The 57,671-nt window shown below is 50.9% G+C and carries 50 protein-coding genes and 1 pseudogene (1 of these 51 running past the window's edge); 39 read left to right on the top strand and 12 right to left on the bottom strand.

Annotated features, from left to right (window positions below; genetic code table 11):
- The 4 genes in view from K7G70_RS16705 to gspN are tightly spaced (at most 28 nt apart) and all read left to right on the top strand, a layout consistent with a single transcriptional unit that may run on beyond the window.
- Nucleotides 1-1,702, top strand: the 3' portion of a protein-coding gene (locus K7G70_RS16705; RefSeq protein WP_223789800.1) for an efflux RND transporter permease subunit. 680 nt of this gene lie to the left of the window's left edge; only the last 1,702 of its 2,382 coding nucleotides appear in the window; its start codon lies beyond the left edge, outside the window; the stop codon is at nucleotides 1,700-1,702.
- Between the two features lie 28 nt (nucleotides 1,703-1,730).
- Complete coding sequence (gspL, locus tag K7G70_RS16700) at nucleotides 1,731-2,906, top strand: type II secretion system protein GspL (RefSeq protein ID WP_223789799.1); 1,176 nt, start codon at nucleotides 1,731-1,733, stop codon at nucleotides 2,904-2,906.
- Nucleotides 2,903-3,382, top strand: a complete 480-nt coding sequence (locus K7G70_RS16695; protein ID WP_223789798.1) for a type II secretion system protein M — start codon at nucleotides 2,903-2,905, stop codon at nucleotides 3,380-3,382. Before gspL ends, K7G70_RS16695 begins: the two co-directional genes overlap by 4 nt.
- Nucleotides 3,382-4,143, top strand: coding sequence for a type II secretion system protein N (gspN, locus tag K7G70_RS16690; RefSeq protein WP_223789797.1), 762 nt, complete (start codon nucleotides 3,382-3,384; stop codon nucleotides 4,141-4,143). The genes K7G70_RS16695 and gspN overlap by 1 nt, the downstream gene beginning before the upstream one ends.
- Before the next feature lie 20 nt (nucleotides 4,144-4,163).
- Here the strand turns inward: gspN and lgt are convergent, their stop codons facing one another.
- A complete protein-coding gene (gene lgt, locus K7G70_RS16685; protein ID WP_223789796.1) occupies nucleotides 4,164-5,069 on the bottom strand; it encodes a prolipoprotein diacylglyceryl transferase in 906 nt (301 codons plus the stop codon).
- Between the two features lie 241 nt (nucleotides 5,070-5,310).
- Here lgt and K7G70_RS16680 point away from each other — a divergent pair, with 241 nt between their 5' ends.
- The 5 genes from K7G70_RS16680 (at nucleotide 5,311) to K7G70_RS16660 (ending at nucleotide 10,964) form a co-directional block, all read left to right on the top strand.
- Nucleotides 5,311-7,356: a sodium-translocating pyrophosphatase gene (locus tag K7G70_RS16680; RefSeq protein WP_223789795.1), complete on the top strand. Its 2,046-nt coding sequence runs from the start codon at nucleotides 5,311-5,313 to the stop codon at nucleotides 7,354-7,356.
- Between the two features lie 101 nt (nucleotides 7,357-7,457).
- Nucleotides 7,458-8,609: an EAL domain-containing protein gene (locus K7G70_RS16675; RefSeq protein WP_223789794.1), complete on the top strand. Its 1,152-nt coding sequence runs from the start codon at nucleotides 7,458-7,460 to the stop codon at nucleotides 8,607-8,609.
- Between the two features lie 418 nt (nucleotides 8,610-9,027).
- Complete coding sequence (locus tag K7G70_RS16670; RefSeq protein ID WP_223789793.1) at nucleotides 9,028-9,516, top strand: glycine zipper 2TM domain-containing protein; 489 nt, start codon at nucleotides 9,028-9,030, stop codon at nucleotides 9,514-9,516.
- A 247-nt stretch (nucleotides 9,517-9,763) separates the two neighbouring features.
- A complete protein-coding gene (gene ppk2, locus K7G70_RS16665; protein ID WP_223789792.1) occupies nucleotides 9,764-10,693 on the top strand; it encodes a polyphosphate kinase 2 in 930 nt (309 codons plus the stop codon).
- Nucleotides 10,683-10,964 (top strand): hypothetical protein, encoded by a 282-nt coding sequence (locus tag K7G70_RS16660; RefSeq protein WP_223789791.1) that lies wholly within the window; start codon nucleotides 10,683-10,685, stop codon nucleotides 10,962-10,964. Before ppk2 ends, K7G70_RS16660 begins: the two co-directional genes overlap by 11 nt.
- A gap of 69 nt (nucleotides 10,965-11,033) precedes the next feature.
- Here K7G70_RS16660 and tkt read toward each other — a convergent pair whose 3' ends face one another.
- Nucleotides 11,034-13,034: a transketolase gene (gene tkt / locus K7G70_RS16655; protein ID WP_223789790.1), complete on the bottom strand. Its 2,001-nt coding sequence runs from the start codon at nucleotides 13,032-13,034 to the stop codon at nucleotides 11,034-11,036.
- 253 nt (nucleotides 13,035-13,287) lie between these two features.
- Here tkt and K7G70_RS16650 point away from each other — a divergent pair, with 253 nt between their 5' ends.
- A complete protein-coding gene (locus K7G70_RS16650; protein ID WP_223789789.1) occupies nucleotides 13,288-13,968 on the top strand; it encodes a phasin family protein in 681 nt (226 codons plus the stop codon).
- Nucleotides 13,969-14,049: 81 nt separating this feature from the next.
- On the opposite strand, the gene K7G70_RS16645 is transcribed toward K7G70_RS16650, so the two are convergent.
- On the bottom strand, nucleotides 14,050-15,258 hold the full coding sequence (locus tag K7G70_RS16645) for a patatin-like phospholipase family protein (RefSeq protein WP_223789788.1): 1,209 nt from the start codon (nucleotides 15,256-15,258) through the stop codon (nucleotides 14,050-14,052).
- Between the two features lie 235 nt (nucleotides 15,259-15,493).
- On the opposite strand from K7G70_RS16645, the gene K7G70_RS16640 reads away from it, so the two are divergent.
- The 23 genes and pseudogenes from K7G70_RS16640 (at nucleotide 15,494) to dnaE (ending at nucleotide 36,527) form a co-directional block, all read left to right on the top strand.
- Nucleotides 15,494-16,153, top strand: coding sequence for a response regulator (locus K7G70_RS16640; protein WP_223789787.1), 660 nt, complete (start codon nucleotides 15,494-15,496; stop codon nucleotides 16,151-16,153).
- Nucleotides 16,154-16,326: 173 nt separating this feature from the next.
- Nucleotides 16,327-16,575, top strand: coding sequence for a 30S ribosomal protein S16 (rpsP, locus tag K7G70_RS16635; protein WP_223789786.1), 249 nt, complete (start codon nucleotides 16,327-16,329; stop codon nucleotides 16,573-16,575).
- Between the two features lie 6 nt (nucleotides 16,576-16,581).
- Nucleotides 16,582-17,079 (top strand): ribosome maturation factor RimM, encoded by a 498-nt coding sequence (rimM, locus tag K7G70_RS16630; protein ID WP_223789785.1) that lies wholly within the window; start codon nucleotides 16,582-16,584, stop codon nucleotides 17,077-17,079.
- A complete protein-coding gene (trmD, locus tag K7G70_RS16625; protein WP_223789784.1) occupies nucleotides 17,079-17,771 on the top strand; it encodes a tRNA (guanosine(37)-N1)-methyltransferase TrmD in 693 nt (230 codons plus the stop codon). The genes rimM and trmD overlap by 1 nt, the downstream gene beginning before the upstream one ends.
- A gap of 46 nt (nucleotides 17,772-17,817) precedes the next feature.
- Nucleotides 17,818-18,174, top strand: a complete 357-nt coding sequence (rplS, locus tag K7G70_RS16620) for a 50S ribosomal protein L19 (RefSeq protein ID WP_223789783.1) — start codon at nucleotides 17,818-17,820, stop codon at nucleotides 18,172-18,174.
- A gap of 17 nt (nucleotides 18,175-18,191) precedes the next feature.
- Nucleotides 18,192-18,428: a 50S ribosomal protein L28 gene (rpmB, locus tag K7G70_RS16615; RefSeq protein WP_223789782.1), complete on the top strand. Its 237-nt coding sequence runs from the start codon at nucleotides 18,192-18,194 to the stop codon at nucleotides 18,426-18,428.
- 2 nt (nucleotides 18,429-18,430) lie between these two features.
- Entirely contained in the window at nucleotides 18,431-18,586 is a 156-nt protein-coding gene (gene rpmG, locus K7G70_RS16610; RefSeq protein ID WP_223789781.1) for a 50S ribosomal protein L33, read from the top strand.
- Between the two features lie 143 nt (nucleotides 18,587-18,729).
- A pseudogene (rpsB, locus tag K7G70_RS16605) lies at nucleotides 18,730-19,578 on the top strand (30S ribosomal protein S2); the annotation flags it as partial.
- Nucleotides 19,579-19,847: 269 nt separating this feature from the next.
- On the top strand, nucleotides 19,848-20,726 hold the full coding sequence (gene tsf / locus K7G70_RS16600) for a translation elongation factor Ts (protein ID WP_223789780.1): 879 nt from the start codon (nucleotides 19,848-19,850) through the stop codon (nucleotides 20,724-20,726).
- Nucleotides 20,716-21,447, top strand: a complete 732-nt coding sequence (pyrH, locus tag K7G70_RS16595) for a UMP kinase (protein ID WP_223789779.1) — start codon at nucleotides 20,716-20,718, stop codon at nucleotides 21,445-21,447. Before tsf ends, pyrH begins: the two co-directional genes overlap by 11 nt.
- Nucleotides 21,448-21,460: 13 nt before the next feature.
- Nucleotides 21,461-22,018 carry a ribosome recycling factor gene (gene frr / locus K7G70_RS16590; protein WP_223789778.1) on the top strand — a complete coding sequence of 186 codons (558 nt, stop codon included), beginning with the start codon at nucleotides 21,461-21,463 and terminating at the stop codon, nucleotides 22,016-22,018.
- Nucleotides 22,019-22,046: 28 nt separating this feature from the next.
- Nucleotides 22,047-22,760, top strand: coding sequence for a polyprenyl diphosphate synthase (gene uppS / locus K7G70_RS16585; protein WP_223789777.1), 714 nt, complete (start codon nucleotides 22,047-22,049; stop codon nucleotides 22,758-22,760).
- Nucleotides 22,753-23,550 (top strand): phosphatidate cytidylyltransferase, encoded by a 798-nt coding sequence (locus tag K7G70_RS16580; RefSeq protein ID WP_223789776.1) that lies wholly within the window; start codon nucleotides 22,753-22,755, stop codon nucleotides 23,548-23,550. Before uppS ends, K7G70_RS16580 begins: the two co-directional genes overlap by 8 nt.
- Before the next feature lie 6 nt (nucleotides 23,551-23,556).
- A complete protein-coding gene (dxr, locus tag K7G70_RS16575; protein WP_223789775.1) occupies nucleotides 23,557-24,738 on the top strand; it encodes a 1-deoxy-D-xylulose-5-phosphate reductoisomerase in 1,182 nt (393 codons plus the stop codon).
- Nucleotides 24,735-26,102, top strand: a complete 1,368-nt coding sequence (rseP, locus tag K7G70_RS16570) for an RIP metalloprotease RseP (protein ID WP_223789774.1) — start codon at nucleotides 24,735-24,737, stop codon at nucleotides 26,100-26,102. The genes dxr and rseP overlap by 4 nt, the downstream gene beginning before the upstream one ends.
- Nucleotides 26,103-26,180: 78 nt before the next feature.
- Complete coding sequence (bamA, locus tag K7G70_RS16565) at nucleotides 26,181-28,601, top strand: outer membrane protein assembly factor BamA (RefSeq protein ID WP_223789773.1); 2,421 nt, start codon at nucleotides 26,181-26,183, stop codon at nucleotides 28,599-28,601.
- A 22-nt stretch (nucleotides 28,602-28,623) separates the two neighbouring features.
- A complete protein-coding gene (locus K7G70_RS16560) occupies nucleotides 28,624-29,124 on the top strand; it encodes an OmpH/Skp family outer membrane protein (RefSeq protein WP_223789772.1) in 501 nt (166 codons plus the stop codon).
- Nucleotides 29,125-29,132: 8 nt separating this feature from the next.
- Complete coding sequence (gene lpxD, locus K7G70_RS16555) at nucleotides 29,133-30,155, top strand: UDP-3-O-(3-hydroxymyristoyl)glucosamine N-acyltransferase (RefSeq protein WP_223789771.1); 1,023 nt, start codon at nucleotides 29,133-29,135, stop codon at nucleotides 30,153-30,155.
- On the top strand, nucleotides 30,148-30,600 hold the full coding sequence (gene fabZ / locus K7G70_RS16550; protein ID WP_223789770.1) for a 3-hydroxyacyl-ACP dehydratase FabZ: 453 nt from the start codon (nucleotides 30,148-30,150) through the stop codon (nucleotides 30,598-30,600). The genes lpxD and fabZ overlap by 8 nt, the downstream gene beginning before the upstream one ends.
- Entirely contained in the window at nucleotides 30,597-31,367 is a 771-nt protein-coding gene (gene lpxA, locus K7G70_RS16545) for an acyl-ACP--UDP-N-acetylglucosamine O-acyltransferase (protein WP_223789769.1), read from the top strand. Before fabZ ends, lpxA begins: the two co-directional genes overlap by 4 nt.
- Nucleotides 31,367-32,509 carry a lipid-A-disaccharide synthase gene (gene lpxB, locus K7G70_RS16540; RefSeq protein ID WP_223789768.1) on the top strand — a complete coding sequence of 381 codons (1,143 nt, stop codon included), beginning with the start codon at nucleotides 31,367-31,369 and terminating at the stop codon, nucleotides 32,507-32,509. Before lpxA ends, lpxB begins: the two co-directional genes overlap by 1 nt.
- Nucleotides 32,503-33,069 carry a ribonuclease HII gene (gene rnhB / locus K7G70_RS16535; protein WP_223789767.1) on the top strand — a complete coding sequence of 189 codons (567 nt, stop codon included), beginning with the start codon at nucleotides 32,503-32,505 and terminating at the stop codon, nucleotides 33,067-33,069. Before lpxB ends, rnhB begins: the two co-directional genes overlap by 7 nt.
- 2 nt (nucleotides 33,070-33,071) lie before the next feature.
- Entirely contained in the window at nucleotides 33,072-36,527 is a 3,456-nt protein-coding gene (dnaE, locus tag K7G70_RS16530) for a DNA polymerase III subunit alpha (RefSeq protein ID WP_223789766.1), read from the top strand.
- Between the two features lie 81 nt (nucleotides 36,528-36,608).
- Here dnaE and K7G70_RS16525 read toward each other — a convergent pair whose 3' ends face one another.
- Both K7G70_RS16525 and K7G70_RS16520 read right to left on the bottom strand, forming a co-directional pair.
- The gene (locus K7G70_RS16525) at nucleotides 36,609-39,854 is read right to left on the bottom strand and encodes a TonB-dependent receptor (RefSeq protein ID WP_223789765.1); all 3,246 of its coding nucleotides are present in this window, start codon (nucleotides 39,852-39,854) and stop codon (nucleotides 36,609-36,611) included.
- A 247-nt stretch (nucleotides 39,855-40,101) separates the two neighbouring features.
- Complete coding sequence (locus tag K7G70_RS16520; RefSeq protein WP_223789764.1) at nucleotides 40,102-40,650, bottom strand: hypothetical protein; 549 nt, start codon at nucleotides 40,648-40,650, stop codon at nucleotides 40,102-40,104.
- A gap of 121 nt (nucleotides 40,651-40,771) precedes the next feature.
- On the opposite strand from K7G70_RS16520, the gene K7G70_RS16515 reads away from it, so the two are divergent.
- Nucleotides 40,772-41,917 (top strand): histidine phosphatase family protein, encoded by a 1,146-nt coding sequence (locus K7G70_RS16515; protein WP_223789763.1) that lies wholly within the window; start codon nucleotides 40,772-40,774, stop codon nucleotides 41,915-41,917.
- Between the two features lie 14 nt (nucleotides 41,918-41,931).
- Here the strand turns inward: K7G70_RS16515 and hemH are convergent, their stop codons facing one another.
- The gene (hemH, locus tag K7G70_RS16510) at nucleotides 41,932-43,035 is read right to left on the bottom strand and encodes a ferrochelatase (protein WP_223789762.1); all 1,104 of its coding nucleotides are present in this window, start codon (nucleotides 43,033-43,035) and stop codon (nucleotides 41,932-41,934) included.
- Between the two features lie 168 nt (nucleotides 43,036-43,203).
- Here hemH and K7G70_RS16505 point away from each other — a divergent pair, with 168 nt between their 5' ends.
- From K7G70_RS16505 to K7G70_RS16490, 4 genes are all read left to right on the top strand, one after another.
- Nucleotides 43,204-43,986 (top strand): arylesterase, encoded by a 783-nt coding sequence (locus K7G70_RS16505; protein WP_223789761.1) that lies wholly within the window; start codon nucleotides 43,204-43,206, stop codon nucleotides 43,984-43,986.
- Between the two features lie 44 nt (nucleotides 43,987-44,030).
- Nucleotides 44,031-44,750: an ABC transporter ATP-binding protein gene (locus tag K7G70_RS16500; protein WP_223789760.1), complete on the top strand. Its 720-nt coding sequence runs from the start codon at nucleotides 44,031-44,033 to the stop codon at nucleotides 44,748-44,750.
- Nucleotides 44,747-47,275, top strand: coding sequence for an ABC transporter permease (locus tag K7G70_RS16495; protein ID WP_223789759.1), 2,529 nt, complete (start codon nucleotides 44,747-44,749; stop codon nucleotides 47,273-47,275). The genes K7G70_RS16500 and K7G70_RS16495 overlap by 4 nt, the downstream gene beginning before the upstream one ends.
- Nucleotides 47,276-47,618: 343 nt before the next feature.
- Nucleotides 47,619-49,796 (top strand): DUF1631 family protein, encoded by a 2,178-nt coding sequence (locus tag K7G70_RS16490; protein WP_223789758.1) that lies wholly within the window; start codon nucleotides 47,619-47,621, stop codon nucleotides 49,794-49,796.
- A gap of 32 nt (nucleotides 49,797-49,828) precedes the next feature.
- On the opposite strand, the gene K7G70_RS16485 is transcribed toward K7G70_RS16490, so the two are convergent.
- From K7G70_RS16485 to K7G70_RS16460, 6 genes are all read right to left on the bottom strand, one after another.
- Complete coding sequence (locus K7G70_RS16485) at nucleotides 49,829-52,276, bottom strand: serine hydrolase (protein WP_223789757.1); 2,448 nt, start codon at nucleotides 52,274-52,276, stop codon at nucleotides 49,829-49,831.
- 29 nt (nucleotides 52,277-52,305) lie between these two features.
- Entirely contained in the window at nucleotides 52,306-53,139 is an 834-nt protein-coding gene (locus tag K7G70_RS16480; protein WP_223789756.1) for a hypothetical protein, read from the bottom strand.
- A gap of 28 nt (nucleotides 53,140-53,167) precedes the next feature.
- Nucleotides 53,168-54,019 carry a hypothetical protein gene (locus K7G70_RS16475; RefSeq protein WP_223789755.1) on the bottom strand — a complete coding sequence of 284 codons (852 nt, stop codon included), beginning with the start codon at nucleotides 54,017-54,019 and terminating at the stop codon, nucleotides 53,168-53,170.
- Between the two features lies 1 nt (nucleotide 54,020).
- A complete protein-coding gene (locus K7G70_RS16470; protein ID WP_223789754.1) occupies nucleotides 54,021-54,404 on the bottom strand; it encodes a GntR family transcriptional regulator in 384 nt (127 codons plus the stop codon).
- A 284-nt stretch (nucleotides 54,405-54,688) separates the two neighbouring features.
- Complete coding sequence (locus K7G70_RS16465; protein WP_223789753.1) at nucleotides 54,689-55,819, bottom strand: ATP-binding protein; 1,131 nt, start codon at nucleotides 55,817-55,819, stop codon at nucleotides 54,689-54,691.
- A 30-nt stretch (nucleotides 55,820-55,849) separates the two neighbouring features.
- Complete coding sequence (locus K7G70_RS16460) at nucleotides 55,850-56,401, bottom strand: recombinase family protein (RefSeq protein ID WP_223789752.1); 552 nt, start codon at nucleotides 56,399-56,401, stop codon at nucleotides 55,850-55,852.
- A 406-nt stretch (nucleotides 56,402-56,807) separates the two neighbouring features.
- On the opposite strand from K7G70_RS16460, the gene K7G70_RS16455 reads away from it, so the two are divergent.
- Entirely contained in the window at nucleotides 56,808-57,398 is a 591-nt protein-coding gene (locus tag K7G70_RS16455) for a hypothetical protein (RefSeq protein WP_223789751.1), read from the top strand.
- The last annotated feature ends 273 nt before the right edge of the window (nucleotides 57,399-57,671 follow it).

Here is a 57,671-nt window from a genome sequence, read left to right as displayed (position 1 = left end):
TGCCAAGTCGGTGTTGTATTTCTTTGCCTTGGCGATTCTGATCACGGCCATTTTGTTGTATGGCTATTCGAAAAGCTGGAAACTGACCCTGTATCCCATAGTTTGTTCACTGGTGGCGGTGATTTGGCAAATGGGCTTTTTGAAACTGATGGGCATGGGGATTGACCCGATGAACATCCTGACCCCGTTCCTGGTGTTTGCCATCGGCGTAAGTCATGGGGTGCAAATGATTTCCGGGTGGACCGATCAAATGGTCAAGCAGGGAGACGGCAATAAAAATTCTGATTTGGCAGCACGGACTGCTTTTGGGGCCTTGCTGGCTCCCGGGGTGATCGCCTTGCTGTCGGACACCATCGGTTTTGCCACGATTTATTTCATCAACATTGAAATCATTCAGGAATTGGCCATCACCGCGACCGTTGGTGTGGCCCTGATCATCATCACCAATTTGATCTTGCTGCCGCTGTTGTTGTCGGGCGTAAAAATGAAAAACTACGACGCCTTCTGTGCCAAGTTCGCCAAGCGCAAAGAAACTTCCGGGGTGTGGAAAGGCATTGCGGGCTTTGCCAAGAATCCGCTGGCCTCACTGGCGGTGTTGGTGGCCATTGGTTTGTTTGGTTACAGTTACATCAAAGGCCAAGACATGCAGATAGGTGACTCCCAAGCTGGGGTGCCTGAATTGCGGCCTGACTCCCGCTACAACACCGATGCGATGAAAATCAGCAATGAGTTTTCGTTGGGTGTTGACATGATCAATGTGATAGCCGAGACCTCTTCCAATGCCTGTACTGAAAGCTATAAGGCGATGAAGAACATCGACCGCTTTGCCTGGCACATGGAAAATGTACCCGGGGTGCAAAAAGTGATCACCCTGTCGCAGTTTGCCAAGATCATCACCGCTGGGTGGAATGAAGGCAACATCAAGTGGCGAGAATTGTCGCGCAACAATTATGTGATGCGCCAATCGCTCTCTGGCATCGAAACCGACACCGGCTTGTTGAATCAGGACTGTTCGGTCATGCCAGTCACCATCTTCACCGAAGATCACAAAGCGACCACCATCAACACCGTGATTGCTGCGGTCAAAGCTTATCAGGCGGAAGTGCCGCCGGCATTGGATGACAACGGCGGTTTGTTGGAAGGTGAGGTGAAATTCAGGTTGGCCACCGGTAATGCCGGGGTGATGGCTTCCACCAATGACGTGGTCAAAGGGGCGCAAATGCCGATGCTGATCATGGTCTATGGCGCGATCATCTTGTTGTGTTTGCTGACCTTCCGTTCCATCACTGGCACCATTGCCATTGTGGTGCCACTGGCCTTGGTTTCGCTCATGGCATATGCCCTGATGGCCTTCTTGGGCATCGGCTTGAAGGTCAACACCTTACCCGTGGTGGCGTTGGGTGTGGGGATCGGCGTTGACTATGGCATATACATCTTCAGCCGGCTACAGTCCTTGCTCAAGTCGGGGCAAAACCTGTATGTAGCCTACACCGAAACCCTGCGTTTAACCGGGCGTGCGGTGCTGTTCACCGCCTTGACCCTGGGCATTGGTGTGGGTACCTGGATATTCAGTGAATTGCAATTCCAGGCTGACATGGGTATTTTGCTGGCGTTCATGTTCATCTTGAACATGGTCGGTGCCCTGGTGTTGTTGCCAGCCTTGGCGTATTGGCTGATGCCGAAGGCGCGAAAAGGTATATAATAAGTCCCTTTTCAAACGACATTGATGCATGGCTAATACGCACATTTTGCGCATCGGCGAAGACGGCAACCCGCAGTCTTTGATCACCTACGATGCGCAAAGCCATACTTGCGAAGTAACGGCTGTTGGGCAGTGGACCGATGGGCTGTTGACCAAGCACGAGCTGGTGCTGCTGTTGCCGGCCAGTTGGTTGTACCACAGTGTCACCCATGTGGCCTCAAAAAACCTGGAATTGCTGGCCAAGTCGGTGCCTTTTGCCATTGAAGAAGAGCTGAGTAACGACGTCGAGGACAACTACTTTGCCTTTGTCTTGAATGCCGATGGCTCACAATCCGTGGCCGCCATTGAAAAACCCTATCTGGATCAGGTGTTGGCCGCTTGCCAACAACAGGCCCTGTCGATCAAAGCCATCCACAGTGAGGTGGATTGGTTGCCTGCTGCGCCTCAGGTCATCACCCTGTGGCACGATGAGCACTCAGCGTTGGTGCGCATTGGCATGGAAACGGCCGTGCGCATCGGCCACGATCAGGTGGCACAACTGTTGCCGGTTTATGCGCAAAACATGGAACAACTGGTGGTCAATGCCGGTCAAGACTTGTCATTTAATGATTTACCGGTGGTCACTGAATTGGATGAGGCCCGTTGTGTGGCGCATTTACTGCAACACCCCGCCATCGATTTGTATGTCGATGAATTGAAGTCAGGCCCGACTGATGAACGCCAGTCCTCCTGGCGCCTGGTGCCGCTGTTGTTGGCTGTGTTGTTACTCAGTTGGGTGGTTATTCAAAGCATCCAATGGTGGTCACTCAGTGGTGATGTGCAGCAACTGCAACAACAACAGACCGAACTGTTGCAACAGGCATTTTCTGATGCCGCTGGTGCGGAGTTGTTGGATCCATTCGCGGCCATCCAGTCCCGCTTGCAATTACAAGCTTCGGCCAACGGTGGTGATTCAAGCTTGTTGTTGGATGCGGTTGAATATTTGGGACAAACCAACCGCCAACAACCCGCCGTGAGCATCGGTGGTTTGCGGCTGGTAGAACAAAAAATGGAGATACAAATCACCGGACCAGACATGAAGGCCATCAATGATTTTCACCAGGCATTGGAACGCCATGCCTTCGCCTATCAAGTGCAAATAGGCGTCAATGAGTTGACCGAAGACAACACCTTTAAATCCATTTTAACCATGGTGCCCAGATGAAGAATTGGTGGTTTAATTTGACCGACAATGAACGGCGATTGCTGCGCATCGGTGTGGTGTTGATCGCCATGGCTTTGTTTTGGGTGGCTGTCTATCAGCCCGTGACGCGATACATTGCGCAACAAGCCGAGACCAAACAAAGGTTGACCGGACAGTTACAACAAATGCAGCGCATGGTGGCCTCCATGGGCACGCAAGCCCGCACCCAGGTACAGCCCATCCCGGTTGGCATGACCTTGTCTTCATGGGTGGATGGGCAACTGCGGTTATTGAATCTACAAGATAAAGTCAACCGCACCGAGCCAATCGATGCCAACAGCCTGACCGTGTGGTTTCAGGGAGTGTCATTTGATCAAGTGATCGACTGGGTGCACCAATTGGCCCACGATCATGGCGTGGCGGTCGACCTGATGGATGTCAATGTGGTTGATGCATCACTGGGATTAACCAACATCAGAATGAGGCTCGTGAAATAATGTTCAGCACCACTGATCGACTGGGTAAATTGTTTAAGTTTTTGCTGGTGCTGTTGCTGTTGGCGATCATCGCAGTGGCAGCCACGCCTTTGAATTGGTACTACGATCACGTCAAACAATACCTGCAGCCGGTGGGCCTGAATGACATCAGTGGTTCGGCGGTCAAAGGCAGTGCCGGATCAATGACCTACATGTCGTCACCCCTGGGCCAGGCCGAATGGTTCTTGTACCCCAAAACATTCCGTGGCTTGGGCGGGAAAGTGCGGGTATATCAACCCAACTATGACTTGACCTTAGACATCAGGGAACTGACCCAGGAACAGCATGAGTTCAAGCAGGTGCTGGGTTTTATAGATTGGCAACTGATCAAACCGTTCATGCAAATGCGGTATGGTCAATTGACTGGTTATGCCCAATTAAATCTCCAGGATGTGGTGTATAAAAAGAATGCCGGGATCGAACGCATGTCTGGGTCCATCACCTTACAAGATTTCAAAATGCTCACCCCCAACCAAAAAGACTTGGGACAAGTGACCTTGAAGTTTGAAACCGAGGCCAATGGTGTGGTGGTGGGTGTTTTCAGCAGCCAATCAAACGCCATCAATGTGTCAGGCAATTTGGTGTTGCAGCCCGGTCGCTGGCAATTGAACCTGGACCTCATTCCCAAAGCAGGCCATTTTGAGCTTGATGCCATCCTCAATGGTGTGGGTGATGCCCGTCGTGGTGGTGGACGGCGTTTGAACCTGGCTGGGTTTTATTGATCAAAGGCTGAACACTGCGGTCATTTGGCGCCGTTGATCGCGGGTCGTTTGCGGCTCAAAATCCACAGGCCAAAAGCCAACAAAGGCAGTGTCAATAAATGGCCCATGGTCATCCATTCAAAGGCGATGAAACCACGATTGGCATCCGGTTCACGGAAAAATTCGGCAACAAATCGGGCCGTTCCATAACTCAACAAAAAGACCGCCGACACCGTGCCCCGGTAGCGAGCTTTGTTGGCCACCCACCAAACCAGCACAAAGGTGATCAGACCCTCGCCCAGGGCTTCATACAAGGTAGAGGGGTGCCGGGCAAAAGCATCCAATTGGCCTTGTTCATACATTTGTTGCCACGCTCCCACCGGCAGGTTGATGGCTTGTAAATGAACCGGCAAAGAATCGGGGAAGATCATGCCCCAGGGGTGCTGGGTCAAGCGCCCCCACAGCTCACCGTTCAAAAAGTTACCCAACCGCACCGCCAAGATGCCCGTGGGCACCAATGGGGCGATGAAATCACTGACCTGGAAAAATGTTTTTTCGGTTTTGCGCTTGAAGTACAGCATGGCCAGCAACACCCCGGATAAGCCACCATGAAACGACATGCCACCTTCCCACACGCGCAAGGGCAAGGTGGGGTCACTGAGCAATGAAGTGTCGTTGTAAAACAGCACCCAACCCAAGCGGCCACCCACGATGATGCCGATGGCACCATAAAACAAGAAATCAGACAGTTGTTCATGGGTCCAACCATCGGCATGCCGTTTGATGCGGTAACGCCCGAGCAGATAATAACAAGCAAAACCGATCAAATAGGTGATGCCATACCAATGAATGTTCAATGGCCCAACGGCACCGATCCAGGGCAGGTCAAAGGGACCTAATGACAAAAAAACGGGGTCAAAGTCGACGACAGGGTGCTGGCTGGACATGTCATGGTGAGGTGTTAAAACAGGCCCCATTATATGCTTTTGTGGGGCTGAAGTAGATGGAAAATTGTCCCCATGTGAAGCACAACGCTCAGGTGCTGTCAGGAAGAGTCCTCAGGTGAGAGAAAAGTCAGTGGTTTTGTGATTGGCCGAATCAAAAAATACACCCGATGTGTTAAGATTACTGGGATGTGTGCCGTGGCAGACAGTCAATTACAAGAATCAATCAAATAGAGGAATACTTATGAATCAAGAGTTGATCCCACTGATCGTGGGAGGTGTTGGGGTGCTTATGGCAATGATCATTTATATGATGGTCAACAAAATGCCAGCAGGCGAAGGCAAAGTCAAAGAAATCGCCAGAGAAATCCACGAAGGGGCCATGGTTTTCATGCGCCGTGAATACAGTTTGCTGTTTTTGTTCGTGGCGGTGATTGTGGTTGCTCTGTACTTTGGATTTGGTGATTGGCACACCCCATTTGCTTTTATTCTGGGCGCATTGTGTTCAGGCATCGCTGGCTATTTTGGCATGTTTTCTGCCACCAAGGCCAATGTGCGCACCACCGTCGCTGCCAATCAGCATGGCGCGGCCAAAGCCCTGTCGGTGGCATTCTATGGCGGTTCCATCATGGGCCTGATTGTCGCGGCCATGGGCCTGTTGGGCATCGGCACCCTGTATTTGATGTTTGGTGGTGACCCACACACCGTGGAATCAATTCATGGCTTTGGTATGGGTGGTTCAGTGGTTGCCTTGTTCTCGCGTGTGGGCGGCGGTATTTTCACCAAAAGTGCCGATGTCGGTGCTGACTTGGTGGGTAAAGTCGAAGCCGGCATTCCAGAAGACGATCCGAGAAATCCGGGCGTCATCGCCGACAACGTCGGTGACAACGTTGGGGATGTGGCCGGCATGGGTTCGGACATTTTTGAATCGTACTGCGGCTCGATGATTGCCTGCATCGCGATTGCTTCGACCATGGCTTTGGGTTTGGTCTCGCAAATCGCAGAACGCCAACAAGACCTGATGTTTTTGCCTTTGGCGTTGGCTTCCACGGGTTTGATTTGTTCCATCATCGGCATTTTTTTGGTCAAAGTGTTCTCCAGCAAAAAGCCTGATGTGGCTTTGCGCTTTGGTACCATTGGCGCCACCTTGCTGTTCATTGTGGCGGCTTATTTCACCACCAAATCCTTGGGTATCCAAAGCGCCGTGTGGCAATGTGTGTTGCTGGGCGCCGTGGGTGGCATGGTGATTGGTCTGGTGACCGAATATTACACCGGTGGTAAGCCAGTTCGTGACATTGCAAAAGGCGGTGAAACGGGGTCGGCCACCGTGATGATTGCCGGTTTGGCTGTGGGCATGGAGTCGGTGGTGATTCCAGTCATCACCCTGGCAGGCATCATTTTTGGTACCTCCATATTGTTGCCTGAAGGAGCTGGCGTGTATGGTGTTGGCATTGGTGCGGTGGGCATGTTGGCCACCGTTGGCATCACCATGGCGATTGATGCCTATGGTCCGGTTGCTGACAATGCCGGAGGCATTGCCGAAATGGCTGAATTGGGTCCTGAAACCCGCGAAATCACCGACGGGCTGGATGAAGTGGGTAACACCACCGCCGCCATTGGTAAAGGCTTTGCCATTGGCGCTGCTGGTTTGGCGGCCTTGGCCATCATCGCGGCATTCATTCAAGTCATTTCCAGCCAAGTGCCGAACTTCAGTTTGGACATTGGTAACCCCGTGGTGCTGATGGGCATGTTCTTGGGCGGTATTTTCCCGTTCATCGTGTCGGCCATGACCATGCGGGCGGTGGGTGATGCGGCCTTTGACATGATCAAGGAAATCCGCCGCCAATTCAAAGAAATTCCCGGTTTGATGGAAGGCAAAGCCAAGCCCGACAGCAAAAAATGTATCGACATCGCCACCAAAGCCGCTTTGAAACGCATGATGGCCCCTGGTGCTCTGGCCGTGTTGGCGCCGGTGGTGGTGGGTTTCGGCCTGGGTGCCGCGGCCTTGGGCGGCATGCTCGGGGGTGCCTTGATCACCTGTGTGTTGTTGGCACTGACCATGGCCAATGCCGGTGGTGCTTGGGACAACGCCAAGAAATATGTTGAAAAAGGCAACTTGGGTGGCAAAGGATCCGACGTGCACAAAGCCGCGGTGGTGGGTGACACGGTGGGTGATCCGTTCAAAGACACCTCCGGACCATCGATGAATATTTTGATCAATGTGATGGCCATTGTGTCCTTGGTGATCGCCCCATTGTTGGCCAAAATGCCCGGTGGGTTTTTCAGCTAAACCCTTGTCAGTCATCAATAAAAAGCCCCGAAAGGGGCTTTTTTTGTCGCCATCATTATGCGCATGGGTTATGATGAATACACAGCACGTATGGACGGCACATGAGTTACCACATCAAACAATACCAGCCTGGCGAAATCATATTTCACGGAGGTGACCGGTCTGATTGTGCATACATCATCGAACAAGGCCAGGTTGAAATCTACGTTGAGTCCAGCGAAAGCATCATTGACATCCTCAATGAAGGTGAATTGTTTGGCGAAATGGGGGTGTTGGATCAATCGCCCCGGTCCACCTCAGCCCGGGCCTTGACGGCCGTCACCTTACTGGAAGTCAGAACCCAACAAATCACCAATCGCCTGGCTGAAAGTGACCCCATTGTCAAAGCCCTGGTCGGGGTGTTGTTGAAACGTTTCCGCTCCATGTTGCCATCGGGTCAGATAAACGCCGGCAACAACAATCTGTTGGAACAAGTGGCTTCGGTGATCGAACAAGCCGGCATTTCCAAATTCAAACTGGAAAGTGAATTGCGCATTGCCATCAATGGCGGACAAGTGCAAACGGTGTTCCAACCCATCAATGACATCCAAAGCAATCACATCACAGGTTTTGAGGCTTTGAGCCGGTGGCAGCACCCGGAACGGGGGTTCATTTCTCCGGTTGAATTCATCGCCTTGGCCGAAGAAACCGATTTGATCATTGAAGTGGGTGATTTGGTTTTTACCCGAGCCATCGAAATGCTCACGCAATTGCCAGACCATGTGTTCATCAACATCAACGTGTCTTCCAGACAATTGGACGATGACCAATTTTTGAACCGGGTTTTGAGCCGGGTCCAAGACCACCACATCAGCCCGGAAAGATTGAAATTGGAAATCACCGAAACCATGGTGGTGGATTTTGAGTTGGCCAAAAAATGGCTGGACAAGTGTCGCAACATTGGCTTTCCGGTGTGTGCCGACGATTTTGGCACCGGGCATTCAGGCATGGAACAATTGGTGGAACTGAATTTTGACGTGCTCAAAGTCGATCAAGTGTTCATCCGCAACATGTTCAAAAACCAGCGGTACCAAACCATCCTCAAAGCCATTGCCCACATTGGTCACAGTTTGGGCACCAAACTGGTGGCAGAGGGCGTTGAAGACGCGTCTCAGCATGACATGCTGAAGCAGTTGAATTTTGATTTTGGCCAAGGTTATTTCTTTGGCAAACCAATGTCGAAAGAAGAAGTGCTGCAACTGAAGTTCAATTGAATTCCCCTGGTCTTGTAGACTGTAAAGGCCCACCAGATTCACCCGCATAACCGGCTAAGCTGGTGGCCTCAACTGCCAATCAGCCCACCTTGGGCTCACAGGGAGTGTGGTCTATTGGGAAAACATCCGATAAAAAGTCCCAAGAACATTCCATTTTCAAAAATTATTGCTTACAATGTTTGTGTGGGTAAGAAGTCGCTACATCTGTGGGATATGGTCAAAGTCCCAGTAGCGACATCAGGTGTATTCATAGCATTATGATGACACCTTTGTTGGCCGGATTGTTTCAATCCGGCCAACCTTTTGGAGCCACGTCTATCCTTGCTAACCAAACGCCAGCTGAACAGATTGGTGCAATTCAGATTGTGTTCATGAAACTTGACATACACTGGCTGCATACCAATTTTTGGAGTCTGTGATGAACAAGTTGACCCTATTGACCTGCTTACTGAGTGCCTCATTTGTGGCCTCAGCCAATCGTTACAACAACATCAATTACGGCCGTGTGGTCGAAGTGGAACCCATTTATCAATACGTGTCGATTCCTGAGGAGCGACAAGTGTGCGAACGATACCGCACCGAGCCACGCCCCCGATCCAATGCCGGCAAAGCCATTTTGGGTGGCATCATTGGTGGTGCCATTGGCAACCGCTTCGGTAAGGGCAGCGGACGCGATGCCGCCACCGCCGCAGGCATTTTGATCGGTGCCGGCGTGGGTGCCAATCAGCCCAACCGCCATCGCCATGGTCAAAGTTGTTACATTGAGACCCATTACCGCGAAGAAAATCGCTTCATGGGTTATGACGTGACCTATGAATACAATGGCGATTTGTATCACACCCAGATGCAAGAACACCCCGGTGACCGGGTGCGATTGCGCGTATCTGTGGATGTCATTGATCGCTGATTCAATTTAATTTCAGGGTACACAACAAGGCACTTGGGTGCCTTGTTGTGTGTTGGGCGGGAAAAAATTTGATTCAGGTCAATAAATCCTGGGCTTGTCATGAAAATGTTGCGCAATTTAAACGGACAGCGGTAACAATCGGGTTAGAATATAAATTCGGGGGGAATCACATGAACAAAGCGTGTCACTGGCGATGGAGATTGTTGGTGTGTGGACCTGACGGTAACGAAAACGACCTGAGACTGTTATGACAAGAGAAAACCCGCTGAATACGGAACAAGCCAAAAAACTGTTGAATCAATTTTCTGATCACAAATACGTGATGAAACAAAAGCGCAACATTTCGGGTAGGGAATTGTTGCAGCTGAGCCATGCGGCCGGTGAATACCCTTACGATGAAAAGATGGAATTGATAGAGTATGAAACCGAAAAACACCTGCTGCAAACGGAGTTGTTGAAGATACAAAGCTGGGTCAAAGAAACCGGACAGCGCATCGTGTGTCTGTTTGAAGGTCGTGATGCGGCCGGTAAAGGGGGCACCATCAAACGCTTCATGGAGCACCTCAATCCCCGTGCCGCCCATGTGGTGGCCTTGGAAAAGCCCACCGAAAGAGAACGCGGACAATGGTATTTTCAACGCTATGTGGCCCAACTGCCGACCAAAGGGGAAATGGTGTTTTTTGACCGCTCCTGGTACAACCGGGCCGGTGTTGAAAGGGTCATGAAGTTTTGTAATGAAGAAGAGTACCAAGAATTCATCCGACAGGTGTTTCCGTTTGAACAAATGCTGGTCAATTCAGGCATCATCTTGTTTAAATTTTGGTTCTCGGTGACCCGCCAAGAACAGCTGCGGCGGTTCCACAGTCGCAAGAATGACCCACTGAAGCATTGGAAGCTCAGTCCGGTGGATGTGCAATCACTGGACAAATGGGACGATTACACCAAAGCCAAAAAGGACATGTTCTTTCACACCGACAATCCACTGACGCCTTGGACCGTGATCAAGTCAGACGACAAGAAACGGGCCCGGATTAATTGCATGCGGTATTTTTTGCATCACTTGGATTACCCCAACAAGAACCTGTCGATTGTCAAAGACTATGACACCAACATCGTCGGATCGGTCAACAAAATGTATCCCTATGCGACCCTGAGGGCAATCAGTAATGAAGGATAAGGAGCAAAAGGTGGTGGCCATGGTGGCCAAGTGCGAGGCCATTCTTGAGCAGGTGGAAGCGCATGCCAAATCCATCGAAAAAATGCATGACCACATGCAGATCATGATTGAACACAACAAGAAGTTGGAAGATCAGATCCGCAAGAAAGAACGGCAGGAAATGCAGAAAGAGGTGATGGCCATGGCCAGTAAGGCGGCCAAAAAAGCGGCCAAGAAAAGCATTGCCAAAGCCAAAATCAGAGAGCGGTTGAAATCAGAAAAAGAGGATTGATCCGATTTGGATATCCCACAAAAAAGGGCTGATTCATCAGCCCTTTTTGGGGTTTTGACATCGTGAATTTTACTCAGCCAACAGCGAACGGGCGGTGTCCACCACACGCTCGGTGGTGAAGCCAAAGTGTTCGAACAGCTGCTTGCCTGGGGCCGATTCACCGAATGTGTTTTGGCCAATCACGCGGCCATTGAGGCCCACGTATTTATACCAGTAGTCGCCTTGTGCGGCTTCCACCGCCAGGCGTTTGTCACATGCGGCTGGCATAACCGTTTCACGGTAAGCCGCGTCTTGTTGGGCAAAAATTTCAGCACAAGGCATGGACACCAAACGAGCCGCCACGCCAGTGGCTTGCAATTGCTGTACTGCTTCGCTGGCAATGCCCACTTCAGACCCGGTGGCAATGACGATCAACTCAGGTGCTCCTGCACAATCCAGCAACACATAGCCACCGCGTTTGATGGATTCAATTTGGGTCTTGTTGCGTGCTTGGTGCGCCACCCCTTGGCGGGTGAACAACAAACAAGAAGGGCCTTCGGTGCGGGCCACGGCTGTTTGCCAGGCCACCACCGATTCAACCGCGTCGCACGGTCGCCACACATGCATGTTGGGAATCATGCGCAGGGTGGGGGTTTGTTCCACCGGTTGGTGGGTTGGACCATCTTCGCCGACCCCAATGGAGTCGTGGGTGTAAACGAAAATGTTGCGTATCTTCATCAAAGCCGCCATGCGCAAGGCATTGCGGGCGTATTCAGAAAACATCAAAAAGGTGGCGCTGTAAGGGATGAAACCACCGTGCAAGGCCATGCCGTTGGTGATGGCACTCATGGCAAATTCACGCACCCCGTAAGACAAATAATTGCCGGTGAAGTCGCCACCATTGATGGATTTGGATCCTGACCAGAAGGTGTTGTTCGAGGGGGTCAGGTCGGCCGAACCGCCAAAAAACTCAGGCAAAATGGGGCCCAATCCTTCCAAGGCGTGTTTGGAGGCTTTGCGGGTGGCCATTTGTGGTGCGTCTTGGGCGGTTTGTTGGATGTATTGCTCGGTCACTTGTTGCCAGTTCTCTGGCAGTTGGCCGGCCAGTCTTCGTTGCAATTCGGCAGCGAGTTCTGGGTGTTGGCTGGCATAGGCTTGGAATTGATGTTGCCAGTCTTGTTCAGCGGCGGCGCCGGCTTCGGTGGCGTCCCAGGCGGCGTATATTTCATTGGGTATGACAAAAGCTTCATGCGGCCAGTTCAAGGCTTGGCGGGTGGCCACCACTTCCTCAGCACCCAAAGGGGCGCCGTGGCAATCATGCGAGCCCGCTTTGTTGGGTGCCCCGGCACCAATTTGGGTCTTGGCGCAGATCAAAGTGGGCTGATCGCTGTTGGCCAAGCCGGCAGCGATGGCTTGTTTGACTGCTTCGGCATCGTGTCCATCCACGGCTTCAATCACCTGCCAACCGTAGGCGCGAAACCGCTGTGGCGTGTCATCGGTGAACCAACCGTCGACTTCCCCGTCGATGGAAATGTTGTTGTCATCGTAGATTGCAATCAGTTTACCCAGTTGCAGGGTGCCTGCCAGCGAACAGGCTTCATGAGAAATGCCTTCCATCAAGCAACCATCTCCCAAAAACACATAGGTGTGGTGATCAATCAACGGGTGACCGGGTTGGTTGAATTGTGCTGCCAGCAGCTTTTCTGCCAAGGCCATACCCACGGCATTGGCGATGCCTTGACCCAATGGGCCGGTGGTGGTTTCAATGCCGGGTGTGTAGCCATATTCCGGGTGTCCGGGGGTCTTGGAGTGTAACTGTCTAAAGTCTCGCAAATCATCCATGTCCAAGTCATAGCCTGACAAGTGCAAGGCGGCATAGGGCAACATGGAGCCGTGTCCGTTGGACATGACAAAGCGATCGCGGTTGGGCCAATGGGGATTTTTGGGGTTGTGCTGCAGGAAGTCGTTGAACAGCACTTCGGTGATGTCGGCCATGCCCATGGGGGCACCGGGGTGTCCCGAATTGGCTTGTTGAACGGCATCCATCGCAAGCACGCGAATGGCATTGGCCAGCAATTTTCTCTCTGTCATGGTGTGTTTTCCCGTTGATTGATATTGAATGTCCAAATGGCATCCTTACGGGGTTTGTATTTTAGGGTTTCTCGGACTCATTAACAACGGCTAATGCGGATTTCACTGCGAGTGGTTGGCACCTTGATCAGCCGGTGCCTGGGCACGGCTGGGATATTGCAGGGTGCTTTTGCCACAGTAAACAAGACAGCATTAGTGTGTTTGCTCTATAATGCCATGCATAATTGGCTAACAAAACCATCGTGAGGAATTTATGGCGAAGAAAAAAACATTGAAAAAGTCGGCAGACAGCAACAAAAAATCAGCCAACCTGGCTGAGTCTTTGGTGGGGTCGGCCAATGAGATCTGGCTGGCGGGTTTGGGGGCATTTGCCAAAGCCCAGTCAGAAGGTAAAAAAATCTATGACAAATTGATCGATGAAGGCAAAGACTTTGAAAAGCTGTTCAAGTCGGTGCCACAAAAAGCCGTCAGTGATGTGAAATCCACCGTCAGTTCCACCGTCAGTTCGGCCAAGAAACGGGCTTCTGAAAGCTGGGACAAACTGGAAGACGTGTTTGAAAAACGGGTTGAGAAGTCTTTGAAAAGCCTGGGTGTGCCATCCAAGGATGAATTGGGCGATTTGATGAATCGCATTGATAAACTGACCAATGAGGTCAGTAAATTGGCCAAGGAAAAAGGCGCTGCTGTGAAACAAACCGTGGCCAAAACCGCGACCGATGCCAAACAGACGGTGGCCAAAGTGGCCGACGAAGCGAAAAAAGCCGTCAGCCAAGCCACCGCCAAAGCCAAATCAGCGACCAAGCCGGCGGCCAAGAAAACCAGCAAAAAGAAAGTCGCTAAAAAACCGGCGACCAAGCAGGCTGCGGCCAAGAAACCGGCTGCCAAAAAAACCACCAAGAAAAAAGTGGCCAAGAAGAAAACCACCAAAAAGTAACGACCCCGCAAGCGGTCAACAAAAAAGCCACCTGATCAGGTGGCTTTTTTTGTGGCTGTGAAACGAGGGTTGCTCAAACCATCAAACACTGCGGATGGTGCGTTCCAGGGCGTCCAGTGATTCATTCAAGTGCTCGGTCCAATCAACGTGTTGGCCATCATCGGCCAAGAAGTCCAGGATGGAGCGATGTTTCTGTGCCAGTTTGTGGGTGTTCATGTACAAGCCGTGGCGGGCCAGCACCGGTTGCAATTCAGCCTGTTGTTCGATCAAGTGACGGCGGGTCGACTGGTAGGCATAATCACACAATTGATCGCGCTTCGAATAACTGAACAAGTTGGATTGAAACAAGGTTTCGTCATTGGCGTCGGGTTCGGCCAAAATGATGTCGGCATGTGGGAAGAGGCTTTCGTATTTATCCAAACCGGACTTCAGGCGCGATTGGACAATGGAACGGAAAGTCTGTGACAACACCAGTGGCAAGCCGCCACTGACCAAGCCTTTTTCATCGGTTTTCAAGGTGCGTTCAAACGGCACGATGGGATTCACTGCGAACAACAAATGGGTGTCTTGTTTCAGTGCCGCCGATGCATTCATGGTGCGGCGCAAAGCCCCATCGACATAGAACTTGCCATTGATTTTGACCGGTGAATACAAGCCAGGTAAAGCCGAGGAAGCTTGCACTGCTTTGGAAATGGGCACGGTGTTGTTGTCGCGGTTGCCAAAGCCGGCGATCTTGCCGCTGTTCAACTCACAAGCCACGATGTACAGCTCTTTTTGCAGCTGGCGAAAATCATTGGTTGAGCCATGTTCTTGGATGATGGTGCGCAAGAACGTTTCCAGCTTCTCATTATTGAACACCCCGGCTGGCAGAATTTTGCCGGTCATTTCCAGTACATCAACCACGCTGGTTTTCAGTGGATTTTGGGCCCAGCGCAAAATGGTTTTGCCCAGCAAAGAGGGGGTTTTGGCCAGGTTTAAGATGTAGTCTTTGTAGGCCGGCTGCAAAAAGTGATCGGGGTTGAAGGGGGTTTCGTGTTTTTTGCTGAAAGCAAAAATCTCAGCCATCTTCCTCAGGTCGATGCCATTGGCCAAGCCAGCGGCGATGAAAGCACCGGCACTGACGCCCACATAAACATCCAGTTCGGTGATTTTCAGGGGTTCCAGCGAGTCTTCGATGGCACACAAGGCGCCCAACTCATAAAAGCCACCTAAGGGGCCGCCGCCAGCCAAAGCCAAACCAAATTTTTGGTTGCTGCGGATGGGCTTGATTGCGGGTTTAACGGTTAACATGCCGCTATTATAGTCATGTACTTAATTTTCGCCACGCTGTCAGAATAAATAGACTGGTTTTTTTGCCCAACAACCGGCATAGTTTCAATCGGATGACGAGGTGGTCATCAACACGCCAATTTCTGCCAGTCAAGTCGCTGAAATTTGGCACAATGACAACAATGGGCTGATCTTCACTGAAAAAAATAGGTTAAGATACCGAAGCAGAAGCATTGGTTTGAAATGGAGGGTTCAAATGATCAAAGTAATGTTGGTGGACGACCACGACATCGTACGCACAGGCATTCGCCTGGTGCTGGAGAAAATGTCGGGCATTCGCATTGTGGGTGAGTGCAACGATGGCTACCAGGCACTGGCCATGGTGGAACAAGAAAAACCGGATGTGGTGCTGATGGATGTCAACATGCCCCGCATGAGCGGCTTGGAAGCAACCAAAAAAATTACTGACATTGATCCGTTTGTGAAGATCATCATTCTCACCATCCATGCCAAAAATCCTTATCCCAAACAATTGTTGGATGCCGGCGCCAATGGGTACCTGACCAAAGGCTGTGCCGCTGAAGAACTGGAGGAGTCGATCCGCAAGGTGTACGCCGGTCAGCGGTATGTGGGGGCTGACATCGCCCAGCAGATGGCCCTCTCGATGTTGCCAGGTGGGCAGAAAGACTCGCCATTCGATGCCCTGACCAGCCGCGAGATGGAAGTGATGATGTTGCTGGTGCGGGGCAAGAAAGCCAAAGAGATTGGTCGCATATTGGATTTGAACGACAAAACCGTGGCCACTTATAAGTACCGCATTCTGGAGAAGTTGGACATCAAAAACGACGTCAAGCTGACCCATTTGGCCATCAGACATGGCATCTTGGACCCGCAAGAAGTGGACGCCATGGATTGAAAACAGCTGGCAGCTGCGGGGTGCCAAAAAAACACCGGCCCACACAGCGGTCGGGGTTGGGTTGCCGCAGCCCTGAAAAACCTCAAAAAAACCACAAATAAAGCTGTTATCTTGCGCCGATTTCCTATAAAATTGCCCGTCTTTTTTAATGCCCCTAATTTCAGAGGTTAATTATGGTAAAAATTAAATTGGTTAGGCATGGCGCCAAGCGTTCGCCTTTCTACAAAGTTGTGGCGACCGATTCGCGCAACGCCGGTGACGGTAAAGCATTGGAACGATTGGGTTTTTTCAACCCCATGGCCAGAGGCCAGGAAGTGCGCTTGAACCTGAATTTGGACCGCATCAATCACTGGGTTGGTCAAGGTGCACAACTGTCAGAGCGAGTTGGTTCATTGGTGAAGCAGGCCCAAAAATCTGCTTAAAACATCGTGAACAATGACTTGATAACGGTCGGTAAAGTCACCGGTCATTATGGAGTGAAAGGTTGGTTGAAGGTTTATTCATTCACCCAGCCGATGGAAAACATCGCCACTTACACCACTTGGGTGGTGGGTGGACAAACCATCAAAGGAATCAAAGCCAAACGCCATGGCAAAACCATGATCGCCTTGTTTGACGGTTGTGAGAATCGAGAATCGGCACAGCCCTTCATCGGTTCGTCCATTCAAATCAATGCCACCGATTTGCGGGATTTGCAACAAGACGAATTCTACTGGCACCAACTGATTGGCTTGGATGTGTTCGACACACAAGGCGCAGCGTTGGGGCAAGTGGCTTCGCTGTTTGAAACCGGTGCCAATGACGTGTTGGTGGTTAAGGACGCACAACAAAAGGAATTGTTGATACCTTATATACAGGATCAATATGTGGTGTCGGTCGATTTGGCCGGTTCGCGCATGGTGGTTGATTGGGAACGGGAAGATTGATGCACATCAACGTGCTCACTTTGTTCCCGCAAATGGTTGAAGACGCCCTGTCTTACGGGGTGATTGGCAAAGCCATTGAGCAAGGTTTGGTCACTGTCAAGTGCATCAACCCGCGTGATTTTGCCGAAAACAAGCACCAGCGGGTGGATGACAAACCCTTTGGCGGCGGCCCAGGCATGGTCATGATGTATGACCCATTGTTCCGGGCATTGCGGTCCATCGGTCAAACGGCCGAAACGGGCCCGGTGCTGTGCATGAGCCCGCAAGGCGACACCTTGTGTCAGCACCATTGTAATGAGTGGGCCCAATTGCCGCAGATCACATTGGTTTGTGGTCGGTATGAAGGCATTGATCAACGCTTCATTGAAGCGCATGTTGATCAGGAAATTTCCATTGGTGACTATGTCATCAGTGGCGGCGAAATGGCGGCATGTGTGGTCATTGATGCCACCATACGTCAGTTGGCTGGCGTTTTGGGAGACAGTGAATCGGCCGAGACCGATTCATTCATGACGGGTCAATTGGGCATGCCCCAATACACCCGTTCAGAATTGTTGGGACAATCAGGTGTCCCGGCGGTGTTGTTGAGTGGTCACCACCAGGCAATCGATTCCTGGCGGCAAGAACAGGCCAAACAACTCACCCAGCATAGAAGACCTGATTTATTGGAAGGCACCTCTGAGGGTCATTGAAGGCCACTCACGTACCCAGAAGAATGATTGATGAAGAGTGTAAATCATGAGTGACATCATTAAGCAATTAGAAGCTGCCCAGCTGCGCAGTGATTTGCCAACTTTCAGCCCTGGAGACACGGTTGTGGTTGGTGTGAAGGTAATCGACGGTACACGTGAGCGTGTACAAAACTACGAAGGTGTGGTCATTGCGGTGAAAAACCGTGGCATCAACTCGGCGTTTACTGTGAGAAAAATATCTTACGGCGAAGGCGTTGAGCGGGTGTTTCAAACCCACAGCCCTTTGATTGACAGCGTGCAAGTCAAACGTCGAGGTAAAGTCAGACGCGCCAAGTTGTACTACTTGCGTGGATTGGAAGGTAAAGCGGCTCGCATCACCGAGAAGCTGGACACCAAGAAATAATCACTGGGAGAAGAATTATGTCTAGAGTATGTCAAGTCACCGGTAAGAAAACAGCCGTAGGAAACAACGTCTCACACGCCATGAACAAAACCCGCCGACGGTTTTTGCCCAATTTGCAAAACCACCGTTTTTGGGTTGAGAGCGAAAACAAGTGGGTCAAACTCAGGGTCTCAGCCAAAGGCATGAGAATCATTGATAAGAAAGGCATTGATGCGGTTTTGGCTGAAATGCGTCATCGCGGCGAGAAGGTGTAATCATGAGAGATAAAATTAAATTGGTTTCCAGTGCCGGTACCGGTCACTACTACACAACCGACAAGAACAAGAAAAACACCCCAGACAAAATGGAGTTCAAAAAATACGACCCCGTTGTCAGAAAACACGTGATTTACAACGAAAAGAAAATCAAGTGATTTAACCCGTGCCGACGCCCACTGTGGTGGGTGTCGGCATGAAAGTCTATCAGGTGCAGAATTTGCAGCAGGGTGCTTGTCGCTAACAAGTTGCTGTGATTGCAGTTGATATTGTAATAACCCTAATCTACAGGAAAATTAAAATGGCAAAAGTCAGTGTCAAACAGCTGCTGGAAGCTGGTGCTCATTTCGGGCACAACACCAGATATTGGAATCCCAAAATGGCCCCTTATATTTTCGGCGCCAGAAACAAAATTCACATCATCGACCTCAGAAAAACCGAAGAAATGTTGAACGATGCCATGAACTTCATGGGCAAAATCGCTTCACGTCGCGGCAAAGTGATGTTCGTTGGTACCAAACGCGCCGCCAGCAAAGCCATCAAAGAAGAGGCTTTGCGTTGTGGCATGCCGTTTGTTTCACACCGTTGGTTGGGTGGCATGTTGACCAACTACAAAACCGTGAAAGACTCCATTAACCGCTTGAAAGAAATCGAAGACATGCAAGCTGATGGCCGCATTGAACGCTTCGTCAAGAAAGAGCAATTGAACATGGAACGTGAGCGCGTGAAGTTGGAGAAAACTTTGGGTGGTATCAAGGACATGAAAGGATTGCCTGATGCTTTGTTCATTCTGGACACCCGTTATGAGTCGATTGCCATCAACGAAGCCAGAAAACTGGGCATCCCTGTGGTGGCTGTGGTTGATACCAACAACAGTTTTGAAGGCATTGACTACGTGATTCCGGCCAATGACGACGCCATGAAAGCGATCCGTTTGTATGCCGCCACGGCCGCTGATTCAATCTTGGAAGGCAAAGCGGCGATGCAAATCGAAGTCAAAGAAGAGGCCCCAGCGAAGAAAGCCAAAGCGGCGCCGAAGAAAGCCAAGGTCGAAGACAATGTTGAAGATAAGGGCGAAGACAAAGCTGCGGCAGAGATGGCTGAAGAAGCCAAAGCGCCGGTGGCTGACAAAGTGGCAGAAACTGCCGAAGAAGTGAAGGCAGAAGTGGTTGAAGAAGCGGCTGCAGAAGACGCTGAAAAAGTCACCAAAAAAGTGACCAAAAAGAAAGCCACCAAGAAAAAGACCACCAAAAAGAAAACCACCAAGAAAAAAACCACCAAGAAAAAAGTGGCCAAAAAAGCCGCTGCTAAAAAAGACGAAGACTGATCGCCAGTCATTCGTCCACAGATCGTTAAATTAAGAGTCTGGCCCCTGTTTTGGGGCCGGGCTGTTTTCACATATTGAATGAGGAAAAAGACATGAGCATTACCGCTGCAATGGTTAAAGAGTTACGTGAAATCACCGGTGCTGGGATGATGGAATGTAAAAAAGCTTTGGTAGAAACCAATGGCAACATCGAAGTTGCGATTGAGAACATGAGAAAATCCGGTGCGGCCAAAGCTGCGAAGAAGTCAGGCCGTGTGGCTGCCGACGGCATCATCAAAGTGGCCACTTCAGCCGACGGCAAACAAGCCGTGCTGGTGGAAGTCAACTGTGAAACCGACTTTGTGGCCAAAGACGAAAGTTTCTTGGGCTTCACTGAGTTGGTGGTTCAGGCTGCACTGGAAAACCAAGTGGCTGATGTGGACGCATTGAATGCTTTGGAAGTCAACGGCAAAAGCATCGAACAAGCCCGCACCGACTTGGTCGCTAAAATTGGTGAGAACATCCAAGTCCGTCGGGTGCAATTGGTCAAAGCCGGTGACGGCCAGGTGGGTCATTACTCACACGGCAAAAACATCGGTGTGGTGGTGGCAGCCACCGGTGCCGATGAGGAACTGATCAAAGATTTGGCCATGCACATCGCGGCAGCCAATCCTGAGTATGTTTCAGAAGAACAAGTGCCTGCCGAGCAATTGGAAAAAGAAAAAGAAATTTTGATTGCCCAAGCACAAGATTCTGGCAAGCCTGCCGAGATCATCGAGAAGATGGTTGGTGGACGGATCAGAAAGTATTTGGCTGAAATCACTTTGAAAGGTCAGCCATTCGTGAAAGACCCAGACATGACCGTTGAGAAATTGTTGAATGCCAAAAACGCAGATGTGTTAGAATTTGTGCGTTTTGAAGTTGGCGAAGGCATCGAGAAAAAAGTCGATAACTTCGTTGAGGAAGTGATGGCTCAAGCACGTGGAAACTGATACTGATTCACTGAAATACCAAAGAATTCTGCTGAAACTCAGCGGCGAAGCCTTGATGGGCGCTGAGGATTATGGCATTGATCCTCAGGTCATCAACCGCCTGTCTCAAGAAATCGCCCAGGTACACCGCCTGGGCGTTGAGATCGGCATCGTCATCGGTGGCGGCAACATCTTCCGTGGGGCCGGCCTGAGTAAATCTGGCATCGACCGGGTGACCGGTGACCACATGGGCATGCTGGCCACGGTGATGAATTCACTGGCACTACAAAACGCCTTAGAAAAACAAGGGGTGAAAGTGCGGGTGATGTCAGCCATTGGCATCCACGAAGTGTGTGAAGATTACATCCGCCGTCGGGCCATCAGACACCTGCAAAAAGGCAACATCACGGTGTTTGCCGCCGGCATCGGCAATCCCTTCTTCACCACCGACTCGGCGGCCAGCCTGCGGGCCATTGAAATCAATGCCGACATCGTCCTCAAAGCCACCAAAGTGGATGGCATTTATTCGGCCGATCCGGTCAAAGACCCCAGCGCCTACAAATACGATCATTTGACATATGACGAAGTGATTGAGAAGAAGCTGGCGGTGATGGACACCTCTGCGGTGGTCCTGTGCCGCGATCGCAAAATGCCAATTCGAATCTTTAACATGAACCAAGAAAATGCATTGATGGAAATCGTCAAGGGCAGTAACATTGGTACCGTAGTGACCGCTGAATAATAAGGAGAAATTGATGATCAACGACATCATTAAAGAAGCCGATCAACGCATGAGCAAAACCATTGAGGCCTTGCACAATGAATTGAAAGGGGTGCGCACCGGTCGGGCCAATGTCAGTTTGCTGGATGGCATCATGGTCGATTATTACGGGTCTGCCTCGGCACTGAATCAAGTGGCCAACGTGGCGGTACAGGATTCCCGGACTTTGACCGTAACGCCTTGGGAGAAAACCATGATTGAGCCGATTGAAAAGGCCATCATGTCCTCCAATTTGGGCTTAAACCCAGTCAGTGCTGGCATGGTCATTCGCATTCCATTGCCACCTTTGACCGAAGAACGGCGCAAAGACTTGGTGCGGTTGGTGGGGCAAATTGCTGAAAACAGCAAAATCGCGCTGCGCAACATCCGCCGCGACGCCAACACCCATTTGAAACAAATGCTCAATGACAAAGACATCACCGAAGATGATTTGCATGGGGCTGAAAAGCGGGTACAGGAAGTGACCGATAAATTCGTCGGTCAAGTGGACAATGTGGTGTCCGAAAAAGAAAAGGAATTGATGGAAATCTGACCCCAGCACCACGAGTCATCACGGCATCATGAGTATTCAGCACATCGCCATCATCATGGACGGAAACGGGCGATGGGCCACTCAACGCAAAAGACCCCGCACCTTCGGTCACCAGGCCGGGGTAAAAACCGTCCGTTCCACCATCGAAACCTGTGTGCAACTGGGCATCCCCTCATTGACCCTGTTCGCGTTCAGCAGCGAAAACTGGTCTCGTCCAGCCAAAGAAGTGCAGCGCTTGATGGACTTGTTCATGCGCTCGCTGAACAAAGAAACGCCGGAGCTGTTGGCCCAAGGGGTGCAACAGAATTTCATTGGTGACTTGACCCAATTTTCCGACAAACTGCAAAGAAAAATGCATGAAGTGGCCAGCCTAAAACCCAGTCAACATCGCATGAACCTGAACATCGCGGTCAACTACGGTGGCAAGTGGGACGTGTTGCAAGCCGCCCGCAAAATGGCGCAGGAGGTCAGTCAACAAGGGCTGGATCCCACCACTGTGACTGAACAACAATTCCAAAGTCATTTGTCGCTGGCCGACCAACCGGCCGTCGATTTGTTGATTCGCACCGGCGGCGAACACCGCATTTCCAATTTTTTGTTGTGGCAAATCGCCTATGCCGAAGTGTTTTTTGTCGACACCCTGTGGCCCGATTTTGATGCCGATGCCTTGTTGAAAGTGGTCGATGCCTTCAACCTCAGAGAACGCCGTTTCGGCCAAACCAGTGAGCAAGTCAATGCTTAAACAACGCATCATCACCGCCGTCCTTTTGGCCCCCATTTTGTTGGCATTGGTCATTTATGGGCAAACTTGGGGTTTTGCCGCGTTGATTGCCATCATCCAACTGGCGGCCACCTGGGAATGGTTGAAAATCAACCAACTGCCGGCTGGTTTGGCGGCCATCAATGCCATCACCTTGACGGCTTTGACCGCGGTGTTGATCTTTGTCTGGCCTACCGCCCCCCAACACTGGATCATCGTTTATGCGGTGGTGTGGTTGTTGGCGGTGATCTGGTTGATGAATCACCGTTGGGGATATGACAACCGGCCACAGCAGACTGTCATCAAGGGCTTGTTGGGTGTGGTTGCCATCATGTTGTTTGCCATCAGCATCAATCAATTGCATGAAATGGACCGCGGACCTTGGTTGACCTTGGTGTTGTTTTTCCTGATCTGGGTGGCAGACATTGGCGCCTATGCCAGCGGCAAAACCTTGGGTAAACACAAATTGGCCATCAACATTTCCCCCGGTAAAACCTGGGAGGGCGTGATTGGGGCGATGATTTTTGTCGGCCTGTATGCCGCCATCATCAGCCATTACCTGGGTTGGGTTTGGTGGCAAGCCATGTTGTTGATGATGCCGATTGCGTTGTTTTCAGTGGTCGGTGATTTGGCCGCCAGTTTGGGCAAACGACAAGCCGGGGTGAAAGACAGTTCGCAATTGTTGCCTGGGCATGGCGGTTTCATCGATCGGTTTGACAGCTTGATCGCCGCCGCCCCGTTGTTCGCTTATTTTCTGCCCCACATCCAATAATTTGCCATGCAAAACGTCGCTGTCCTTGGTGCCACCGGATCCATCGGAGATTCAACCCTCGATGTCATCGCGGCACACCCTGACCGCTTTGCGGTGCACACCCTCAGTGCCCATCGCAACGCGGCCAAAATCACCCAATTGGCGCAACAGTTCCGCCCCCAACATGTGGTCATCACCGATCCTGCCACCTGGCAAACCGTGTCCGCCGCATTGGCCGGCAGTGGTTGTGAGGTGCACCAAGGCCCAGAGGCCCTGAATCAAGTGGTGCAACAAGTCGATGTGGACTTGGTGGTGGCCGGTATTGTGGGCAATGCCGGCATGGCCTCGGTGCTGGCCGCGGTCCAAGCCGGCAAGACCTTGTTGTTGGCCAACAAAGAAGCCATTGTGGCGGCCGGTCATTTGGTGATGCAGGCGGCAGCAGCCTCTGGCGCACGGATCATTCCGCTGGACTCAGAACACAACGCCATCTACCAATGTCTGGATCGCCAATATGTCACCGGCACGCGACCTGATGACGTCAAATCCATCACCTTAACCGCCTCCGGTGGACCGTTTTTACAACGCCACGCTGACACCTTCAAAGACATCACCCCAGCAGAAGCGGTGGCCCATCCAAAATGGGACATGGGGGCGAAAATATCGGTGGATTCAGCGACCCTGATGAACAAAGGGCTGGAAGTGATCGAAGCCCATTGGTTGTTCCACATGCCCAGCAACGACATCGATGTGGTGGTGCATCCGCAAAGCATCATCCACTCCATGGTCAATTTCATTGACGGTTCGGTGCTGGCGCAAATGGGCTGCCCGGACATGCGCATTCCCATTGCCCATGGTTTGGGCTTGGGACAAAGGTTGACCAACGGGGCGGATTTTCTGGACCTGATTCAGCACCAACAACTGACTTTCGAGGCCGCCGACACCAACAAATTTCCCTGCTTGAAACTGGCCAAAGAGGCCATTCAATTGGGCGGCACCGCGCCAGCCATTCTGAATGCCGCCAATGAAGTCACAGTGGCAGCCTTTTTGGCCGGCCGCATCCGGTTTGACCAGATACCGGTGTTCAATGATAAAATATTGAACATGACGGCGGTTAAACCGGTCGAATCATTGGCGCATTTACAAGCACTGGACCAAGCAGTCAGGCAGCGAACCGAAACCGCCATCAACGAAACAAACAACAACTTATGACGACTTTATTGGGCAGTATATTTTGGTTGATCATCACCTTGGGTGTGTTGGTCACCTTCCATGAATTGGGCCATTTTTGGATGGCCCGTTTGTTCAAAGTGAAGGTGCTGCGCTTCAGTGTGGGTTTTGGTAAGCCGATTTGGTCCCGTAATGACAAGCACGGCTCTGAAATTGCGGTGGCGCCGATTCCGTTGGGCGGCTATGTGAAAATGCTGGATGAGCGGGATTGTGAGGTGGCCGCCGAGCACCGCGACCAAACCTTCAACAGCAAACCCACCTGGCAACGTTTTTTGATCATGTTTGCTGGGCCGGCGTTTAACTTTATTTTGGCCTTCTTCTTGTATTGGCTGATGTTTGTGGTGGGCAAAAATGAAATCACCCCGACCTTGGGTGAACCGCAAAAGATCATGCAAAGTGCTGGCTTTGCCGAAAAAGATCAGCTCAAAACCATCGATGGTGAAGCCATCAGAACCTGGTCTGATGTGTCCCTGAGTCTGATCACGGCCGGCATCGACCGACGCGATGTTGAGGTGGACGTGCAAACCGCCACTGGCACCCGGTTGACCCGCACCCTGCCGTTGTCACAATTGGGTGATGAGGTGGCCGAAGAAGAAATGATTGAGCACATTGGCTTGCAGGCATACCGCGTGCCGGTGCCCGCTGTGCTGGACGAGCTGGATACCACCTTACCGGCGGCCCAAGCCGGGCTACAAGCCGGCGATGAAATCACCCACATCAATGGCCAAGCCGTGGTTGATTGGTATGCTTTGGTGAATCAGATCAACCAACTCGGTGACGGTCCCATCACTGTTGATTTTCGGCGCCAGGGTTCAGCCCGCACGGTCACCGTACCGGGTTTGGCCGCAGATCCCAATGACAGCAGTAAGCAAGTCTTAGGCGTGCGTCCAGTGGCACCTACCGAAGCCGATTTGGCTTACCGCAACAGCTTGTACTTCAACTTGTCCTATGGGCCCATGGAGTCGGTACCCCAAGCATTCATGCAAATGGGTAAGATCACCGGCAAGTCATTGGAAATGATGTGGAAGCTGGTCACCGGCAAGGCCTCGGTGAAAAATTTATCCGGTCCCATCACCATTGCTCAGGTGGCCAATGAGTCGGCCGCCAGGGGCTTGGCTTGGTACCTGTCGTTTTTGGCTTTGGTCAGTTTGTCCCTGGGGATCATCAATCTGTTGCCCATCCCGATGCTGGATGGGGGGCAAATGTTGTTCCTGATGTTTGAGAAAATCAAGGGTTCACCCCTGAGCGAACAATTTGAAATGAAGGCCCAGTTGGTCGGAATGTTTCTGCTAATTTCTTTGATGTCTTTAGCATTTTATAACGACATTTTAAGGTCAGTGTCTTAAAATACCGAAAAACAATAATTAAACCATATGCGAAATCTAGTTTTACTTTTGATGCTTTTGACGTCTGCCGCGAAAGCAATGGACCCGTTTACGGTCAGTGACATCAGGATTTTGGGGGCTGATCGAATCTCTCACGGAACCATCTTTTCATACCTGCCAATTGAACGGGGTGACGTGGTGGACTCTGATGCCATCAGGGCCGGTATCAAAAGTGTCTTCTCGACCGGATATTTCCACGATGTGAAAATGCTCAAGGACGGTGATGTCCTGATCATTCAGGTGGAAGAGCGTCCGGCCATCGCCACCATTCGCATCAGTGGTAATAAGAGCATCAAAACCGAAGAGTTGATGGCTGGCTTGAACAGCATTGGCTTGGCCGAGGGTGAGGTGTTTGATCGCTTGGAACTGGATAAGGTGAAAAATGAGCTGGTGCAACAGTTCTTCTCCCGCGGTAAGTACAATGTCGACATCGACACCAATGTCATGGAGTTGGACCGCAACCGGGTGTTGATCAACATCAACATCGACGAAGGCAAGTCAGCCAAAATCAAACACATCAAGATCGTGGGTAACACCGTATTCACCGATGAAGAGCTGATCGAAGCGTTTGAGTCAGACACCACCAATTGGTTGTCCTGGTATTCTCAAGACGACCAATATTCCAAAGAAAAATTGAACGGTGACCTGGAGAAACTGAAATCGTATTACCTGGATCGTGGCTATGTGAACGCCGAAGTGGAATCGGTGCAAGTGACCATCAGCAGTGACAAAAAAGACATCTACATCACCGCCAACATCCAGGAAGGCGACCAGTTTACCTTTGGTGAACAGGAACTGACCGGTAATCTGATTTTTGATAAAGAGATCCTGCAGCGGTATTTGTTGACCTCTGCCGGCAACACCTTTTCGCAAAATGCCATCGAATCCACCAGCACCACCCTCAAGGCGGTGTTGTCCAACCGCGGTTATGCCTTTGCTGAAATTCAACCAGTGACTGAGGTCAATGAAGAAGAAAAAACCGTGGACGTGACTTATTTTGTGGTGCCTGGTAAAAAAGTCTATGTGCGCCGCATCAACTTCATTGGCAACACCAAAACCAAAGACGAGGTGTTGCGCCGTGAAATGCGGCAGTTCGAAGGGGCTTGGTTCTCACAGGCTTTGATTGACCGCTCCAAATTGCGGCTGCAGCAAAAGCCATATTTTGAGGAAGTGGAGATTGAGACCCAACAGGTGCCTGGCACCGAAGACCAGATCGACGTCAATGTCACAGTCAAAGAACGCAACTCAGGTCAATTCACTTTTGGTTTGGGTTACTCACAAGTCAGCGGCTTGAACTTCTCCACCAGTGTGTCGTTGCAGAACTTGTTGGGCACCGGCAACACCTTGTCGGTGGCGGTGAACACCTCAGATTTCTACAAACGACTGAACTTGTTGTATGAAAACCCTTACTTCACCGATGACGGCATTTCTTTGGGTTACAGTTTGAATTTCACCAACATCGATCAGGGTGATGCCAACATCGCACAATACAACTCGACCAATGGCTCCTTGGGCGTACAGGCCAGTTTCCCCATCACCGAGTTTGACCGCATTTACACCAACCTGTCGTATGAGCGGATTTCGTTGCGGGCCAACGAAGGCATCACCGCCGATGCCATCATTGATGACCTGCTGGACTTGGGTGGTTACGCCTTTGCCTGTCAAACCATTGTGCGCCCGGAAGACGATGAAAACTTGCCGACTTTGACCGGACAGTGTTATGACGATGGCTTGATTCCACCGGCCACCGGTACCGAAGGTGAATTGATTGACGTGCCCTTCCAATACCGTCGGGCCTTTACCCTATACAAAACCCAAGCCCGTTGGGCCCGGGACAGCCGCAACCGCTATTTCAACCCGACCCGTGGCGCTTACCATTCGATTGGATTTGAAGCCTCATTGCCCAGCAGTACCGCCGAGTTTTACAAAATCAACATCAAGGAAAACATCCTGTTTCCATTGACCGACAAACTGACTTTGTCGTTGCGCGGAGAAATTGGTTACGGTGATGGTTATGGTGACACCTCAGGTTTGCCGTTCTTTGAAAACTTCTTTGCCGGTGGTGTGAGCTCCGTGCGGGGCTATGACGACAACACCTTGGGTCCCAAATCCTTGGTCGGCGGCCCCCGGGAAGAAGAAGCCGGTTTCCCGACCACGTCGCAATCCGGCGACCCGATTGGGGGTTCTTTCAAGGTGGTGGGTTCAGCCGAAGTCGTGTTCCCCACACCATTTGCCAAAGACTCCAGCAATGCAGCGCGGTTGGCCTGGTTTGTGGATGTGGGTAACGTGTTCGATGATTTCGACAGTTTTGAGGCCCGTGAATTGCGGATGTCGACCGGTTTTGCTTTGAAGTGGCAGGCCCCGGTTGGACCCATCGTGATTTCCTATGCCTACCCGTTCAACAACGACGACAAAGACCGCACCGAACGCTTGCAATTCACCTTCGGAAACACCTTCTGATCCGATGGGCATGCGGCGGATCATGTTGCTGACTTTGCTGAGCCACATGTTGTGGCTGGGTACCGCCGCAGCGCAAGGCAAGATCGGCTATGTCGACATGAATGTGTTGATCAGTCAATCGCCGCAAATTTTGGATGCCAACCAAACCCTGACCACCGAGTTTGAAGAACAAAACAGCCGCATTTCTGAACAAGAAGCCGATTTGCAGTCTTTGGAAGACACCATCAGCAAAGAAGGCAACTTCATGACGCCAGACAAATTGCTGGAACTGCAAGAACGGGCGCGGATCCTCGATCGCCAAGTCAGGCGGGCCAAGGAAGACCTCAAAGACGCCATCACCATCCGCAATTCACAATTGGTGGATGAAGTGCAGAATCAAATCAAAACCGTGGTGGCTGAATACGCCCAAACCCACGGTTATGATGCGATTCTCATCAATGCGATTTTGTACGCCAACGATGAGATCGACATCACCGAAGAAATTTTGCAACAGCTGCGATCCGATTATTCCTCAGGCCAATAAGTCAGCGGATGATCACTTTAGCCGAACTGGCCAAAAAGTTGCACCTGTCATTTCAAGGTGACGGCCAAACGGAATTGCAGGCAGTGGCCACATTGGAACGGGCCCAACCCCACCAAATCAGTTTTCTGGCCAACCCCAAATACACCCAACACCTGAACACCAGCCAAGCCGGTGCTGTGATTTTGGCCCCTGACGTGGCCGCAGAATTCACCGGTAATGCCTTGCTCAGTGAGGATCCTTATGTCACTTTTGCGCATGTGGCCCAAACTTTTCAAGCCCTTAACCAAGCCCAACGACCAGCCGCCCACCGCCATCCCAGTGCGGTGGTGGATGCAACGGCGGTGATCGGCGATGACGTTAACATCGGTCCGTTGGTGGTGATTGGAGCGGGCGTCCAAATTGGTGACGGTTGTGATTTGGCTGCCCATGTCAGCATCGCTAAGAATGTGACTCTGGGCCGTGAATGTCAGCTCAAAGCCGGGGTCAAAATCGAAGCCGGTTGTGTGTTGGGTGAGCGGGTCATGGTGCACCCAGGTGCGGTGATTGGGGCCGATGGTTTTGGTTTGGCCCGGGACCGTGACGGCTGGGTGAAGATACCCCAAACCGGGGTGGTCGAAATTGGCGATGATTGTGAGATCGGGGCCAACACCACCATTGATTGTGGGGCCATCGAAAACACTGTGTTGGGCCGCGATGTGCGGCTGGACAACCAAATTCAAATTGGCCACAACGTGGTCATAGGCGACCACACGGTGATCGCCGGCTGCACCGCCGTGGCCGGATCGGCTGAAATCGGCAAAAATTGTTTGATCGGTGGTGGTGTTGGCATCGTGGGTCACATTAAAATATGCGATGGCGTCACCATACAAGCCATGGCTCTGGTCACCCATTCCATCACCAAGCCAGACTCTTACAGTTCGGTGGCACCCTTACAAACCACCCAACAATGGCGCCGCAATGCGGTGCGCACCCGGCAACTGGATCAAATCGCCCGTCGGGTCAAACAATTGGAGAAAAAAACAAATGACTGAGCCAAACAAGACTGCCGACGTTGAACAAATCATGCAGCTGATTCCACATCGGTATCCATTTTTGTTGGTCGATCGGGTACTGGACTATGCCGCAGGTGAGTGGATCAAAGCCTGCAAAAACGTGACTTTCAATGAGCCCCAATTCCAAGGTCATTTTCCAGGGCATCCGGTGATGCCTGGGGTGATGCTGATCGAAGCCATGGCCCAAGCCGCTGGGGTGCTGACCCAATTGTCCCGTTCTGGCACCGCCCACGATGCCTTGTTTTATTTGGTCAAAGTGGACAACGCCAAATTCAGCCAGATCGTGGTGCCTGGCGACCAATTAATTTTTGAATGTCAGATCAAGAAGGTCATCAAGAACATGACTTTGTACCAATGCAAAGCCACAGTAGAAGGCAAAGTGGTGGCCAAGGCCGACCTGTTGTGCGCCGAGAAAAGCAAATGATTCACCCCACCGCCATCATCGATCCCCAGGCCCAAATTGGTGACAACGTGACCATTGGCCCTTATTGCATCATTGCAGCCGACGCGGTGATTGGTGATGACTGTGTGCTCAAATCACACGTGGTGGTGGCCAGCCACACGGTGATCGGTCGGGGCAATAAAATTTATCCCTTCGCCTCCATTGGCGAAGACCCGCAAGACAAGAAGTATGCCGATGAACCCACCCGCCTGGTGATCGGTGATGGCAACACCATTCGTGAATACGTCACCATCAACCGCGGCACCGTGGACGATGAGGGCATCACCCAAGTCGGTGATGACAATTGGATCATGGCTTATGTCCACATTGCCCATGATTGTGTGTTGGGCAACCACACCATTCTGGCCAACTGCAGTTCATTGGCCGGTCATGTGCATGTGGGGGACCACGCCATTTTGGGTGGCTTTTCCAAATTACACCAGTTCTGTCGTGTGGGGGCCCACGCCTTCACCGCCATGGACTCGGGATTCCAAAAAGACTGTCCACCCTTTGTGATGGCCCAGGGCAATCCAGCCAAACCCCGGGCGATCAACTTTGAAGGCTTGAAGCGCCGTGGTTTTGGCAAAGAGCGCATCGGCTTGATCAAGGCCGCCTACCGCGCCTTGTATAAATCAGACCTGAAATTGGATCAGGCCATGGCCGAGTTGGAAACCATGGCCAAAGACTCTGCCGATGTCCAACTGATGGTTGATTTCATCCAAAGATCTGCCCGCAGCATCATTCGCTGATGTCCGATCGGCCATATAAAATTGCCTTGGTTGCCGGTGAAGCATCCAGCGATTTGATCGGCGCCACATTGATCGAAGATTTGCTGCAAATATACCCAGACGCCGAGATCCTGGCTGTAGGGGGTCAGCAAATCAAGCACAGCGGAGCCCGTTTGCTGTTGGACAACGAAGTCTTTTCCGTCATGGGCTTGGCGGAAGTGCTGAAGGATCTGCCTCGCCTCCTGCGAACCAAAAAACAAGTGGTCAAAGACCTGCTGGCTTTTGCCCCCGATGTCTTCATCGGCGTCGACTCTCCCGATTTGAACTTTGCCATGGCCAAAGACATGCAGCGACATGGCATTCCGGTGATCCATTATGTCAGCCCCTCGGTGTGGGCCTGGCGATCCAAACGCAAATACAAAATGGCCGGCTTCATCGATTGTTTACTGACCCTGTTTCCATTTGAGGTGGCGATCTATGAAGACACCGCCATCCAAGCCCGATTCGTCGGTCACCCACTGGCTTCACGGATACCAGTGAACGTGGACAAAGTCGCCGCCAAAGCGGCTTTGGGTGTGTCGGCCAAACCCCTGATGGCGGTGCTCCCTGGCAGCCGCAACCGTGAAATCAAACAACTGATGCCGGTGTTTGCGCAAGCCATCAAGCAATTGAATTTAGGCGATCGCTGGCAGTTGGTCAGCAGCAACGTGTCGCCGGAGAAAGTGGCTTTGGTGCAATCGCTGGCAGCGCAAGAGGGTTTGTCATTGCACTGGGTGGATGACACCTCGGCCTTGTTACAGGCCGCTGATTTTGCCCTGTTGGGATCAGGTACGGTGGCTTTGGAAGCCATGTTGTGCAAAACACCCATGGTGGTGGCCTATCGGATATCGGCCCTGACCTGGTGGCTGGTCAACACCTTCAACATGATGCAGCTGCCTTATTACAGCTTGCCCAATGTGCTGCATGGTGACTTTTTGGTGCCCGAAGTGATGCAAAATGATTTGACCACCACCCAGTTGGCACGGGCTTGCCAGCAGGTCATGGAGCAAGCGGATCAATCGTCCTTGATTCAACGCTTCACCGAATTGCATCAACAGTTGTTGCCAGACCATCCCAACCAAGCGGCCCAGGCCGTCAGTGGGTTTATGGAGCAAGCATGTTGATTGCTGGGGTGGATGAAGCGGGCCGGGGGCCATTGGCCGGACCGGTGACGGTGTCGGCGGTGATTCTGGCACAGGACATCGTTGGTTTGAATGATTCAAAAAAACTGTCTGAGGCCCAACGCCTGTCATTGGTCGATGAGATCAAAGCCCAAGCACTGGCCTGGTCGGTGGTGCACATCGGGGTGCCTCAAATCGACCAAATCAACATTTTCCAGGCGACCATGTTGGGCATGCAACAAGCCGTGGCTGAATTGAGTCAACAGCCTTCCGAAGTGTGGGTTGATGGCAACAAAACCCCAGACTTTGGCATCCAGGCCAAAACCATCGTCGGTGGTGACGGCAAAGTGGCGGCGATCAGCGCGGCTTCGATCCTGGCTAAATGTGCGCGTGACCAGCTGATGCAGGAATTGGACGCGGCTTATCCCATGTATGGCTTTGCCCAGCACAAGGGCTATGGCACCCCACAACACGTGGCGGCGATTCAGGCCAATGGTCCGTGTGAACACCACCGCAGAAGTTTTGCCCCGGTGCGGGACATGTTGCAACAGGAGTTGTTCTGAACATGGATCAATCGTTCATCCACCTCAATGTCCACACCGAATACGCGATCATCGATTCAACCATTCGCATCCCGCAGTTGGTCGAAAAGATCAAGGCCTTGAACATGCCGGCGGTGGCCATCACCGACATGAACAATGTGTTCGCCACCATCAAATTCTTCAATGCCGCCAAAAAAGCCGGCATCAAACCGCTGATCGGAGCCGATGTTTGGGTGACCGCCCAGGACGACACCAACCAGGTGTTCGAACTGACCCTGTTGTGTCAGGACCGCACCGGTTATTTGAACCTCAGCCAAATCATCTCTCACGCCCAATACCACCGCAACAGCCACCACCAACCTTGTGTCTCCATGGATTTCATTTTCGAACACCATGCCGGCTTGTTGGTGTTGGCCGACAGTGTGTACAGCGATGTGGGGCAGTGGATCGCGGCCCAAAAACTGGATGAAGCGGCCGCTGCCATGGTGCAATGGCAACAGGTGTTTGGTGATCGATACTATGTGGCGGTGGCCAAAATAGACCGGCCCAACGAGGCGATGATCAACAACGCGGCGATCTATATGGCGGCCCACCAAAACATCCCTCTGGTGGCTTCCGGTCGCTGTCGCTTCTTGAACCAAGATGATTTCAATGCCCACGAGGCCCGCATTTGCATCAACCGCGGCTATGTGTTGGCAGACCCCAAGCGACCGCGAGAATACACCGAGCAACAGTTCGTCCAATCCAGTGAGCAGATGCAGGCCTTGTTCGAAGAATTCCCGGTGATGTTGGCCAACAGCCACGCGATTGCCGAACGCTGCACCTTGGATTTCAATTTCAAAGATTATTACCTGCCCGACTTTCCGATCCCTGCAGGGATGACCATTGACAGTTACTTTGCGCAACTGTGTCGGGACAACTTGCAGGCCTTTTTGGACCGCGGTGCCGCCGACCCCGATTATTCCGAGGCCGAGTACCACGAGCGCCTGGAGCACGAAATCAAAGTGATTTTGGACATGGGCTTTCCGGGTTATTTCTTGATCGTGTCAGACTTCATCCGCTGGTCCAAAGACAACCAAATACCGGTGGGGCCCGGGCGGGGTTCCGGTGCCGGTTCCCTGGTGGCCTTCGTGTTGAAAATCACCAACCTGGATCCATTGAAGTATGAGTTGCTGTTTGAGCGCTTTTTGAATCCAGAACGGATTTCGATGCCGGATTTTGACGTCGACTTTTGTATGGACCGCCGCGATGAGGTGATTGCCTATGTGGCCGACAAGTACGGTAAAGAAAAGGTCAGTCAAATCATCACCTATGGCTCGATGAATGCCAAAGCGGTGATCCGCGATGCCGGGCGGGTGCTGGGTTATCCTTACCCGGTAGTTGACGGCATCGCCAAATTGATCCCCAATGATTTGGGCATCACCTTGACCGAATCCCTGAAAAAAGCCCCGGAATTGGCGCAATTGTACGATCAGGACGAAGAAGCCCAAGAGGTGATTGACCTGTCCTTGAAACTGGAGGGCTTGAAACGCAACGTCGGTAAACACGCCGGTGGGGTGGTCATCGCTCCCAGTGCCATCAGTGATTTTTGTCCGGTGTATGTGGAGGAAAATTCGCAGTCAGTGGTTTCTCAATTCGACAAAGACGATGTGGAATCCATCGGCCTGGTGAAATTTGACTTCTTGGGCCTGCGCACCTTGACCATCATCGACTGGGCGTTGCAGTCGATACAGCGAGAAACCGGTCAGACCCTGGACATCGATGCCATTCCATTGGCCGACAAAAAAACCTTTGCCTTGTTGCGCTCTGCCAAGACCACTTCGGTGTTCCAACTGGAGTCCTCGGGCATGCAAGGTTTGATTGGTCGCCTGCGGCCGGACAGTTTTGAGGACATCATTGCCCTGGTGGCCTTGTACCGACCGGGGCCACTGGACTCGGGCATGGTCGATACCTATGTGAAGTGTAAACATGGCATGGAACAGCCCAACTACCTGCACCCCAGCCTGACCGACATCCTGCAGCCCACTTATGGGGTGATTTTGTATCAGGAGCAGGTCATGCAGATTGCCCAGGTGCTGTCTGGCTTCACCCTGGGTGGTGCCGATATTTTGCGCAAAGCCATGGGTAAGAAAATCCATGAAGTGATGGCGCAGCAAAAACAAATCTTTATTGATGGTGCGGTGGAACGGGATGTGGATGGTGACTTGGCTGCCATGATCTTCTCGCAGATCGAAACCTTTGCCGGTTACGGTTTCAACAAGTCTCACTCTGCGGCCTATGCCTTGGTTTCTTACCAAACGGCCTACCTCAAAGCCCATTACCCGGTGCACTTCATGGCCGCGGTGTTGTCGGCTGATCTGGACAACACCGACAAAGTGGTGCATCAGCTGTTCGACATCCGCAGCATGAAAATCAAAGTGCGGTTACCGGATATCAACGAATCGGTGTACAAATTCAAGGCCAAAGACGGCACCATCATTTACGGCATGGGCGCGATCAAAGGGGTGGGCGAGGGCGCCATCGAAGAAATCGTTCAAGCCCGCGAACAAGGCGGGCCGTTCAGCACGTTCCAGGACTTGTGTACCCGGGTCAATCTGCGCAAGGTCAACAAGCGCACCCTGGAAGCCCTGATCCGGGCCGGCGCCTTTGATCAATTGCATGGCAACCGCCGTCAGTTGTTGGATGGTTTGGAGCAGGTGGTCAAAGCGGCTGATCAAATCAGCAAAGACCGCGATGCCGGACAATTTGACCTGTTTGGCAACGCCGGTGGCAATGAGTCCTATCAAGCGATCCAACTGCCGACAGTCAATGAAGACCCCTTGTTGGAACGCTTGCTGGCCGAGAAACAAGTGACCGGCACCTTCCTCAGTGACCATCCCTTGCGCATCCCCGCCCAGTGCCTGTCCCACGTGACCACCTTTGAGCTGGCCAAATTCCATGAAATGGGCATCAAGAACGCCAAACCCCGGGATTTTCGGGTGTTGGGCTTCGTCTCTGGTGTGCGCCCGGGTTTCAAAGGCAAAATGAAAGTGCGGGTCACCGATGCCTCAGGTGCCTTTGAATTCAGTTTGAGTGAGCAGTACTTCCACGAATGTCAGGACCGTTTGGAACCGCATGCCATGATTCTGATCGAAGGCAATGCCGGTATGAAGTCATTCAAAGGCAAGGACGGCAAACCGGACAACGAAATCTTTGTCACCAGCGTCAGCCAGATTTACAGCGTCGATGAAGCCGTGGCTTTGTACTGCGACCGCATTTGTTTCGTCAGTGCCGAGAACAGCCAACAGTTGCCACAGGACATCAATGAGTTACTGGCCAAGCATGGCAAGGGCAAAGCCCAATTGTATGTGCACTACAAAAAATCCGGACAAAAGATCAACCTCAAGCTGTCAGAACAGCACAAAATTCGCCCGTCTTATGGTTTGTTGCTGGATGCCTTGGCCAAACCATCGATCCAAAAAGTGCTGACCAAAAACTGATGCCAACGCCCTGTTGGTGGGGCTGTGGGCACAAAAAAACCCTTTGCCAGGCAAAGGGTTTTTTTTGGGGTCGGTTTTGCTTCAGAACTTGTAGCCGACATTCAAGAAATAGCGCCGGCCATTCAAGTCATAGCCATAGCCTTGTGGTGAATTGACGGCCGTGGTCAAAGGAATGCCTGCATCCACTTGTGGGGGTTCTTCATTGAACACATTGACCACGCCAAAGCGCACGGTCCAGGCATCTTTCAACCAGTTGACCGAAGCCGTGTGGTTAAAATAAGGCCCGGCATCATACACAAAGCGACACAACTCATCGCCCTCATCTGGGCCGGCACAGGTGTACATGTTGCCAAAGTAATCATCAAACTCATTGTCGACGTCTTCATCCACCCCCACTGAGCCGATGTATCGGGTTTGCCAGGCAAAGCGGAAATTACCCACATCGGCCCGCAAGTTCAACGAACCCGACCAATCGGCATAGCCGAACTGGCCCTGGTCTTCGTCGAAGTTGCGGTTGCCTTCGTCATCGGTGAACAAATCCGAGCTTTCCTTGATGTGGGTCATCACCAAATCAGCGCCGAATTTAACATCGCGGTTGAATACCGTGAAGCGCTGGTCATAGTTGATGTTGACATCAACGCCTTTAACCGTTTGGTTGTCGCGGTTGATGAAGCCTGAATCAATGATGTCAAACACGCCATTTTCATCGCGGGTGATCCGCGAACAGAAAGAACTGTCGCCTTCGGCATCGTTGTAGCAGTCGTTGACGATGAACTGTGCTGAGGGCTCAATGATGGTGTTGTTGGTTTCAATTTTGTAATAGGTGGCCCCAATGGTCAGATCAAAGTGATCAGAGAAGGGCACATCCCAGGCAAAACCATAAGTCAAAGAATCCGATTTCTCTTCGTTGATGTCAGTCACACCACCGGTGGCAATTTCGGTACTGAAGGTGTTGAAACCGTTGTTGTACAAAGTGGTTGGATCGGCACCGTTGGCGGCACAATTGCTTAACACCTCTGGAGAACGGGTGTCTTGTTCAGGCACATACACGTTGTTGATCGGATCATAGGCATCCTCGGGAATGAAACACGGATCAAACACGTTGCCAAAACCAGTTTGGGCCAACAGGAAATTTTCCCGCAGGTTGGGCGCGCGGTAAGAGGTGCCTTTGGTCAAACGCAGCAACAAGGAGGTCACGGGCCGATATCCCAACTTGGCCGAATAGGTGTTGGCGCTGGGGAAAAATTCATCTTTGGTGTAGCGGCCTGAAATGTTCAGGTTCAACTCTTCGATACCCGGCTTGTTGGCCACCAACGGAATCTGGACTTCGGTGAAGGCTTCACGGGTGAATTTGGAACCGGTGGCCCCGCCGTCAGCAAAGAAGCCAAAAAACAAGCCATCGCGGGCAATGTCATCAGGAATCGATTGAATTTCATCGCGGCGGATTTCAAAACCCAAACCGGCCGTGATGGGACCGGCGGGTAAATTGGCCACATAGCCCGAGGCAAAGGCCGACCAAATGGTTTGTTCGACTTTGGTGCGGAAATCTCGGGAATCGAACAGGTAGTCGCGTTCAGCCTGGGTGCTGAAATCACTGACTATGGGCGAATAGAGACTCGGGGCAAACAGGTTGATGGGCACACAGCCATCGTTGTTGCCACAAATCACTTGGCCAGTGACCGGGTCAATGCGCGAGGTGTTCAAGGAATAATCCAGACGATCCTGTCGGATGCCCCGACGTGAGGATGTGCCATCAGATTCGTGGTGCGAAATGTACGTCTCAAAGGCCCAGTTACTGAAAGAACCGATTTCCAATTGCGGCAAATCACCGCGCACCCCAAACACCAGACGGGTTTGTTCCACAGTGGCGCTGGTTTGGTCGCGGTCACCATCGATGGCAATGATGGGTCTGGAACGCTGCGGCCCGATGGCGCCGACGGTTTGGTCACAGTCACCCCCGGCACTGGGATCACAGCCAAAGCGGTCCATGTAGTTTTGGATGACGCTGGGATTGCTCAACAGTTGATCAAAGGCCAAACCACAATCCACCCCATTCAAACCATTTGGATTACACAAGTTGAATGGGTTGTCGGCCGGGACAAAAGGGAAAAATTGGGGTTGACCCGAATCTTGGAAGGTGTCCCGACGGCTGAAACTGGCTTCGAAAAAAGGGGTGATGTTCATGTCCCCTTCAAAGGTGTATTCGCCGTAGCTCATGATGTCCTGGGTTTTCATTTCCAAGAACAAGGTGGCATCGGTTTGGTAATCATACAGGGAGTAAGGCACAAAACTGGCCACATCGGCGATGCCATCACCATTGGTATCGACCGGGCCCTGCAGACTGCTTTCACTGAAATTCGGCCAACCGCCGTTGCTGGTACCCGGGGTATAGTATATGCTGCCCACCGATGGCACGCTGATGCGCCCGACCAGGCCTTGGAAGTAACAGTTGCCATTGAATCGTTTGTTGAACACTTCGTTGAACAAGTCGTTTTGTCTGAGCTCTCCACTCTGGGTGCGCTCATAGTGTTCTGGACATTTGTTGGTCCAGTCACGTTCGTTGTACCGGACTGCTTCCAAGTCATAGAGTTCGGCGCCAAAGCCGATGAAGCCCCGGGCAAAGTTTTTGCCCCAGGCCACATTCAATCGCTGTTCGACACCGCCGGATTGTTCTGGCACGGTGGTGTTGAAATCCACTTCCCAGCCGTTGAAATCTTTCCTCAGGACCGTGTTCAACACCCCGGCCACGGCATCGGAACCGTATATGGAGGACGAACCGTCCAACAACAAATCATACTGTTGAACCAGGCCGTCGGGGATCATGTTCAAGTCCGGTGAGGCCGGTGCGCCCTCGACCCCAGAACCACCCAAGCGGCGGCCATTGATCATCAGCAGGGTGCGGTTGGCTCCCAGGCCCCGAAAACTGATGGTTCGGGCTCCCGGCCCATTGTCCAACACAAAACCTGAAAAAGTCAGGTCAATTTGTTGGCCGTTGGAGGCCGATGCATTTTGAATGATTTCGGCGGCATCGATTTGGCCCACTTCCCGAGACTCTTGTGCGGTGATCACCTGCATCGGGGAAATGCTTTCATAGGTGCTTTTGAGTAAGCGTGAGCCGGTGGTGACCACCGGTGCGAGTTCCACCGTGTCATCGGCTTCAGACTCGTCTGCATTGTCGTCATCGGTATCGGCTTCAGCCTCGGCTTCAGATGTGGCGGCAGCGGTGTCCTCCTGGCTTTGGGCCAGCACTTGTCCGGTGGCGAAAAACAACAGACACAGTAAAATCAACAGCCAGTGTGTCACACTGCCCGTTGGCTTGTTATACATGTTCATAGTGACTCCTCTTTTTTTATTGGTTTTTTATTTAACTCAGTAGTGGCAGAGGCAGGCAGGATGAAGCCAACAACGCATCACAAAGTAAGGGAAGATGGGTGTGTGGGGGTCCATCGTGTCCTGAACTGCGAGTCACATGATACCCCTTAAGAAATATTCTCACAATGTAAATGTGCATGGTTTTGCAGGCAAACGTGTACACAAAACGCAATCCAACGGTGTGCCAAGGCTGGCCAAGCTGTCAGTTTGGGCGGGTAACTTGTAGCTCGCTGTCTTGGATGGTGACGGCAAAAATCATGTTTTTGCCAAACTTTTTCAAATCTTGTTCAATGGCAATGGGCTGCTGGCATGGGGTGCCTGCCGGTTCCACCCACAAGGCTTCTGGATTGCTGTTGAGGTAACCCAATGCCACGGTTTGGCCCTGACCCATGGGCAGACGCACCGCTCGGCTGCTGGTGCCGGTTTGAATGGTCAGGCGCAATTCAGGTTCCGGCCCCAGATAGGTGATGTGCAAGGTGGTGCTGGGTTGGCTGTATTGGTATGCGTGTTGCCCCAGCCAGATCAGCAGTCGGGTTTGGGGGAAAATTCGCCGCACCCAATCCAAGCCCCAATACCGGATCACCAACATCAGACAAGCAAAGGCGAAGGCCATGAAGGAAAACAACAAGGGCAGCCAGCGCAAGCCATCGGTGAAGGAAAGTTGACCGGGTGTGGCATCGGGTAAGACCCGCCACAGCAGTGCCCATGACAACGCCAGCAAAATAAAAAATGCCACGGATTTTCGAAACAAGGTCAATTCCAATCAACAGAAGGGGCATTGTAGCAGAATCGACAAAACATGACTTTTGTGAGGCTCGCCAGCTGGCCAGCAGTGGTTACAATGGCGGTTCGATCATTTGTGGGAAGCCGTCATGAAAACCCTTGTCATCCTGTTGTTTTGTTGGGCATCTGTGGCCCAAAGCCAAACCTGGTACCTGGTGCGCCATGCTGAAAAAGTCGAAGACAGCAGCCCGGACCCGGTGCTCACTGAACCAGGCCGGCAACGGGCTGAGCAGCTGGCCAACATGCTCAGTGCGGCCGACATCGAAAAAATTTACAGCACCGATTACCAGCGCACCCAGTTGACCGCTGCCCCCTTGGCCCAGCATCTGGGTTTGCCGGTGATTTCATATGACCCCCGAAAATTGGCTGAATTGGCCGCATTGTTAAAAGCCGATGGTGTCAATGCCTTGGTCGTTGGGCACAGCAACACCACGCCCATGCTGTTGCATTTGCTGTCGGGTCAAGCCACTGAACGCTTGGATGAAGTGGATTATGACAACGTCTATCAAGTGGTGGCTGATGACAGACAATACACCGTCAATCGCTTGAAGAGCTGGCCCAGCCAAGTCACGGCACTGACCACCCCCATCCAACTGGTTGCCGAGCGCTTGTTTGATGGTGAATTGCGGTTCAACATGTTGCTCAACGATCAGGTGGTGGGCGAATCGGTGCACCAGTTCAAACGCCAGGGCGAACAACTGGATTTGCGAGAAATCACCACCATTGAGGCTTATAACATCAACGCCGACATCCAGGCCCGTGTGGCGGTTCATGACCTGTCGCCCATCAGCATGCAGATGACCGGCAACATGGGTGGTCCAGTCGACATCCTGTGGCAGTGGCAAGGTCAGCAGGTAACTGGCCGCAGTGACATGGCGCGGGAACCATACCAGCCACAAGGCAAGTTGAGCTTGAATCAAGCCTTGCCGACCGGTACTGTTGAACGCACCAGTGCCATCATGTTGGCCCACGCCTTGCCGGTCACCGCGGAGGCTTCGCTGTTGATCAATTGGTTCAATGGCTATGACGGCGAGCAAAAACGCATCCACATCTCCCACGAAGGCAAAGAGCGGGTGACGGTACCGGCCGGTACCTTTGACACCCACAAGATCAAATATTCTGGCGGTGCGCCATCACAATACTATTGGATTGACCAAAAGGACCACAAAGTGGTGAAAATCGAAGTGATTAAGTCACCCTGGAGCTACCAACTGGTGTCTTTTGAGCAGCTCTGAGGTATGATTCGAAATCAGTTCTGTGTCGGGGCTGCCGACATGTCATCATACAAACTTTGGGTTTGGGCTGTGCCCTTGGGTTTTTCATCCAGCCAGGTTTGGAGGTGCCGGGTGATCAGCCCGCCGAGCATGGACAAATGAGCCGTGTCATCATTCAAGGCCGGGATGTAGCTGAAGGTTTCGCCGCCGGCATCCATGAAATAACCACGGTTTTCCACTGCAATTTCCTCCAAGGTTTCCAGACAATCGGCGGCAAAGCCAGGACAGATCACCTGCACATGCCGATGTCCCTTCCCCGGCAAAGCTTTGAGGGTGTCCATGGTGTAGGGCTTGAGCCATTCTTCGCGGCCAAAAATGGACTGAAAAGTGACCCGGTATTGGTTTTTGGATAAGCCCAAGTGCTCGGCCAACAAACGGCCGGTCTTGTGGCACTCACAGTGATACGGGTCGCCGTTGATCAAATAGCGTTTGGGCACCCCATGGAATGACATCAACAACTGATCGGGTTGTCCGTGATCGGCCCAGTGTTGGGTGACGCTGTGGGCCAAAGCCGCGATGTATTCTGGGTGATCATGGTAGTGGTTGATGAATCGGGTTTCTGGAATCAAGCGCCATTGGCGCAGCTGCGCCGTCACCTCATCAAAAATGGACGCTGTGGTGGAGGCTGAATACTGTGGATACAAAGGCAGCACCAATAGGCGATCCACGTTTTTTTGTTTCAATGCCTCAAGGCCGCTGGCGATGGAGGGGTTGCCATAGCGCATGGCCAGTTCCACTTCGACCTCGATGTTTTGTGTGACAAAATAATCCACCAAGCCCTGGTGCTGCCGCAAACTGATGGCCATCAATGGTGAACCTTCGCCGACTTCATCCCAGATGCTGGCATAGGCTTTCGCTGAGCGTTTGGGTCGGATGTTGAGGATCACGCCATTGAGGATGCACCACCAAATCCAGCGCGGAAAGGTGGGTTCCACCACCCGCGGATCGGACAGGAACTCTTTCAGGTAGACCTTCAAGGCTTTTTTGGTGGGGGCATCTGGGGTGCCCAAATTGACCATCAACACACCGATCTTCAGGGAGTCGCCGTGTTGGTACGCAGTGGTGTTCAGATATTTCACAGGTTAATACGGGGTTCTTGGTGATGAGGGCTATTGTAGCGGCAGGCAGTGAGAAGTGGGTGAAAGTTTTTGGGCGATCAAAGCTTCACAGTAAATTGATCGTTGCATGGTTACACTTCGTTACTTATTATCTATTGCTGTACAGCACACAACCATTACATTAGAACGATGCAAACACATCCATCCAAAAGCCCCAAACTGAGGTGGCTGATCGGCTTATTGGTGTTGGGATCCATGCTCAGCGCCTGCAGCGACCAGACCACCACCGCAGCGGTTGAGCCCAAGCCAGCGGCCAAGGTCACCATGGATGCGGGCCGCAAACAGGCAACGACTCATGAGTCGGCCAATGAATTGGTCGTTCTGGCCCTGGGTGATTCCTTGACCGAGGGTCTGGGTGTGGCCAAAGACGGCAACTACCCAGCGTTGTTACAACAGGCCTTGCATGCCGAGGGCTTGACCCAAGTCACGGTGGTCAATTCAGGTTTGAGCGGGGAAACCAGCTCGGGTTTGTTGGCTCGGGTTGATTGGGTGCTCAAGCAACTGCAACCGGATTTGACCGTGTTGAACATTGGTGCCAACGACGCCATGCGTGGTTTGCCATTGGCCTTGACCACCCAAAACATCGACACCATCATCCAACGCATCCAAAACAGCGGTTCTGAAGTGGTGTTGGCCGGCATGCAAATTTATGACAACCTGGGCCAGGAGTATGTGGTGGGTTTCAAAGACCTCTATCCACAATTGGCCGAAGCGCATGACTTGACCCTGATTCCATTTTTTCTGGAACATGTGGCCGGCGAGGCCCAATTCAACCAAAATGACCTGATTCACCCGACCCAAGCCGGCTATGCCATCATCGTCGAGCGCAATGTGCTGCCGGTGGTCAAACCGGTGATTCAGGACCTCATTGCCACGCGTCTGCAGGCGCCAGGACCTGAACCCAAACCATGAGCCAATCTTTGAACCAATCCATGAGCCCAACCGTGAGCCCAACCATGAACGAGAACTTGACCGAGACTGAGACCGAGACCGAGACTGTGACGCCGGCAGCCAATGGCGCCGTACTGAGTGCCCAGAATGTGGAAAAATCCTTTCAACTCGACGATTTGCACATCGACGTGCTCAATGACATCTCCCTGCAAGTCAAGCAAGGTGAGTTCGTCGCCATCATGGGCAAATCCGGTTCCGGCAAGTCGACTTTGCTCAGCTTGCTGGCTGGCTTGGACCAGCCCACCAAAGGCTTGATCACCCTCAATGGCGACGATTTGACGCAAATGAGTGAAGAAGAATTGGCCCTCAAACGCCAAGCGGACATTGGCTTTGTTTTCCAGTCTTTTCATCTCATTCCCACATTGACGGTACAGGAAAACATTGAATTTCCCCTGACCATTGCCCGCCGCAGTGATTCTGAACGGGTCAAGGAACTGATTGATGCGGTGGAATTGACCCACCGCACCGGCAGCTTCCCCCACCAATTATCCGGTGGGGAAAAACAACGCACCGCCATCGCCCGGGCGTTGGTGGCCAATCCCAAAATATTGTTTGCCGACGAACCCACCGGGAACTTGGATGAAAAGAATGCCGATCAGGTGATGCAGCTGTTGTTGAGCTTGCAAAAAGCCTTCAACACCGCACTGGTGATCGTCACCCATGATCCAGGCCTGGCCAAGTTGGCTGATCGCACCATCACCATCGTCGACGGTCAGTTGCTATGAATCAAGCGCCTGCACAACGACTGAATGGGGTGATCATTCGGCGAGAATGGCTGGGTCATTGGATTTATCCCTTGCTGTTTTGCCTCAGTTTGTTGGTCTCTTTGGGGGCCTATCTGACCTTAGACTCGTTGCAGAAAGCCGTCGATGGCTACATTGTGGACAACCAAAAAGCCATGGTCGGTGGCGACCTGGTGGTGCAATCGCGCCAAGCCTTGTCGCAGGCGGTGACCGATTATGTGGCCACCCTGCCGGCCAGTGACGTGGTCAATGACCGCCAGTTCAATGCCATGACCTATGCCGGCGAGGGTTCGTTGTTGGTCCGCATCAAAGCGGTGGACCTGACTTATCCGCTGTATGGTACCTTGCGCTTGGCCTCCGGTGAATCGCTGGCACAACGGTTGCAGCCAGGCCAGGTGCTGGTGGAACGCCAGGTGTTGACCGCCTTGGCGGTGGACATCGGTGATGCCATCACGGTTGGTGAGTCTAGCTTCACCATTGCCGATGAGATCCTCGAAGAACCGGACCGCCCATTGACCGCTTTTGGCTTTGGGGCGCGGGTGATGATGCTGAATCAAGACCTGCCAGCCACCGGTTTGTTGGGGCAACGCAGCCGGGTCAACTACCGGGTCGAAATCAAAACCAGCGAAGCCAATCAGATGGCGGTGCGGCAACAATTGGAAACCCTCACCGCCAACAGCAAGGTCAGTGTCACGGCGGTGGATGAGGCCCAAACCAGCATCTCGGCCTTGTCGGGCAATTTTCTGAAATTCCTCAAACTGTTGGTGGTGGCGGTGATCGTGCTGTCTGGCGTGGGTTTGATGAGTGTGGTCAAAGCCTTCGTCAACCGCCAACAACAGACCAATGCCATCCGCCGAGCCATTGGTGAGCCCATTGCCCAATTGAAAAACGGCTACTACCGCTTGTTTTTTACCATGACTTTGATTGCAGTGGGCTTGGCTTGCTTGTTGAGCATCGCTGTATTGCACTTGGGTTACGATGCCTTCGCGGCCATCTTACCGGCACAAATTGAATTGGGCATCTCCTGGCTCAGTGTTGGCAAAGTGCTGGTCATTGCCATGGCATTGACTTGGCTGATGACCCACAGCACCATTCAGTCGCTGACCTCAATCAAACCGGTGGCGGTGTTGCAACAACAACGCACCAGCACGCCAGCCTGGTATTTTTCCCGCTATTGGATGTTGTTGTCGGTGGTCAGTTTGTATGTGCTGTTGTCGCTGGAATTGGCGTCCTGGTGGCAAGGCCTGCAAGTGGCCTTGGGTTTGTTGGTCATTGGGGTGTTGTTTTGGTTGTTCAGTCAATTGATTCTGCGCAGCCTGCGGCGTTTGATCAACCGCGGCTGGATCAGCCATTGGTTGTTAAAACTGTCGGTACAAAACGTGTTCCGCAAAGGCAACCAATCGATGCTTTTTTTCACCACCATGTCGATGGCGGTGATGGTGATGTGGAGCATCACGGCCTTGAACCACACCATCGACCAGCAGTTGATCAGCACCTACCCAGAAGATTCACCCAACATGTTCATGCTGGATGTGCAAAGCGAGCAGCATGAATCCCTGGATGCCATGATCGCGGTTCCGGTGACCTATTATCCGGTCATTCGCGCCCGCATCCACACGGTCAATGGGGTGGATGCCGAAACCCTCAAAGACCAACTGGACAACTACGACAACGTCACCCGCATTTTTAACCTGAGTTATGGTGACAGCGTGTTGCGCACCGAACAAATGATCGATGCCATTGAAGCAGACCAGTTATTTGCCCGTTCACCGCAAGTCAGTGACGCGGAGTCGGTGCCGATTTCGGTGTTGGACACCATCGCTGAATTTTTGCAGGTGTCGTTGCACGATGAAATTGTGTTTGATGTGCAAGGGGTGAAAATCAAGACCCACATCAGCAGTTTGCGTTCGCGTTATCAGCGCGGTCCCAGCCCGTTCTTTTACTTCATGTTCCAACCAGAAGTGATGGCCGGGGCCCCGCAGATTCAATTTGCCACGGCCCAGGTTGAGGCCTCGCGCATCCCTGATTTACAAACTGAAATTGCCAAACAATTTCCCGGCATCACCACCTTAGATGGGGCCAGCATCGCCAAGCAATTGAAGGGATTTGTTGATCAGTTGACCCAATTGGTGCAAATTTTCACTGGCTTGAGTGTGTTGGCTGGCATCATGATCCTGATCACCTCATTGGTGTCTACCTCCCAAGACCGTTTGCAGGAAAGCGCTTATTTCCGCTTGATGGGGATGTTGACCAAAGATTTGTATGCCATCAATGTGATCGAAATGCTGTTGTTGGGTTTGTTGGCCTTTGTCGCCGGCGGCGCTTTGGGCTGGGCGGTGTCCTATGCCATCACCACGTACTGGTTTGCTTTGCCATTTGTGTTTCCCTGGCAAGTCAGCGTGTTGTCCTTCGCGGCCTTGGCCGTGACCTTGCTGCTGGTGAGTTTTGCCTATGGCCGCTTTGTGATTCGGTCCAACGTGATGAATTTGGTCAGACAACTGGTTTGATCTGTCTTGCCATGCGACGACGGCTTGATCCCACAGCGGGAGTTGATCGGGCGGGGATGTGGCCCAGGAAAAAAATTTGTTTTGAAAAATAAAATACAAAACCACCCCTGATTCATGGCAAAATAAAGAAAGTAGGTGCCGGTGTGGGCGCCAACGATCGAGAACCAAATTGTGTGAGTCAGTCCATCCATAGACTGTGTGTGTGATTAAGGTTGCCCCAAATGACCAGGGGCACAAAAGTATGTGGCATTCATATTAAGGAATGAATGCCTGGATCACAGTCGGCGAAATGAAGAAAAAAATGGCACATGTCAGCAAAGAACATGGTGTTGAAATCAATCAGATGACAAAACAGAAAAATCAATCTGCTTTCACCAAGCACCTGCATGAAACCCATCGGATTTTCGTCCAATCGCTGAACCCGAACCTGAAAAATTTTTTTGAAGGGTTGAATGATTTTTTCTTCGACATGGCTGAACAGGCCGAATCCAATGCCTTGCAGAATCAATATTTTGCGGCGATTGGCGACACCCGCAAGAACAAAGACGAATTGACCCGTCAGTTTGCCACCAACGTCAACGTCATCTTCCAAAAATTCAAATCCAAAGATTTCGTCTATTTCATCGAGAATGATGAACAAACCGAACAGACCAAAAAGAACCTGACCCTGATCAAGGAAGACGATCTGGATCAAAAACTGGCGATCAACAACGTCATCGCCAAGATCAGCCAGTATTACCATGAAGAGCTGTACATGCTCAATGAACGGTATTCCGAATTGGTTGGCATGGGTGGCGAAATCGACAACCACGCCAACCCCATTGGTCCGGACGCCATCGTCAACGCCTTTGCATTGTCATTGAAGGTGCTGAAATCAGAAAACAACATCAAGTTGATGATCATCAAGTTGTTTGAAAAAAACATGGTGGAAAGCCTGGGACCGGCCTATCGCATGGTCAACAAGTACTTCAAAAAAAGCGGTATCCTGCCAGAAATCAAGTTTGAAGTGAAACAACAGCCCAGTGCCGGGCACGCCATGAACAACTCGATCAATTACCTGGCGCATGCCTTGTCTGAGGAAGACGAAAATTACAAGAAGATCGCCAGCATTTTGGAACATGACCGGGAACAGGCGCCGCAACAAAGCTACAGCGCCGAAAACATCGTGCAATTCTCGCAGTTGACCGATGCCCTGGATCAAATCAAAGTCGAGTTATTGACCGACCAGGAGTTGGAATCCCAACAAAGCATCAGTCCACTGGAACTGAAAGACGAATTGATCAAGAAGCTCAAATCGCTCAAAGCGATGAGCAAAAACCAGCAGCTCAATGCCGCCGATGAAAACATCATTGATCTGGTTGGCGAAATGTTCCAGTTTCTGGTGGAAGACCGCAATTTGCCAGAAACCATCCAGTTGGTGTTGTCGAAGTTACAACTGCCGTATCTGCAAATTGCCCTGAAAGACGAAACGTTCTTTTCTGACAAACACAACAACGCCCGACAATTGTTGAACATCATGGCCGAGAGCTCAATTGGTTGGTCACCGGAAACCGATGACAACCAGGTGTTCCTCAACAAGGTCAAAGAGATCGTCAACTTCATCCTCAAGAATCACGAGAAAAGCATCAATTACGAGAAGCTGATTGAACGCTTCATCCGCTTTGATCAGAAACTGAAAAAGCGCGCGTCCATTGCCGAGCGCCGCACGTCAGAGACGGTTTCGGGCAGAGAACGACTGAGTGTGGCGAAGAACCGCACCGCCGAAGTGTTGAAAAAACACCTCAAGGACCAAAAAGTCCCCAAGTTGGTGCGGGAAATCTTGCTCAAACCGTGGGCCAATGTATTGATCCTATCAGAGTTGCGCAAAGACGACTCGCCTGATTTGTTGTTCAAGCACCAAGATTTTGTGCGCAAACTGGTCAATGCCGCCAACCCCGACAACCCCAACAAGCGGTCTGATGCCGCCATCAAAGAACTCTGTGATGAAATGGTCGAAGGCCTCAAACTGGTGGCCTATGACATCAAAGATTTGCGCGAAAAGTCTCAGGAAATGCAAACCTGTTTGGAAGAAATCAATGGTGTGCGTGAACCAGAAAAACCGCTGGATTTCATTGACCCCAAAGAGATCTTGAAGTTATCCAAAGAATTCAACCGCGATTCCAGCGTGGGTGAGTTGATAGAAAATCCTGATCTGAGCATGGAGCCGCCTCCGGGACTGAAACTGGTCGAAGACGACGCACAAGAATCTGCCAGCAGCCTGAAACTGGGTGAATGGATTGAAATCAACAGCAAGAAGAAACCCCAGCGGGTCAAGTTGTCCTGGATCAGTCCGATCAGTGGCAAGATGTTGTTTGTCGATGCCAAAGGGGCCAAGGTGATCGATTTGTTCCCCATTGAATTGGCCGACCAGTTGCGCAAGAACCAATCACGGTTGTTACAACAAGTCCCCATCATGGATCGTGCGATGTCCTCAATCGCCGAGAAAATGAAACAACGGAAAGCCGCTGCGGCTGGCAAGTAAGCGCCACAGCGACTGCCCATTTCTAACCGCCGTTAAGGCTCAATCACAAACGCGTCATCGGCAAATTTTTGTTTGCCTTTGAAGTCATCGTAGCGGATGATGGCCAAGCCCATCATGGGGTTCTTGATGGTGGTGGTCATGGGCAACCTCAGCCCATGCTTTTTCTTGTGATCGCTGTAATCTATGGTCACCGGGATGTTGCCGGCTACCGGGTTCATCAGCTGGGTTTTCATGCGCAACACATCGCCATTTTGGGCATCAATGTAATAGGTCCGGGTCGGCAAGTCGGTTATTTTCACCCGCATCACATAGACGCTGCGGCCATGCAGTTCCCGACGGCCCCGAACTTGGATCTGCTCAGCCTGATTGGCCAGGTCCAAAGCCACTGCCGGATGATCCATGCGGATTTGTTTCAAGTACTTCCCTTTCAGTTCGGTGTACGGGTTGATGCCGGTGGTGGCCGCACCGTGCTCATTGACTGCCAGCGAAATCTCACCAAAAGTGCCGAAATCCATGTGTTGGGCGTAGCTGTGCTTGGCATCAAAGGCCATGGTCACTTGCCCGGTGATGCCAGAATTGACCATTTCTATCGTGCCTGATAAACGGAAACCGCTTTTTTTGCGCAAGGCTTTCAATTGCTTTTCGTTGTTCATCAACACCATCAATGCCGCCACATCAGGTAATTCTGCTTCGGCTTTGGCCGCCGTGTCAGCTGTGATTCTGGGGGCGGTGTCGACCACTTTCTCGCGATCGCGGTACAGCACCAATTGGGAGATTTGACCGGACTCATCGGTTTCAAACTGGGCACTCATGTCCGCTTTGATGCGGAATTGGCGAAAGCCTTCGGCATCGGGCAAGTGCAACTCAAAGGCCATTTGATTGGGCACATCCAGGGTCAGCCGGTGGTTTTGGATGATCGCTTGGATCGGGCCATTGAAGGTCTTGGATTGGTATTGGCCCAAGTAAGCAGCCAACTCACTGGGATCAACCTCAGGTGCAATCGGCACGCCTTTTTTGGGCAACTCAAAATCCATGCGATTCTGGTGCATGCGCATGGCGGTGATGGCACCGGCCTGATCCCGATCAAACGACACCGCCACGGTGTCGGTCATGATAAAATACATCTTGCCGTGTTCATCGGGGTCTTTCAATTCATAGACCATTTGTCCGGGCACATCGACCGCCGGTCGGCCGTTGTCGTTGATCAAAAAAGTGAACAAACTGTCTTTGAAAGAAGCGAAATTGGCGTGGTATTCACCCACCATGGATGAGTAATCGAGGTTGGTTTGGGCCGCAGCACTGGTCGCCTGCACCTCGGGTGGCAACAGGTGGCTCAACACCACATGAATCGATTCTTGCTGCAGCGGTGAGGCGGTGTTGTTGGTCAACAGCACATACCCCAATTGGACCTCGGGTAACAGCGTCACTTGGGCGCCATAGCCATCGATGCTGCCACCGTGTTCAACCACTTGTTGACCTTGCCATTGTTGCAAAAACCAGCCCATGCCGTAGTCCATGGTGTCGGCAATTTTGACCGATGGCTGCCAGGTGGCTTGCAGTTGTTCGGCAGAAACCAACTGTTGGCCATTGAACTGGCCTGTGTTCAAAAGCATTCGGACCCAATGGGCCATGTCGTTGACATTGGAATAAATGCCACCGGCCGGGGCCACGTTGTTCAGGTTGCGCCGCGGCATCAAGTCATGGGTTTCGGTGGCGTCATTCCACTGATAGCCCAGGGCAATCTGCGGGTGGGCGATGGCCTGTTCATGGATGGAGGTGGTGTCGTCCATGCCCAATGGTTTGAGCAAGGCTTGTTGCAGCTGTTCATCCCAACTCATGCCTGCCAATTGGGCGGTGATTTCGCCGGTCGCCAAATACATCACGTTGTTGTAATGGAAATTTTTCCGGAAGTCATCCCAAGGTTTGGCTTTGGTGGCCGTTTTCAGGATCAATTCACGGCTGGCTTGGCCATTGGCCCACAACAAATCGTTGCGGGTGTAACCGGTGCGATGTGACAACATGTCCTGGATGGTGATGGGTAACTCGGCATCGTCCACGGTAAAGCGGTAATTGGGCAGGTATTGGCTGGCTGGATCATCCCATTGCAGCTGGCCTTGATCCACTTGTATGGCCGCCAAGGTGGCGGTGAAGGCTTTGCTGGTGGAGCCGATGGCAAACAAAGTCTCCGGGGTCACCGGGGTTTGTTGTTCCAGGTCCATCAGCCCAAAGCCATGGCGCAAGACCACCTGATCGCCTTTGACCACCGCGATGGCCATGCCGGCAATGTGGTGCTCCTGGCGTTTGGCTTCCAAAGCCGCAATCAAGGCCTCGAAGCTCGGGTCATGCTTGCTTTCAGGATCTGAAATCGCATAGGCGGGCAAGACCAGCATCAGCATCAGGCTGCTCAACAGCAAAAAGCCTTGAACGAATCCCTTGATGATGTGTTTGGGGTGTTGCTTGGTGGTGTTTTGTTTTCTCATATTCATTCTCCTGTGAGTCCTGGGGGTGTTCATTGATACACCGAGTAATCTTCGGGTTGGTGGACATTGGTTTGGCTCATGATCAAGGCAATCAGGGTGAAATAGCCCGATTGCACCACCAGGTTCCAGTCGCGCATGTCCCAATAGGCCAACCACATGTTGGTGTTCAGGAACACATTGGCCAGCACCCAACCGGTCACCAACAAGCGGCCAATCAGGCGCTGTTGTTGCAGGCGGTCATGGTGTGACTGGTGGGGATCGGTTTTGCGGCCCTTGATTTGAAAGTGCAGCAGCACCGCAAAAAACGCATTCAAACCCAGCACGAACAAGATGTTCCAATACCCGGCAAAGCCTGTGAAGGGGTTTTGTGCCATGTAGACCACGGTGCCGATGTAGGCCAATAAAGTGGCGGCGATCAGCGCTTGCCACAGCGGGGTGACGTGATCCCGCAGGCGCCGCGGCAGCAAGCTGGCTGAACGCTGTTGTTTGGTGTTCAGCAAGCGCATCATCTGGTGGTGTTTCACCCCTTGTGCGCCCAAATAGGCAAAAGGCAGGTATTGCCACAAAAAATACACCGTCAAACCTCCCTGATTGTCCCAACCGAACAGTTCAGTTTCTAGGCCCCAATAAACGTGGGCCAGCATGGCCAAGCCCACGAGCAAAATGCCGCTGTTGAACTGCATGAAGCGATTCAGCACGGTTTGCATGCGGGCGGGTGATTCCGGATACAGTTTTGGGTAATCAGCCGGTGGGTGGGCCAACATCATGGCCTGCAAGCGGCTTTTGACCCACCAGGGGATCAGGGCCGAAATGGTCACCACTTGCAGTAAAAATGCGCCGTAAAAATAAGTCTGTGCTTGCATCTTAAGCTCCTAAAAAATTAATCTCGATTCAACCGGCTTTGTAGACATCGAAGTTGATGTTCTCAATGCGGCATTTGTTGAGCATGATGCCCATGGAAACGATCACCAACAGTTGCAGAAAAACACTCATCAATATTGGCATGATGGCTTCCATTTCATAGGTGTCAATCAACAAAGTGATCAGCATAAAAACACAACAAATGATCAATGTATAAGCAAACGTGCGGATGTTCGTGGCCACCGCATGGTGTCGTTCTGCTGCCGACTGATACGGGTTTTTACCGCCGCCGGTAATCAGCCACTTGGCCATCACCCAAAACAGCGCATAGCCCGCCAACAGGATGCCGCCCATCAAGGTGGTTTTGCTGTTGGTGCTGAATTCAAAGCCCTCAACCCAATAGCCAATCAACAGAAACGCCACATAACTGAGCAGCACCGCAGTCAGCAATCCGGGCGCAATGTGATCGGTCAAGCGTCGGGGGGTCAGCTGGGCTGATTTGATGGTCCGGGTGTCGGCTTTTTGCATCAGTTTGGCCATCTTTAAGCCAAACACATCCCACAACACACTGGGCAACATTTGCAGCATGAAATAGCCCCAAGGCAACAATTTATTGACCCCGTTTTCTACCGACCAAATGCCTTGATGCAGCAGAAATACCAACACCCAACCCAAGGTGAAATTGATCACATGCAAGGCATTAAACCAGTTCATGCTGCGGATAAAGGAACGGCTGCTGTTGGGGTACAACTTCGGATGGGTGCTGGCTGGGTAGTGGGTCACGATGTAGCGGGCCCGTTGCCACACGCGCCACGGGTAATAGGCCGACAACAACACAATTTGCAATCCAAAGACCAGCAAAAATAAGTTCAATTCAGTCATCTCAAACTCCTGAGTTTTGGTTAAGCACATCGGCAAAGGCGATGCGAATTTCTGAGTCGGTCACACCGGCTTCCTTAAACGATTGGATGGTTTGGGTCAGCTCTTTCCGGACCCAGGCATTCAAATCCACTGTGCAGTTGTTTTTGGCTTCCGGGTGGATGAAGGTGCCGCGATACCCTTTGGTCACGATCACCGAATCCCGTTCCAACAAGCGGTAAGCCTTGGCCACCGTTTTGTTGTTCATGTCCAAATCATTGGCCAGTTGCCGGATCGAAGGCAGCGGATCGCCCGGTTGAATCAAACCGCGTTCCACTGCCTGTTTGATCTGCATCACCAGCTGCGAAAACAGCGGCGTGGCGCTCTCTATGTCGATTGTGATTTCCATCGTGTTAGATGTCCCATATGTACCGTGTGTACTAATGGTACAACTGGAACAAGAGACAAGTCAAGATTTTTTCATCGAACCAAACCCTGTGGAACTACAACTAAACCTTTTACTTTTCTGCAACTAACCCATTTATTTTCCAACTAAATCATTTATTTAGCTTCCCCTCGAAATAAATATGAAGAAGCAAAAAGAGGTAAAAGTTAATTAATGAAAAAAAAGTGAAGGAGTGATTTGATTTATTTCAAATATTGACATGCACAACTGCTTTAGTAATCCATTAGCTATTGTTGTATGTATGAATCATATATATTTTGCGCGCTAGACTTTTCAATTTTAATAGTGTTTTTATAGAAAACTTTGGTAATGTTTTCTCTTCTAAATTCGTCACAAACTATAGAAGCACTAAAAGAAAAATTCCCTGTTTCTTTAAATTTTACAGCTATAAAATCATTCGCTATATAAGTCTGATCTACACTCAACGAATCTAGATGAAAGCTAACTTCCGTGAAATCAGTTTCATTTCGTATTTTTATCACAGAATTCTGAAGCGGAGTTCTCAGTTGACTGGTACTTGTTAACAGCGTTAAATCTTTTGAGAGAAGTACTTCAGTGAAATTATTATTAAATCGCAATTTGATATGAATATTTTTACCAACAGCATTCCCAATGTTTTTCACTGAAAACGATAAAAAGTGATACTCTTTTGAGTTTTTAATCCTTATTGCATGGTCCAACAATTGTGCAGGTGAGAAATTAGATTTATTGAAAGTAATTATCCTTCCAAGGAAGTTTATAAAGTCTGATTCATTTGGATGACGATACTCAATGGAAGTTAAATTTTTAAAGTCCAACTTCTCTTTTGTGTCCCAATCGATTAATGAGAATTCAAAGGATGGATTAATTTGATTATGAGAATAGTCTAAGATCTCATCGGGTGAAAGTTGAGATAATCTAGGGCCATCTCGATAGTAGATTACATTCTTGTTTAATTTAACTTTTTTTAGCTTGTCGTGAAAATACGTTAAGTCTTGAATTCTGTAAATCAACTTGTTTTGAGGTGGGATCTCAATTCTTAAAATTGTGTGACTATTTATATTTATGTATTTGCATTCAAAGTTTACAAAGTTATTAACTAATGTTTGATCATTCACGAGATCATGAATTTCTTTAGGATCCCGAATTTGATCTTGGTCGATTCCAGAGGTATACAGTCTACCGTTCTCCTCTTTTACACCGTAAAAGAAGTAGGCTGTTTGGCCTTTCAATGTTGCCGTATTTGCTAATGAAATGATAGTAGTGATAAATTTCAATTTCTTTGAAGTTGCATCATTGATTTGTCTTTTTGCTTCAAACAGTGCAGTTTCATTTTCAGAACCAAAAAGCATGTTTTTTATATCAGATTGACTGTCCATCAGTAGTTTGCTCAGAAGAAAAAATATAGATTATGAATGTTCCTTTAAAATTTTATATACTGTAGATCTGCCAATGCCCATTTTTTCAGCTATATCAGATGCTTTCATACCTTGGTTTCTGAGTGATACTACTTTTGGTCTGTCAACAAATGGTTTGCGACCAAATCTAACCCCCTTGTTTTTAGCAGCTTCGCGACCTTCGTTTGTTCTCTCTAATATTCTTGATCTCTCAGCCTCAGCAATAGCAGATAATATTGTAATTAGTAATTTTCCAGTTGGTCCTTCAGTTGATAGTCCATCGTCCAAGAAGCGAATGTGAACTCCCAAGTCCAGAAATTGATTGACCAGCTTAATCATGTCAAGGGTATCTCGACCCAGACGATCAAGTTTAGTTATTAAGATGAGGTCGCCTTTTTCTACTTTGACCAGTAGCGTACTCAAGCCATCTCTATCAAATTGCTTACCAGAGAGCTTATCTGTGAAAATTCTGAAATCCTCAACACCTTCTGTCTTCAGGCGATTAACCTGAATCTCAAGTGATTGCTGTGAGGTTGATACTCTGGCATATCCAAATTTTCTCATTGTCTAATAAATCGATTTATGGAATAGATGTCTATTATATGCTTATTTTGGGATTTAATAGACAGAATTGGATACATAATAAAAGTGTCTATTAATTTATGATTTATGAGAATTTGCATAGCTAAGAAAAAAATTTGAGTAGCAAAACCCATGTACACATAATAGCTTCCATTGCTAAGAGCACGATACAGGGCCGGTTATCGAGTGATGGGTCAAACTTCCTCTCACAAGAATCATAGAAGTCATTGACGTCACACAACGCAATCACTGGGGGGATATAGTAGCTGACAACCTAATAATTTGAGAATCAAAATTTAGGGTTTTTCATTTCTTAATATTTGGCACATTTTTAGACTAAAATATTGATGTAAAATGTACTCGCAGGTGAATAATCTAGGAGAGATAAATGTTTGAAAATTTGGGTGTCAGTTCAATAATAAAAGTTAATACAAATGGAGATATATCTGCTTCATTGACAGCATTGGTTCTCAAAAGATTAAGTGATGCACATTTTGGGCTCGATGCAATTGAATTTATGTGCTATGAGTTTCATCGAAACCCGTCAAGCTATTCCATAGCATACAATGTCGAACATGAAGCATGGTCTATGACAGACTTGCCTACTTTCCCACTTCACATAAATAAAGTCGTTATCCAGTCTCCAGGATTTTGGGAATTTTTAGGTAGGTTAAATCCGTTAGAGGTTATCAGGCAGTTTCTTAATGATAGTCATGAAAGAAAAAAAGACGAAGAATATAGAAATCAAATTGAAGCTGAAAAAATGAAAATAGAGAATTCTATTTTACGAACTGAGCTGATAAAAAAATCAATAGAAGTACTTAGGGAAACGGGTATGGAAGAAGACTTAATACGAAGTGTGATACGAGACAACGCAATAATTCCGTTGTTGAGGCTTGAGGCTTTGCACGATATGAATTTGATTTCAGATGTAGAGGTACCAAGCAGAAAAAAAGAGGGTGTTACAGAAGACGCTTGATATTTAGTAAGCTACAGTTTTCTGAAGATAGAATGTGCGTAAGGGAAAATCCTGATAGAACATACCATATTGAAAAAATCAAATTATTCTGATAGCTAGACTAGGGTGATAACCTTCATTACAGAAACTTACATATGTCTAATAAAAAAGGTTTTGTACATATAATTGAATCACCATCAAGTTGTAGTGGTACAGTGAAATTGGCCACCGACTTAGAGGTGATATATGATATCACTTCGGGAAAGAAGGTGAACAATGAACAAGCGAAGCAGA

Source organism: Marinicella meishanensis, from assembly GCF_019931145.1.
In the GTDB taxonomy this organism is placed as follows: Bacteria; Pseudomonadota; Gammaproteobacteria; order Xanthomonadales; family Marinicellaceae; genus Marinicella; species Marinicella meishanensis.
Note: the sequence above shows the minus strand (reverse complement) of the source record. Positions and strands in the feature narration are given on the sequence as shown.

Coding starts and splice junctions, on each gene's coding strand:
- gspL (WP_223789799.1), top strand. CDS start 1,731: ATGGCTAATACGCACATTTTGCGCATCGGCGAAGACGGCAACCCGCAG.
- K7G70_RS16695 (WP_223789798.1), top strand. CDS start 2,903: ATGAAGAATTGGTGGTTTAATTTGACCGACAATGAACGGCGATTGCTG.
- gspN (WP_223789797.1), top strand. CDS start 3,382: ATGTTCAGCACCACTGATCGACTGGGTAAATTGTTTAAGTTTTTGCTG.
- lgt (WP_223789796.1), bottom strand. CDS start 5,069: ATGTCCAGCCAGCACCCTGTCGTCGACTTTGACCCCGTTTTTTTGTCA.
- K7G70_RS16680 (WP_223789795.1), top strand. CDS start 5,311: ATGAATCAAGAGTTGATCCCACTGATCGTGGGAGGTGTTGGGGTGCTT.
- K7G70_RS16675 (WP_223789794.1), top strand. CDS start 7,458: ATGAGTTACCACATCAAACAATACCAGCCTGGCGAAATCATATTTCAC.
- K7G70_RS16670 (WP_223789793.1), top strand. CDS start 9,028: ATGAACAAGTTGACCCTATTGACCTGCTTACTGAGTGCCTCATTTGTG.
- ppk2 (WP_223789792.1), top strand. CDS start 9,764: ATGACAAGAGAAAACCCGCTGAATACGGAACAAGCCAAAAAACTGTTG.
- K7G70_RS16660 (WP_223789791.1), top strand. CDS start 10,683: ATGAAGGATAAGGAGCAAAAGGTGGTGGCCATGGTGGCCAAGTGCGAG.
- tkt (WP_223789790.1), bottom strand. CDS start 13,034: ATGACAGAGAGAAAATTGCTGGCCAATGCCATTCGCGTGCTTGCGATG.
- K7G70_RS16650 (WP_223789789.1), top strand. CDS start 13,288: ATGGCGAAGAAAAAAACATTGAAAAAGTCGGCAGACAGCAACAAAAAA.
- K7G70_RS16645 (WP_223789788.1), bottom strand. CDS start 15,258: ATGTTAACCGTTAAACCCGCAATCAAGCCCATCCGCAGCAACCAAAAA.
- K7G70_RS16640 (WP_223789787.1), top strand. CDS start 15,494: ATGATCAAAGTAATGTTGGTGGACGACCACGACATCGTACGCACAGGC.
- rpsP (WP_223789786.1), top strand. CDS start 16,327: ATGGTAAAAATTAAATTGGTTAGGCATGGCGCCAAGCGTTCGCCTTTC.
- trmD (WP_223789784.1), top strand. CDS start 17,079: ATGCACATCAACGTGCTCACTTTGTTCCCGCAAATGGTTGAAGACGCC.
- rplS (WP_223789783.1), top strand. CDS start 17,818: ATGAGTGACATCATTAAGCAATTAGAAGCTGCCCAGCTGCGCAGTGAT.
- rpmB (WP_223789782.1), top strand. CDS start 18,192: ATGTCTAGAGTATGTCAAGTCACCGGTAAGAAAACAGCCGTAGGAAAC.
- rpmG (WP_223789781.1), top strand. CDS start 18,431: ATGAGAGATAAAATTAAATTGGTTTCCAGTGCCGGTACCGGTCACTAC.
- tsf (WP_223789780.1), top strand. CDS start 19,848: ATGAGCATTACCGCTGCAATGGTTAAAGAGTTACGTGAAATCACCGGT.
- frr (WP_223789778.1), top strand. CDS start 21,461: ATGATCAACGACATCATTAAAGAAGCCGATCAACGCATGAGCAAAACC.
- uppS (WP_223789777.1), top strand. CDS start 22,047: ATGAGTATTCAGCACATCGCCATCATCATGGACGGAAACGGGCGATGG.
- K7G70_RS16580 (WP_223789776.1), top strand. CDS start 22,753: ATGCTTAAACAACGCATCATCACCGCCGTCCTTTTGGCCCCCATTTTG.
- dxr (WP_223789775.1), top strand. CDS start 23,557: ATGCAAAACGTCGCTGTCCTTGGTGCCACCGGATCCATCGGAGATTCA.
- rseP (WP_223789774.1), top strand. CDS start 24,735: ATGACGACTTTATTGGGCAGTATATTTTGGTTGATCATCACCTTGGGT.
- bamA (WP_223789773.1), top strand. CDS start 26,181: ATGGACCCGTTTACGGTCAGTGACATCAGGATTTTGGGGGCTGATCGA.
- K7G70_RS16560 (WP_223789772.1), top strand. CDS start 28,624: ATGTTGCTGACTTTGCTGAGCCACATGTTGTGGCTGGGTACCGCCGCA.
- lpxD (WP_223789771.1), top strand. CDS start 29,133: ATGATCACTTTAGCCGAACTGGCCAAAAAGTTGCACCTGTCATTTCAA.
- fabZ (WP_223789770.1), top strand. CDS start 30,148: ATGACTGAGCCAAACAAGACTGCCGACGTTGAACAAATCATGCAGCTG.
- lpxA (WP_223789769.1), top strand. CDS start 30,597: ATGATTCACCCCACCGCCATCATCGATCCCCAGGCCCAAATTGGTGAC.
- lpxB (WP_223789768.1), top strand. CDS start 31,367: ATGTCCGATCGGCCATATAAAATTGCCTTGGTTGCCGGTGAAGCATCC.
- rnhB (WP_223789767.1), top strand. CDS start 32,503: ATGTTGATTGCTGGGGTGGATGAAGCGGGCCGGGGGCCATTGGCCGGA.
- dnaE (WP_223789766.1), top strand. CDS start 33,072: ATGGATCAATCGTTCATCCACCTCAATGTCCACACCGAATACGCGATC.
- K7G70_RS16525 (WP_223789765.1), bottom strand. CDS start 39,854: ATGTATAACAAGCCAACGGGCAGTGTGACACACTGGCTGTTGATTTTA.
- K7G70_RS16515 (WP_223789763.1), top strand. CDS start 40,772: ATGAAAACCCTTGTCATCCTGTTGTTTTGTTGGGCATCTGTGGCCCAA.
- K7G70_RS16505 (WP_223789761.1), top strand. CDS start 43,204: ATGCAAACACATCCATCCAAAAGCCCCAAACTGAGGTGGCTGATCGGC.
- K7G70_RS16500 (WP_223789760.1), top strand. CDS start 44,031: ATGAACGAGAACTTGACCGAGACTGAGACCGAGACCGAGACTGTGACG.
- K7G70_RS16495 (WP_223789759.1), top strand. CDS start 44,747: ATGAATCAAGCGCCTGCACAACGACTGAATGGGGTGATCATTCGGCGA.
- K7G70_RS16490 (WP_223789758.1), top strand. CDS start 47,619: ATGACAAAACAGAAAAATCAATCTGCTTTCACCAAGCACCTGCATGAA.
- K7G70_RS16485 (WP_223789757.1), bottom strand. CDS start 52,276: ATGAGAAAACAAAACACCACCAAGCAACACCCCAAACACATCATCAAG.
- K7G70_RS16480 (WP_223789756.1), bottom strand. CDS start 53,139: ATGCAAGCACAGACTTATTTTTACGGCGCATTTTTACTGCAAGTGGTG.
- K7G70_RS16475 (WP_223789755.1), bottom strand. CDS start 54,019: ATGACTGAATTGAACTTATTTTTGCTGGTCTTTGGATTGCAAATTGTG.
- K7G70_RS16470 (WP_223789754.1), bottom strand. CDS start 54,404: ATGGAAATCACAATCGACATAGAGAGCGCCACGCCGCTGTTTTCGCAG.
- K7G70_RS16465 (WP_223789753.1), bottom strand. CDS start 55,819: ATGGACAGTCAATCTGATATAAAAAACATGCTTTTTGGTTCTGAAAAT.
- K7G70_RS16460 (WP_223789752.1), bottom strand. CDS start 56,401: ATGAGAAAATTTGGATATGCCAGAGTATCAACCTCACAGCAATCACTT.
- K7G70_RS16455 (WP_223789751.1), top strand. CDS start 56,808: ATGTTTGAAAATTTGGGTGTCAGTTCAATAATAAAAGTTAATACAAAT.